Below are 57671 nucleotides of genomic sequence, written 5' to 3' on the forward strand. Positions count from 1 at the left end.
GAGGTCGACGCCTGGTAGAAGCGTGTCTTCGGGCTCAGGATACGCAGGCCTTCGAGCAGATTCAGCGCGCCGACGCCGGTCACTTCGGCGGTGGTCACCGGCTGGTCGAACGACACGCCGACGAAGCTCTGCGCGGCGAGGTTGTACAGCTCGTCGGCCTGCGTGCCGTCGAGCAGGCGCAGCGTCGAGCCGAGGTCGGTGAGGTCGTGTTCGACGAGACGCAGATTCGGATGATCGAGCACGCCAAGCTCACGCATGCGCCAGAAGTTGACCGAACTCGTGCGCCGGTAGGTGCCGGTCACGTGATAGCCCTTGTCGAGCAGCAGCCGGGTCAGATAGGCGCCGTCCTGTCCGGATACGCCGGTGATGATCGCTTTGCGTGGTTGGCTCATAGCTTGCCTTCTAGTTTGTGAGTGAAAAGAGAACGGAACGCGCGTCAGGGCCTGGCTCAGTGCGCGTTGTCCAGCAGCCGCCGCACCAACGGTTCGACGACCCGATAATCCTGTTCGGCCTTCAGCCGGTACAACTCCGGCTTTGGATGCGCGCCGTCCGACATCAGCGACTTCCAGTCGGGCAGGCTGCTCACATACGCGTATTGATCGACGAGCGGCACCTGCTGTTCGGCGGCCACGCGTCGCGTCATCGCGATCATCGCGGCGAGCCGGGCGTTGAGCCGGTCATCGGGCATCGGGTTCGAGGTCTGCAAAACAGGCTCCTTGCCGAGCGCTCGCGCGGTTTGCACGAGCGACGTCTCGGCCGCGTAAAACTGCTCGGGCGTCTGGTTGTGCATCACTTCGTTGATGCCGTAGTTGATCAACACGATCCGCGCGGGCGAGGCGGCGAGACGTTCGCGCCACGGCAGTCCCGCCGTCGGCCCCGCGCGACGATTGCCGGTGCCGTCGCGCAACTGCCAGGCCATCGTGCCGCCGACGCCGTAGTTCGTGACGCGCACGCGCTCGCCGTCATGCGCCTGCAACGCTTGCTGCAGATACGTGACGGCGTTGCGGGCTTGCGGGCCGCAGTGGCCATCGCTGCAGGTGATGCCGAGCGTGGTCGAGTCGCCGTAAGCGTCGATCAGCAGTTGCGCCGGCGATGACACTGCCGGCCCGGCCACGGCCGCGCGCGTTGCCGGCGCGATCAGCATCAGCGCCGACACGACACCCAGCAGGTGGGCAGCAACAACGGCCAGGCGATTCATGCGCGGCCTTGCGGTGCTTGCCGTGCAACGTTGGCGCCGGCGCGAGTCGTCTTTCTCGACCCGCGCGCGCCGAAAATCAGGCGCTTCTCGAATGCGAACCACGTGATGCTCGCGTACACGAGCGTGATCGCGAGCGCGATCGCGGCGCTCAGATAGCGATTCAGATGCAGCGGCCACACCATGTACAGCACGCTCAGGTGGATCAGATAGATCGTGTAGCTGATGGTGCCGATATAAACGAGCACGCGATTGCACAACAGCCGCTTCACGATACCCTTGCTCTGCAGCGCGATCACGACGATCGATGTACACAGCACCAGCGACACGCTATACAGCCCCGCATTCGACAACGGCGTATTCGCCGCGCGAAAACGCGGGTAGTGCAGATGCAGCCATGCCAGCACCGCGAGCGCGGCCAGAGCGCCGAGCACCGCGAGTCCCTTGAACGGTTCGAGCGCATTGCGATCGCGCCGCACGGCAACCGCGAGCAGCGCGCCGGCCGCGAGCAGATCCATGCGGAACGGCGTCAGGTAGTAGATCGGCCAGAACGAATCGAACCACGGCGTCGCGAGCGCGCGCAGCAGCGGCACCAGAACGATCAGCGCGGCCGCCACCAGCCCAAGCAGACGCTCGGGCACGAGCAGGATCACGAACGGCCAGAAGATATAAAACTGCTCCTCGACCGCGAGCGACCACAGCACGTTGAGGCTGTCATGACCGCTTTGATTGAGCGCATCGCCGATATTGGTCGCGAAGAACGCGTACCAGTACCAGTGCTGCGCCCACGCGAGGCCGAACAGCAGCGACGACACGGCCATCAGCAGCAGGTACGGCGGCAGGATGCGGCGCGCGCGCCGCGCATAGAAATAGCTGAAATACGACTGCTGGCGCGACTTGCGATCGAGCAGGATGCCGCTGATCAGAAAGCCGCTCAAAACGAAGAACAGATCGACGCCCATCCATAGCGGCGCTCTCAACGCGTGCTGCGCGAACACCGCGAGCACGGCGATCGCGCGCAGACCGTCGAGCTGCACGATGCGGGAATGGGAGGGCGCGAGGGGCAATGCGCTGGCTGTCATGAACCGTCCATGGTGTAAAGCGGATGAGCCGGGCGAAGCGCCGCGCGGTTCGCCACGGATTGCCAGCGAACAGGCGCGCGCTTCGCGTCGCAACTGAAGTGCAATCGATTCTAGGGAAAAGAAACTCGAGAAAAAACCCGTTGGAATGGGCTAATTGAATCAGATTGAAACAGGGTATTTCTTTGGCCATTCTCGAAAGATTTATATGTTTATGTGGTGAGCATCGGGCAATCCGTAATAAATGCGCATTGCGGGATATCACATCGGTAGGAACGGGGGATCGTCGCGACAGAGGCGACTGACGGCGAGGCTTGCGCTTGTGTCGATTTTTAAAATCGTTTCTTTTGCGACGTATAAGCGGACGAATATTTTTGAATTATTTTCGACTTTCGTCACCGCATTTTTTCCGCGTAACTTAGTCGTGCGGACGGCTGCCTTCAGGCGCCGCGCTTCAATCGGTTGCGCTTCGTTTCGCTTTGCCACATCACTGAATTTCGCCCCGAGCGGGCGCAGGTCCGCGTGCATCGCGTTGACCGGACATCGACTGGAGGTTCCGCCTTGCGCCGTATCACGTTCAAAAGCTGGTTTGCCCTGACAGCCTGCGCTGGCGGCGTCGTCGCCGCATCGGCCAGTCTGCCGGCTCGCGCCGAAACCGCTTTGAACGCGAAGACCTCATGGATCGGCAACAGCTTCGGCTTTGGCGATGGCACATGGACGCAGATCAATATCACCGCGATCGCGGTCACGCCCGACGGCAAGGTCTATACGAACGCGCCGTGGGACGAAAGCGGCGCCGAAGCGAGCGTCTATCAGGACGGCAAGATGCTCGGCTTCGCGGGCGGCACGCATGGCTGGGGCAACGCCGGCGGCAATGCGATCGCGGTCAACCGCAAATATGCGTTTGTCGCGATAGCGGTCGGCAATGAGAAGGGGCATCTGGTCGAGCCGGGCGTGTGGCCGGACAAGGGTAAGCAATGGTTTGGTATCTCGCGGCGCCTGATCGACGAGCCGAAGCGCGTGGCACCGTTTCAGCCCGCGGCTAAAAACGCGGACCCGCACGCGCAGCTCGCGGCCGGCTTTCTGATGATGAACGAAGTGCCGACCGGCACGAACGCCGAAATCGGCGGGCTCGCCGCGAACGACACGACGCTGTTCGCGGCCAATACCGCGCGCAATCGCATCGAAGTCTACGATGCCGAATCGATGCAGCAGAAAGCGACGTGGAACGTGCACGAGCCTGGACGCATCGCGCTCGCGCCCGACGGCACGCTATGGGTGCTCAGCGGCACGCGCGGCGATCGCGCGCCGGGTATCGAGCATTACACGGCGACCGGTCAGCGCATCGACGAGACCATCACGCTGCCGGCCGATACGGTCGCGGTCGGCCTCGCCGTCGATGCGCAAGGCCGCCTCCTGATCGCCGATAACGGTCCGCGCCAGCAGGTGCTGTTCTTCACGAAGCGCGACGGCCGCTACACGGAGTCGGGCACGCTCGGCGAGCGCGGCGGCATTTTCAGCGGCGTCGCGGGCAAGCCCGGACCGTTGCGATTCAATGGGTTGACCGGCGTAGGTGTCGATGCGCGCGGCAACGTGTACGTGTCGACCAATGGCATCGGTCCGCGTTACGAGCCGATCGGCGCGGGCCTCGGCGCGACGCTCGAAAGTTATGCGCCGAACGGCAAGCGCAACTGGCAGGTCGAGGGGCTGCTGTTCGTCGACGGCGCGTGGATCGATCCGGCCCGGCCCGACAGCGTCTATACCGGCAACAAGCGCTTCGAACTCGATTTGTCGAAGCCGTCTGGACAGGACTGGAAATACGCGGGGTTCCTGTCGAATCGGTTCAAGTACCCGGACGATCCGGTGTTCCATACCGACCAGTATCCGGGTCTGCCGATCGCGCGGCGGTTGAAGGGGCACACGTTCCTCTATCTGACCGATATGTATGCGGATCATCTGAAGATCTATCGCTTCGATCCGCAGCATGACGGCGAGACCGCGATTCCCTCGGGATTTATCGCAGGTCGCGAGCGCGCGGTCGCGAAGGTGCCGAATGCGCCGCCGGGCGGTGACTGGATCTGGCGCGACACGAATGGCGACGGGCGCTTCGATCGCGACGAATACGCGCTGAACACGAGCGGCACGAAGCTCGCCGGCGGCTGGGGCTGGTGGGTCGATATGGCCGGCGACATCTGGCGTACCCGGGATACGAAGGGCATCTATCGCTTCCGTTTCGGCGGACTCGATGCGAAGGGCAACCCGGTCTACTCGTACTCGAACCTGACGCAGTACCCGGTGCCGGCACCGTTCAGCGAACTGCATCGCGCGATCTATGAATCGGATACCGACACGATGTACGTGAGCGGCTATACGGCCGATATGCCGACCGCGCAGGGCTTCTGGAAGGAAGTGGGGCGCGTGCTGGTGCGCTACGACAAGTGGTCGAGCGGCAAGCCGGTGCAGCGCTACGCGATCACGCTGCCGTGGCAGACGCAGAGCAAGCCCATCGCGACGATCATCGGCGTCACGGTCGAGGGGCAATACGTGTTCGGCGTCGAGCCGGTCGGCGCGGTGCACGTGTGGGACAAGGACAGCGGCAAGGAACTCGGCGTGATCCGGCCGGGCCCCGAAGTGGGCCGCGCGTCGGGTTGGGTCGACGTGCCGAACGGTATCAGCGCGACGAAGCGCAGCGATGGCGAGTACCTCGTCTTCGTCGAGGAAGACGCGCGCGGCAAGGTGCTGATGTATCGCTGGAAGCCTTGAGGTGCGTTGGCCTCGCTGACACAACCCCGCACGCAATCTAACCGCAAAACCGAAGGGATTCGATGGACAAAGGCATTCTCAGGAACGTAGCGATCAACTTTTTCGGGCTCGTGCTGCCGACGTTCGTATCGCTCGTGACCGTGCCGTCGTATATCCGGCTGCTCGGCGTGGAGCGCTACGGTGTGATCAGTCTCGTGTGGACGCTGATCGGCTACTTCGGGATTCTCGATCTCGGCATGAGCATGGCCGCGCAGAACCATATTTCGAAGGCGCGCGCGTCGGGCGATCAGCAGGAAAGCGCGCGCGTGTTCTGGAGCGCGACGTGGCTCAATCTGACGACCGGCGTGGTGGGCGGTCTGATCATCTACTTCGGCGCGTTCCTGTACACCGCGTATTTCACGAAGGTATCGCCCGAGTTGCAGCACGAAGTCTATATGGCGCTGCCGTGGCTCGCGGTCGCGATCCCGATCGCGAACGTGTCGTGGGTGTTCGCGGGCGCGATCAATGGCGCGGAACGCTTCGGCGTCTACAACACGAACCAGACGATCGGCACGTTCCTGTTCCAGCTGCTGCCGCTCGGTGCCGCGTGGTGGCTCGGCGCGACTTTGCAGAACGTACTCGCCGCGGCAGTCGTCGCGCGGATTCTCGCGGCGTTGCTGCTCGGCCGCTACGCGCTGAAAGTGCTTGAAATACGCAGCATTCAGCCGCCGCGGCTCGGCGTCGCAAAGGGGCTGTTCAACTTCGGCGGCTGGATGCTGATCGCGAGCGTGACGACGATGGTCGCCGATTCGCTCGATCGCGTAATGCTCGGTTCACGGCTCGGCGCGCGTTTCGTCACCTACTACACGGTGCCGCAGAACCTCGTCACGCGTCTGAACATCGTGCCGACCGCGCTGGTACGCACGCTGTTTCCGCGGCTTTCCGCAGTCGGCCGCGCCGACGCCGACACGATCACGCAGCAATCGCTCGAATTTCTGAACGGCGTGTTCACGCCGGTCGCGCTCATCGCGATGCTGGTGCTCGAACCGTTCCTGCATCTGTGGGTCGGCAACGAGATCGCGACGGTCGCGGCGCCCGTGGGCCGCATTATGATCGTCGCCGTGTGGCTCGTCGGCCAGGCGAACGTGACGCGCATCCTGATTCAGTCGCAGGTCAATCCAGCCACCGCCGCGCGCATCGGCCTCGTCGAGTTGCCGCTTTTCGCCGGCGCGTTGTGGCTCGGTATCACCCATTTCGGGCTGACGGGCGCGGCGGTCGCGGTCGCTGCCCGCGCGCTGTTCGACTACGCGGTGCTGCTGCGTTTCGCCGCGATCCGCGCGCGCCAGATCGTGCTCGACATGCTCGCCCATCTCGCCTTCCTGCTCGCCAGCCTGTGGCTCGCCAGCTTCCTGCCGAGCCTCGCGCTCGCGATCGCCGCCGGTGTGCTGATGGTCGGCGCGAACGTCGCGTGGTCGATCACGATGACGCCCGCCTTGCGCAATCTTGCGCGTTCACTGCTATTGCGACTGAATCCGAGGAAAAGCGCATGAATCATGACGTCCTTGAAAAAAACCTGTTGAGGCCCGCGACGCGCAGCGCGCTCGACGAACTGACGAGCGTGCCCGGCATCCAGCCGGCACCGCGCCGTACCGCACCGCGCGCGAGCAAAAGCGTGCGCATCGCGATCGTGCACGACTGGCTCGTCACCTACGCGGGCGCGGAGAAAGTGCTCGAGCAGATCATCGCGTGCTTTCCCGATGCGGACCTGTTCAGCCTCGTGGACTTTCTCGACGATCGCAGCTTCCTGCGCGGCAAGCCGGTGACGACGTCGTTCATCCAGAAGTTGCCGCTCGCGCGCAGCAAGTACCGCTCGTATCTGCCGCTGATGCCGCTCGCGATCGAGCAGCTCGACGTGTCGGCGTACGACGTCGTGATCTCGAGCAGTCACGCGGTCGCCAAGGGCATTCTGACCGGTCCCGATCAGGTGCATATCAGTTACGTGCATTCGCCGATCCGCTATGCGTGGGATTTGCAGCATCAGTATCTGCAGCAGTCGAAGCTGACCAACGGCCCGAAGTCGGCGCTGGCGCGGCTGATTCTGCATTACATGCGCAACTGGGATATCCGCACGTCCAACTCGGTCGACGGCTTCGTCGCGAACTCGGCGTTCATCGCGCGACGCATCAAGAAGGTGTATCAGCGCGACGCGCAAGTGATCTTCCCGCCGGTCGATGTCGAGGCGTTCACGCTGTGCACGGAGAAGGAAGACTTTTATCTGACCGCGTCGCGCATGGTGCCGTACAAGAAAATCGATCTGATCGTCGAGGCGTTCGCGCGGATGCCCGAGCGCAAGCTCGTCGTGATCGGCGACGGACCCGACATGGCGAAGATTCGCGCGAAGGCGGGGCCGAACGTCGAGATCATGGGCTATCAACCGTTCGAGGTGCTGAAGGACCGCATGAGCCGCGCGAAGGCATTCGTGTTCGCGGCCGAAGAGGACTTCGGCATTTCGGTGGTCGAGGCGCAGGCTTGCGGCACGCCGGTGATCGCGTACGGCAAGGGCGGGGCGCTCGAAACGGTGCGCGATCTGTCGGAGCCGAAGCCGACCGGCATGTTCTTCGATGAACAGGATACCGACTCGATCATCGCTGCCGTGAATCGTTTCGACGAGCTTCGGGACCGGTTCCTGCCGGAGAATTGCCGCGGCAACGCCGAGCAGTTTTCGGCCGCGCATTTCCGCGAGCGCTTTTTCTCGCAGGTACGCGCGGCGGTGCCCGCGTTGCGCACGGCGACGCTGCCGGCCTATACGCCGTATCGGCCGGCCGTGCAGGGCGCCGCGAACGTGCCGCGCATTCTTGCCGTCGATCAGAGCGGCGTGCTCGGCGGCGCCGAACTGTCGCTGCTCGAAATCGTCAAGGCGCTGCGCTCGCGCATCGAGGTCGTGCTGTTCGACGACGGGCCGTTCAACACCGCACTGGCGAAAACCGGCGTCGAGGTCACTGTACTCGATGCCGGCGCGCTCAAAAATGTGCGCAAGCAGGGCGGTTCGATGCCGAAAGGTCAGGCGTTGAAGGGACTCATCTCACTCGTGCGTGCCACCGCGAAACGCGCGCGCAAGGTGGATGTGATCTACGCGAACACGCAGCGTGCGATGGTGATCGGCGCCGTGGCCGGCAAGCTCGCGAGACGGCCGGTGGTCTGGCATTTGCGCGACATCGTCAGCGCAGAGCATTTCGGCGGCAAGCAGCTTGCGATCATCAAGTGGTGCGCGCGGCTCGGCCTCACGCATGTGATCGCCAATTCGGCTGCGTCGGCGCAGGCGTTTGCGAAGCTCACGCGATTCGACAGCAAGCGCATCGACGTCGTGTTCAACGGGATCGCCGCGGAACCGTTCGACGCATTGCGCACGGTGCCGCAAGCGGTGCTGCGCGAGCGCCTGAATCTGCCGCACGACGCGTTTCTCGTCGGCTCGTTCAGCCGGCTTGCCCGTTGGAAGGGGCAGCATGTGCTGCTCGAAGCGATGGTGCTCAATCCGCAGATGCATGCAGTGCTGGTCGGCGCGGCGCTGTTCGGCGAGGACCAGTACGAGAGCGAACTACGCGCCTTCGTCGCCGCGCACAAGCTTGGCGAGCGCGTGCATTTTCTCGGCTTCCAGCACGATATTCCGTCCTGCATGTGCGCGGTCGATGCGGTTGTGCATACGTCGATCACTCCGGAGCCGTTCGGTCGCGTGATCGTCGAGGGGATGCTCGCGCAGCGGCCGGTCGTGGCGTCGCGCGCAGGCGGCGTGCTCGAAATCATCGACGACTACGAGAACGGCGTGCTGTGTACGCCGGGCGACGCGCATGCGCTCGCCGATACGCTCGCCGAATTGCGCTCGAACGGCGACTTGCGCGACAAACTGGTCAGGAACGGCTATCGGACCGCGCAGGAGCGCTTCGGCACGCGCAGCTATGTGGATGGGGTTGCGCAGATTCTGACCGGCGTGGCAGCGCGGTGACGAGGTGATTTTTACGCGAGGATAGACGAGGGCTTGGCCAGTCCTTGCTTGGCGTAGCGGAGCGAAAGTCTCGAACGACTTTCGCTCCGTTTTTTTTTCGTGCTGTGCGGGTGGTGGGTCAGCGGCCGTTAGTTGTCTGTATCAGACCTGATCAGATGTTCAAGCCTGTTTTTTGTTATTCGGGTCATGCAGCCCCATGTTCGTGCCTGGAAGTGGTGAGAAATCGAATATGTGATCCGGTAAAGCCGCCAAGTCTCCCGGCTCGCCACAGGCGTTCCGGTACCTTCACGTTTCTGAGGCTCGATTGGCCGTTTTCTGAACTGTCAGGAAGCACCGGACAAATTGATCATCTAAACGGATTGCGGTCAAGATTTAATTCGAAATAGGACGGTTTTGACAAACATTGACAATAGTTCTTGCTGGAGCCTATGGCCCCCGAAGGCGAAAGCCAACAAAAATGCGGTATTGAGCCGCTTTCTTTGTCGAGTCACGATACGGGAAAGATGCGCATGAACATGAGATTTCCGGAGTCGTTGTAAATATATGTCAAAACGGTTTTATCTCAAATTAAAGTCCTTGACCGTGACCCGTTTAGATGATTAATTCGCTGGGTGTTTTTTCTGGAAGATCAGCAGAGGTCAAATGGAACAGCAGAAACAGGATGAAACCGGCGTCAAGGAAGAGTGCCAGCTCTGCCGTATCACCCATTCAATCTACTCAAACTTCCCGCCAATGCCGTCCGCAATGGCGCTGAACGCCGAAACCGGCGAATGGTTTCCGTTCGATAGGCTGAAGTCGTATTCAAACGGTTACGACATGGCCGAAGCCCTGGGTTACGCATGGGCGTGCGATTGTCGCGAGCGTGCCGCCAAACGGTTCAATGAGCAGTTCGAGCTAAGAGACTCCACTGGCAAGCGACAAGCGCGGGTGCGTTATCGGATACGCGTCGGTTCGAGGGTCCTCGCGAAAGGTATCACGGATGCCCAGGGGCGCACCCAGCGTGTTTCAACAGGTAACGCAAAGCAGGTTTTTATCGATGTTGCCGGGTCATAGCGGCGGACAGCAGGTAAGTCTTTTATTATGGGAGAACAGACGACAAACGACTTCTTTAACAAAAACAGCCAATATCTCAAGACCGACGAGAATGAAGAGTGGACCGAGGTCGGCACTGCCATTACCAATACAACTCCCGGGTCAATATCCAATGTCATAATCAATACGACGCCTATCTGTCCAAACGTGAGCAACAAGGAATTCAGAAAGGAGGTCATGCGGGCACGCGATGCTGGCGTTTCGTTGATTAAGGAGCGCATTGCAGCAGTGGCACGTTGGGACGCAAAAGAGCGGGACCGTGCCGAAATTTATTTCGCTCGTGCAGATGAAGAAATTCGAAGCACTTTGGCTGCTGGTCTGCCGCGCCTGCTCGCTGCGATGCAGGAGCTTGTACCAGAAAAGATTGTTCGATGGGATAGCGAACTGAACAGGAGCCTTACATGCACAGTCGCGCTAGATAGCGGCGACAATCACGCCGCAGTGTGCAAACCCGATTCACAAAAGCGCGTTATCGCTATCTACTCGAAGTTTTGCAATATCTCATATGGCGAGTTGTTTCACGAGTGCAAGATCAAGACGTTGATTCACGAGTGCACCCATTATACAAATACTTTTAATTCGATCGATGAGGTATATGCAGATACCGAGTCAGGAGCGAAGTACTTTGCGAAAAATCATCCTGACCTCGCAATCAGAAATGCCGACAACATAACCGGCTATATTGCAACATTCGATGGGCGAAATATCAGATGAGTAAGAAGCTGAAAGTGAGGGGCAGTGTTGTGATCGTAGCGCTTGCCATTTCGGCTTGTTCTTATGGATCGGCTGGCGCATGTACCATCGGGGAAGAAGCAGAGATTGAATTGCCATTCAATACAACTGCGCTGACCAATGCAAACAGGCTCGCAATTACGGATGCTGTCATTGAGGCGAAAAAATGGCCCGACGTCCAGATTCAGGCGGTTATCATGGCCGGCGCATATACTGTAGAACGCAATCTGGATCGGCTGAAAGAAGACCGGGCTAGAAGCGTCAAGGTGTATTTGCAGCAGCTTGGTATCAGAAGTGAAAACATTCTGATCGAGAAGCATACTTTCACGGATGAAATGGTAGTGAAGCGTCCTGATGGCACACTTAGTTATCGTCAGGTCTTCGTAGAGTTCAAGCCGATTTGTAACGGTAGCTGCGCGTGGATGTGCGACGATCCAAGGGTGACGCCGCGCAGCAAGGTTATCAACCCATAAGTACAAGAACAGGGCTCCGCCGAAGCGGGGCCTGTTCATAGACAGGTCACGCAGGCACGCGGCACCACCACGACTGGGCAAAGGCGACATCGCCGATGAACTCGATGCCGGTAAGCACAAAGCCGTTAGGGATGTGTTCAAAACGCGCTCAAGCCGCGATTGATTTTCCGTCTGGCCATGCCGCCATGAATACGGTGAGATGACCCGATGCTCTGGTTCTGCTAGCGCCTTCCAGGCTTAAAACTCGCCGACCACTTCATCGCAGGCAACTCAACGAGCCGATAAAACACATAGGCGAACGGCACCGCGACCAGCATATAGCCGAACGACGGCCAGATCGACATCTGCAGCGACGAACGAAACAGCCACGCCGACAGCAGTACGAAGATCGGCAGATGGATCAGATACAGCGAGAAGCTGAAGTCGCCGACGCGGGACAGCAGGCGCGACAGCGCGTGCGACCCTGCGCGAAGCAGCGCGAGCACGCCGCTCGCTTCGCGTTGCGGGTCCTTGCGCGCATCGAGTGTCTTGTACAGATAGCACGCGAAGCCGAGCGCCCAGATCTGGAACGCGCCGTACTGGCCGAAGTGAAACGCGACGCAGCCTGCCGCGATCAATACCGCCGCGAGCACGTACAGCGATGCCGGCGCACGCGCCGCTCGCACGCTGCGCGCTTTGGCGTCGGCGATCCACGCACCGAGCGTCCAGGAGAACCAGTACGACGTGAAGAACTGCAGATCGTGGCGCTCCAACCCGTACGCGGACGCAACGTTGATCGCGCCGACGAGCGCGAGCACGGCGTTCATGCCGATGCGTCTGCGCAGCGCGAACAGCAGCGGATAAATCGCATAGAACTGCACTTCGAGCGACAGCGTCCACAGCGCGCCGTTCGAGCCATACGTTTTACCCGCCACACCCTGCAGCGAAAACAGGTTGACCAGAAACGGATGCCAGCCGATGTCGCGAATCTTGTGACTGACGGGCGGCAATTGCAGGCTCAACGAATCGAGCGCGAAGGTCAGTACGAGCGCCGCGAGCAGCACCGGGTAGATGCGCGCGAAGCGCCGCAGCCAGAAGTTGCCTGCATCGAGCCGGTAAGCGGGATTGCCCGCGAGCCGCAGCGCGCCGCCGCGATGGATGCAGTAGCCGCTGATGACGAAGAACATCGGCACACCGGCCGAGCCCCATGCGATCGGAAACGTCAGATACGCGGCGAGACTACTGGGACTCAATGAATGTCCGACGTTCTGATGAAACGCCTGCATGCCGACCCACACGATCTGGCGGCAATGAAAGTAGGCGACCAGCAGCGCGGCGAAGCCTCGCATCGCGTCGATCGCGTGCTCCTTGCTGGCGCTATCGACACGCGCGTCGCTGCGCGCATGCGCCGCGGCCGGGTTTTTCTCCGGGCGCGGCAGCGGGGAGAGGGGCAGGGATGAGCCGGCGGCATCCAGTGCTGGGTCGCTCATACGCGGTCCTTATCTGAAGCGGAAAAGAGAAAAAATTGACGCGGAACAGGCCTTCGAGCGGGCGTCTTGCGCACCCGCGACGCATCCATCCTAGAGCACCGCAATCCTGAAAAATGATTAAAAAATTCCATTTCGCATTGAATCCGACATCGATTTTGTGACGAATTGTAATTGCGCGTCGACCTATGGGGTGTCGAATTATTTATCGCTTTTGTCGTGCTAATTTAAAGCAAGGATTTTCTGACCCCGAGGTGAAGTCATGAACCTGCATTTACTGGCCGGCGTGGCCGTCCTGCTGATCCTGGTGGCCGCCTCCGCCTACCGCGATGCCTTGCGCAACGAGCCGATCCGTCGTTACCGGATGAACCCAGGCAAGCTGCCACCGGTCGACGAACAGGAATGACGTGCTGCCGAAGCCGGTCCTCGGGTCGCCAGGCGACCCGTGCCAGGGGTCGTCCGAAAGGTAAGACTTTCGGATTTGCTCGATCACCAACTGGCAATAGATACGTAATAATTTCCTCAATTTTTCACAATATCGCATTGCGATTAATGCGTGAATTATCCGAATTAAATCGGAGAAAGACCGCTTCCGTGAACCTCGCAGTTTTTCTGCTAGTCTTGCGCCGGCATTGATTGGCCGCCAGGTCCGCGAACACACCAATTTCTAACCGATGTGGGAATGCCTACCATGCTGAAAGTCACCAAAGCCGTGTTTCCCGTAGCGGGCCTCGGGACACGATTCCTGCCGGCTACCAAAGCAAGTCCGAAGGAAATGTTGCCGATCGTCGACAAGCCGCTGATCCAGTACGCGGTCGAAGAAGCGATCGACGCCGGCATCACCGAGATGATCTTCGTGACGGGCCGCAGCAAGCGCGCGATCGAAGATCACTTCGATAAATCCTATGAGATCGAGTCCGAACTCGAAGCGCGCAACAAGCAGAAGCTGCTCGACCTCGTGCGCAGCATCAAGCCGGCCAACGTCGACTGCTTTTACGTGCGCCAGGCCGAAGCACTCGGTCTCGGCCATGCGGTGCTATGCGCCGAAAAACTGGTGGGCGACAGCCCGTTCGCGGTGATTCTCGCCGACGACCTGCTGCATAGCGCGAAGCCCGTGATGAGCCAGCTCGTCGATACCTTCAACCACTATCACAGCTCGGTGATCGGCGTCGAAACGATCGCGCGCGAGGACAGCCGCTCGTACGGCGTCGTCGACGGCCGCGAGTGGGAAGACAACGTGATCAAGCTCTCGGGCATCGTCGAGAAGCCAGCGCCGGACGAGGCGCCGTCGAATCTCGGCGTGGTGGGCCGCTACGTGCTGATGCCGACGATCTTCAAGCATATCCGCGCGCTGAAGCCGGGCGCGGGCGGCGAGCTGCAACTGACCGACGCGGTGCAGTCGTTGCTGACCGAGGAGCAGGTGCTAGCGTATCGCTACTTCGGCACGCGCTTCGATTGCGGCAGCAAGCTCGGCTATCTGAAGGCGACCGTCGAATTCGCACTGCGCCATCCCGAGGTGAAGGCTGAATTCGAGGCATATCTGCAAGCCTATATGAAGAACGAAGCGTCAGGTGGCGAGGCGGCGCAATTGACGGCAGAAGCCGCGTGAAGTGACACCACCTGGAAGGAAAAACGGGCGCCGCATTGCACGGCGCCCGTCGTCGTTTCGGCCGGACGGCCTCAACCCTGCTTCTTCACCTCGAGCCGGAACTTGTGCAGCAACGGCTCGGTATATCCGCTCGGCTGCTGGCGCCCCTCGAAGACGAGCGCCTGCGCGGCCTTGAACGCGATCGTGTCGAAGCCGGGCGCCATCGGCTGGTAGAGCGGATCACCGGCGTTTTGCGCATCCACCACCTTGGCCATGCGCTTGAACGTCTCCTCGACGAGCTCGCGCTTGATCACACCGTGATACAGCCAGTTGGCGATGTGCTGGCTCGAAATACGCAGCGTCGCGCGGTCTTCCATCAGGCCGACGTTGTGAATGTCCGGCACTTTCGAGCAGCCGACGCCCTGGTCGATCCAGCGCACCACATAGCCGAGAATGCCCTGCGCGTTGTTGTCGACCTCGGCGCGGATTTCGTCGTCGCTCCATTGCGCCTGTTCGACGACCGGAATCGTCAGCAGGCCGTCGAGCAGTTCGTCGCGCACCGTCGCATAGTCGGTGCGTTCGAGTTCCTGCTGGACCGCCTGTACGTCGACCTGGTGATAGTGCAGCGCGTGCAGCGTCGCCGCGCTCGGCGAGGGCACCCACGCGGTGTTCGCGCCGGCCTTCGGATGGCCGATCTTCTGCTCCAGCATTGCGTGCATCAGGTCGGGCATCGCCCACATGCCCTTGCCGATCTGCGAGCGGCCGCGCAAGCCGGCGCTCAAACCGACCAGCACGTTGCTGCGCTCGTACGACGTGATCCACTTGCTCGACTTCATGTCGCCCTTGCGCATCATCGGGCCGGCTTCCATCGCCGAGTGCATCTCGTCGCCGGTGCGATCGAGGAAGCCCGTGTTGATGAACGCGACGCGCGCCGACGCTTCGGCGATACAGGCGAGCAGATTCACGCTGGTGCGGCGCTCCTCGTCCATGATGCCCATCTTGATCGTGTTGCGCGGCAGCTTCAGCAGGTCTTCGACGCGCGCGAACAGTTCGCTCGCGAACGCGACTTCGGCCGGTCCGTGCATCTTCGGCTTCACGATATAGATCGAGCCGGTGCGCGAGTTCAGCTTGTTCTGGCGGTCGCGCAGCGCGCACAGCGTCGTGATCACCGCGTCGAGAATGCCTTCCGGAATCTCGTGGCCGTCTTTCGTCAATATGGCCGGGTTCGTCATCAGATGGCCGACGTTGCGGATGAACAGCAGCGAGCGGCCATGCAGCTTGACCTGCGACTTGCCGTCGGCGCCGACGTATTCGCGATCGGCATTGAGCCGGCGCGTGAAGGTCTTGCCGTTCTTCGTGACCTGTTCGGTCAGGTCGCCGTTCATGAGGCCGAGCCAGTTGCGATAGAGCTGCACCTTGTCGTCGGCATCGACGGCCGCGACCGAGTCCTCGCAATCGATGATCGTCGTGACGGCCGCTTCGACGACGATGTCCTTCACATGGGCGGCATCGGTCTTGCCGATCGAATCGTTCGCATCGATCTGGATCTCGACGTGCAGGCCGTTGTGCTTGAGCAGCACCGCCGACGGCGTGCTCGCGTCGCCCTGATAGCCGACCAACTGAGCAGGTGTCTTCAGCGCCGTGGTGCCGCTCTTCAGCGCGACGACCAGCCGGCCATTCTCGACGCTATAGCGCGTTGCGTCCGCGTGCGAGCCGTTCGCGAGCGGCGCGGCCTGATCGAGGAACTTGCGCGCGTACGCGATCACGGCTGCGCCGCGCACCGGGTTGAAGCCCTTCTGCTTTTCCGCGCCGTCCGATTCGGGGATCGCGTCGGTGCCGTACAGCGCGTCGTACAGGCTACCCCAGCGCGCGTTTGCGGCGTTCAGCGCGTAGCGCTGGTTCGACAGTGGCACGACGAGTTGCGGGCCGGCCTGTCCGGAGATTTCGCTGTCCACGTGGTCGGTCGTGGCTTGGACGCTGGCGGGCACGGGCACGATGTAGCCGATGCCTTCGAGAAAGGCACGATACGCGCGCGGATCCCGCACCGGGCCGGGATTGGCCCGATGCCAGTTGTCGAGTTCGCTTTGCAGGCGGTCGCGCTCGGCGAGCAACGCCCGATTTTTGGGCGCCAGCTCGTGCACGAGGGCGTCGAATCCCGACCAGAAGGCGGCGCTGTCGATTCCGGTGCCGGGCAGGGCTTCGGATTCAACGAACTGGTCGAGGTTGGCGGCGACCTGCAGTCCGCCGCGCGGGTTCATCTGAGTCATCGACTGCTCCATCTGTTATGGGACCGACGAGGGGGCATCGGTCCGCGTTGTGTCTCGGGATTGCTTTGGCGCTCGGCGCTTTACACGCCGAGCGCCTGAATGCCGGCTTTCGCGATCTGCGCATCCTGCTCCGACTTGACGCCCGACACGCCGACCGCGCCGACCACGTGGCCGTCGACGATCACCGGCACCCCGCCTTCGAGCGTGCCCTGCAGCGGTGCGCTGAGGAACGCGGTGCGGCCGTTGTTGATCATGTCTTCATAGACCTTGGTTTCGCGCCGGCCGAGCGCCGCGGTGCGCGCTTTTTCGGTCGCGATATACGAGGTGGAGGGCGCCGCGCCGTCGAGACGCAGCACCGCGAGCGGATGGCCGCCGTCGTCCGCGACGACGATCGCGACAGGCCATTTGTTTTTCTCGGCTTCCGCGCGGGCGGCATCGACAATGCGGGTCGTCTCGGCGACGGTCAACATGGGTTTGGTCAACATAATGAATTTCCTGTCTCGGTGATGGGAAGGTGGCTTCTACAGCTTCTTTCGGTAACCGGCGATGCGGCGCTTCAGGAGATCCTCGGGGCTGCGTTGCAAGCTTCTTGCGGCTCTCCGGCGCGCGCCTGATTCGACGATTTTACTTCGGCGCGAGGCAGCGCGAAACGGCGGCCTCGCCAGGCGGCTCTGCCCGTGCGCTCGACAGTGCCGCCGCAACGCCACGCGCCGGGCGGTCCACAAGCGCGGCCTGGTTCAGAAATAACGAGGTAGACCAGCAGATGAGCTGGTTTTCGAAGCCTTCATTGCGGCCAGACAATGGTCGCGCCGCGAGCCGTAGCGGGGGCGACGGCTTCGGTTCATCGTTGGATGACAGCGGCAAGCGGACCAGGCCCGGTTCACGCTTTCACGAGTGATCCAGACCCGCGCATGGGCGACGCGAACACCGGTTAGCCGCCCACGAACCAGTCGAAACCAGTGGAAGGCAGCCGAAACTGGCTGATACGCCCGAAGAAACGTTCGATCTGCGTTCGACCTGTTCAGGTCGGTTTCCCGCACTCGCCGACAATGAGGCCAACCGGGGCAGCAGCATTGACTATGATCGCGCTGTCAGTCCGGACCACACGATGACGGCTCGGCGGTGCGACCCAGTCAGCGAGCGGGGGGCGTTGATGAATGGCGATCGCGGAGAAATCCTTGCAGCCAGTTTTCGGGGCGACGTCCGAGGTCGGGTGCGCGATGGCAAGGTGGGCGAAGCCCAAACATATTCCAGCGCATAGTGCAGGCAGCGTACGCATGGTGTGTCCTCCTTGTACGAGAGAACCAGTAGAGTGCCAGTCAACTGTCTGTCAGCTTCGATCAGTGGGACATTGCAGCGATCAGCCTTGCTCCGCGTCGGCAGTGGCGGATCGATCGTTGGCTCGTTGAAGGTACGACAGGCCTGGTACGCTTTCAATCTATGCAGTGGCGATTAAAGCAGGCTTAAAGGCTTTCCCCGTGTCGGCGCGATGATGATCGCCCGTTCTCTCCACTGTGCGGGGACGCCTTGTGGCAGGTGCCTGACCGTTCGCCCGACGCAATCTGGGTGATCGTCTATCGCACCGAGCGCGGGTTCTGCTGCATGTACCGGGGCGAGCCGGTCGAATTCGACGAGATGCTGGACGTGCAGATATGGTCGGAGGAACTGCCCCGATTGACGTTTTATCGAAGAATGCAGGATTCACTTGAATTTATGTCACAACATGCCTATCCTAGCGGCGAGTGGTGCGGAACACGGTACGGCGATATTGCTGGTTGTTGCATAGGGTCCGAGAGAACGTCCACTCGTCTTCAGGCGATAGAAGGCGATCCCCTCCGCCCAGCTTAACGGCTGGGCTTTTTTTTTAAATTGACCCATACGTGATGGTGAATCCGTTCGCCGCTTTCTTTCGATTCCTTGACAGAAGAACGCTGCAACACGCTCGGCGGCTGTGGTTCCACTATGGGATTTTCTGGCTGGGCGCGGTGGCCACGGGTCTGGTCGCAGTTCTGTATTCGCACTTTATTGACGCAGGTCATGACATATTTCGGCGCATTACCGCCGTCCGCTGGTGGCTGCCTTTCCTGCTCACGCCGGCTATCGGCACGGCCAGCGTATGGATCAAGAGGCGGTTCATTCCCGGCGCGAAAGGCAGCGGCATTCCTCAGGTCATCGCCACGCTGCATGATCGCGGCGGACTTGCGCCGCGGCTTTTGAGCATCAGGATCCTGATCGGCAAGATCGTGGTGTCTTTTCTGTCGATCGTCGGCGGCTTCACCATCGGCCGCGAAGGCCCGACCATCCACGTCGGCGCAGCGCTGATGTTTAATCTGCGGCACTTCTATCCAGCGCGCTTTCGGGCAATCCGCGGGTTCGATCTCGAACGCAGGCTCGCCCTCGCCGGTGCCGCCGCAGGCCTGTCGGCGGCGTTCATTTGCGGTAGCGTGAATGCAACGGTGGGCGATCGGATTGCGGAGGACTTGATGCCGCCGGATTCATCGGGTCCCTGGGCCGGGATGAGGTTGTCGAGCGGCTCGTGCGCGGCGGCCGTTGCGTGTCCCATGGCGCGATGGTATGCGGACCGCGCCGAGCCACCCTCGGGCTCTTCTTCGGCGAACCTGTCGAGCGAGGCGAACGGCGAAAGCCTGATGGCCGCCGAGGAGCACTTTAAGTCGCGCACTTCTTTCGGCGCAGGCAGTTTCGCGCTCAGCGCCTTGGGTTTCGCGGCTTCGCGCATCAATTGGTGATCTCGATCTCGGTAGGTGATAGGCGACCCGCGCGACACCGCGCGCTCGACCGGCCGCCACGGATCGATGTAGCGGTAGCGAGGCGGGCTGGTATTGCGTGACCCTAGCAGGAACTTCCCGCGTCCTCGACCGTATGCCGCGGCTATGCCTCCTCGCCTTTTTCATCCTGTCCGGTAACGATGCTCGTCGACGACGCAAACATGTAACGCGGCACATCCAGATTCTGGGGCGCGGGTTTGTCTTTGAACACTCGACCGGCCAGGTCGTAAGTCGAGCCGTGACAAGGGCACAGAAAGCCCCCGGGCCAGTCGTCGGGCAGACTGGGTTGCGGCCCGGGCTGGAAGCGGGGCAGCGGGGTGCAGCCGAGATGGGTGCACACGCCGATCACAACGAGTATGTTGCGATGATCCGGGCGCGACCGGTATTCGTTGTTGCAGTAGGCCGGCAGCGGTATCGAGAACGGATGCGCGGTATGCGGGTCGGCGACCATCGGGTTGGCCTTGAGCACGGCCGCCAGCATCTCGTTGGTTCTGTTGACGATGAAAATCGGCTTGCCGCGCCACGCCACGGTCATCATGCTGCCAGGCTCGAGTCTGCCGATGTCGGCGCTGACTGGCGCCCCGGCTGCCCTCGCACTCGCTGGCGGCGCAAACGAGTCGACAAAAGGAACGACGACCGCCACGCCTCCTATGGCGCCGACGGCCGATGTGGCGATGAGCCATCTGCGGCGGCTTTCGTCGAGAGGCTCCCTGGAACCGTTTTTCATGGCAAGCTCCGAGTCGGTTCGGTTGCCCATCGCGACTTTTCACGAGTACCGGTTACCGAATGCACCGCCGCGGTCGTCGCGAGCCGGAAAGCCGGCGAATCGGATCGCGTGCGGCCAGAAAGGCGAAACGCCGGTCTACATCGACCACAGGAACACTTCATGCACATGCGACGACGGAGCGATATTCACGTCCCTGCTCTCCGTCTTGCCGTTATATGTGGCGCTCACGCTATACCGGCCGTGAGGCAGCGACGCCAACAGGAAAGGACCCTTTGCGGTGGTCTGCAATATCGTATTGCCGTGCATGTCGGATAGCGTCACCGGGATATTCGCAAGGTACTCGTTGCCGCTAGCCGCCTTGCCCGCAAACTCGAGCGTGAGTGGATACCTTGGCATGACCTCCTTGATAGCGGTGGATTGGTCAAGGCCGATCCCGCCGCTCAGGAACGTAACCTCACCCTCGTGCTGTACCGCGGGTAAAGGCTGAGTTGCCGCGAACGCGTATTGGACGCTTGCACTCAGTGCGAGTGCCGTCAAGCCAACTTTGACGATTGCGTGCTGGTTCATTTCGAGCTCCTCGTAAAGTGTGGCGATGACGTACGCGCCGCCACTGCGCTGCCAGGGCCTATTTACATATATAAACAGACCCTAGCCCATGTCGATGGTGACGAACATGCGCTGTCCGTCGCGTTGGACCAATAGCGCGACCGCGTTACCGCTGTTCGCCGCTTTCCGCCGGAACTGGGCGGGACTTGATACGTGAGTGCTGTCGACCATCAGGATGATGTCTCCCGGTTCGATGCCGGCGAGCGCGCCGGCCCCCGTGCTTTTTTCGACCAGGACACCACCTTCGACACCTGCGTCGTGTCGCTCCTGTGCGGTCAAACCACGCACGGTCAACTTATCGGGAGCTGCGACCTGCGCAATGGCCGGGGTCTCGGCAGGAGTGGCATTCAGACTGCCAAGCGCGACTGTCGTATCGTGCGTGGCGTTAGCGCGCCAGTACACGAGATGGACGGATGTGCCCGGTTTGAGATCGGCTACTGTGACGGGCAACTGGGTCGAATCTGGAATATCAACGCAATTGATCTTCATGATGACGTCGCCTGGTCTGAGACCGGACCTGGCAGCCGGTCCGCGCGGGTCGACCGAGCTGACGAGCGCCCCTTGCGGCCTGTTCAGACCGAAAGATTGCGCAAGCGGCCAGCTGACATCCTGAATCGTGATGCCGAGGCGTCCGTGTTCCGCCTCGTGGTGCAGTTGCAACTGTCGGGCAACTTTCATCGCTTCATTGATCGGCAGCACGAACGCGGCTCCTTCAACGTCGCCGATCTCTTTCGTGATAGGCATTTCGATCCCAATGACGTTGCCGTTCAGACTGAACACCGGGCTGCCTGCATCGCCCGCATTTTCGGTCACGTCAGTCTGGATAAGCGGTACATACGACTCGCCTGGCAAAGGCCGCGACATGTTGCTGATGATGCCTGCCGTCACCGTGTCGTTCAGTCCATAAGGGGAGCCGATCGAGACGATCCACTGACCGGCCTTGTTCGCGGACGGTGAGCCAATTTTGACTGTCGGCAGTTTGGTGGCGGGAATCTTGAGCAGCGCGATACCGCTCGCTGGGTCGTCGCCGACCACCGTGGCCTTGAACTTGCGACCGTCCTTTAGCGTCACGCTGATTCGGGTTGCTTTGGTTATCAGGTTGGAGTCGGTGAGAATGTAACCATCGGCGGCGATGATGAATCCAGAGCCGCTGCGTTGCGACGCCAGGCCTGCCGCGCCAGGAGGGGCGTAGGCGAACTGCTGGAACTGCCGGGTAAAAGGATCGTCTTCGCTGCCGGCCGGCGGCCAGAGGGGAGTGAAGGTGGCGACGGGTTGAGCCGCTGTCACGCTGATATTGACGACTGCTTTGCCTTCTTCGCTGACGAGGCGCGAGAAGTCCGTCACTATCGCGGGCGCCGTGTCGTGGTCTGGAAGCCTGGCAGCCGGCACATTCGCTCCAGAGCTTACGTTGTTCGGAGGGGATTGCGCCATGCAGCCCGCGGACACCGCCACGGTCAGACATTCCACGATCAGGAAGTACTTGAGGTTGTCGCGTCGCATCACATGCCCCCCGACACGAGCAGTTGAGTCGGTTGAGTCGGAGTAACGCGTCTGTCCGATGCGTTCTCCATGCTGCTGTGATTCGACTCTAGGTCGCCACTTTTAAAACAAGCTTAAAAAAGCCCGATGAGAGGGGCCGGCTCGCACGTCCACGTCAACGCTAACTTCGGTACTATACGGATCTACTCTCAGTCCCCCGATTTTCGCCGGAACTGCGCTCCCGACGCGCGTGCAACCATGCCTACCATCAACGAACTGTTCGTCTATCCGATCAAATCCTGCGCGGGCATCGCGCTCACCGAGGCGCGGCTGTTGGCGACGGGCCTCGAATACGACCGCAACTGGATGATCGTCGATCCCGAAGGCGCAATGTTCACGCAGCGCGCATATCCGCGCATGGCGCTGATCAAGGTCGAACTCGGCGCAGAGGATCTGATCGTCAGCGCGCCGGACATGCGTGAGCTGCGCACGCCGCTCGATGCCGCGCGGCTCGCCGCGGCACCCAGGGTCGCTACCGCGGTGTGGCGCGACGCGGCCTACGGGCTCGACACCGGCGAAGAAACGGCGGCCTGGTTCACGGAGTTCCTCGGTCTGCCCGCGCGCTTGCTGCGCTTCGATCCCGAGCGGGAACGCGTCGTCGATCCGGACTATACGGACAGCACGGGGGGCGCCACGACCTTTTTTGCCGATGGCTTTCCGCTGCTGGTGGTCGGCCAGGCCTCGCTCGACGATCTGAACGCGCGCCTGAACGGCAAAGGCGCACCGTCGATCGGAATCGATCGCTTCAGGCCCAATATCGTGCTCAGCGGCCTCGATGCCTATGAAGAGGACTATGTCGAGACGCTCGCCGTCGGCGCGAATGCGGACTCGAGCGCGCGGGTCGAGTTACGGCTCGTCAAGCTCTGCTCGCGCTGTCCGATGCCGACCATCGATCAGGCGCGCGGCGCGCCCGATCCCGACTGGCCGAACGAGCCGACCGACACGATGCTCGGTTATCGCGTCAGCGAACGCTTCGACGGTGCGGTCACGTTCGGCAACAACGCGCTGGTCGCGAGCGGGGCGGGGGCCTGGCTGCGCGTCGGGCAGCAGGTCGACGCGGAGCTCGGGTTCGGCGATTGATGGGATGAAAGGCGGGCGAGGCCCGCTTCGAGCGCCGATCAGGCTGCCCGCGCCATGGCCGACGCGGGTAGTGTTTGCCCATCTCGACTGCCGCGAGCTTCGCGTTCCCAGCAAGGCGCTTCGGCGCTCTCGCCAACCGCATTGCCCACCAGAATCACCGCCGGACTGCCGAAGCCCGCGCCGAGCGCATCGGCGGCGAGCCGATCGAGCCGCGTCAACAGGCGCCGCTCGCCGCCGCCGCCGGCCCACTGCACGACTGCGGCCGGCGTTTCGGCCGGCAGGTGCGCGAGCAACGCAGCGGCGATGCCGTCGATGCGCCGCATGCCCATATAGATCGCGAGCGTCGTGCGCGTCGCGGCGAGCGCGGCCCAGTCCGGCTCGCCGTGATCTTCGGTGTGCGCGGTGACGAAGCTCACGCCGTGGCAATGCCGCCGATGCGTGAGCGACATGCCGAGACCCGCGGCGGCCGCGAAGCCCGACGAGATGCCGTTGACGATCTCGACCGCGAGGCCCGCATCGCGCAGCACCGCGAGTTCCTCGCCCGCGCGACCGAACAGCAGCGCTTCGCCGCCTTTGACACGTACCACGTGCAGACCCTTCAGCGCATAACGCCGCATCAGCCGCTCGATGAACGCCTGCGGCGTCGAGCGGCAGCCGCCGCGTTTGCCGACGCGAATCACGCGCGCCTGCGGCGCGAGGGTCACGATGTCGGGATTCGCGAGGTCGTCGAGCAGCACGACGTCGGCGGCCGCGAGCGCCTTGACGGACTTCAGCGTCAGCAAGTCGAGGTCGCCCGGGCCCGCACTCAGCAGCGTGACCTTGCCGGTGTTGGTGTTCATGTTGGTGTCCTTATGCCGTTGGTTTCCGTTGGCCCGAAACGAAAACGGCGCCCGCCCGTGAAGATCACGAGGGGACGCCGTTGTCCATTGCATTGCCTGTCGACGGTTGAGTCTGCGCGTCGCGACGACGTTGCCGCGATGACGTTACGCAAGAGCAATGCAAGGACCACGCCATCGATCCGATCAAGGCGCGCAAGCCGTTGCCACACATTGCGATTCACGCGGAAAACATGACGGCGATCGCACGCCCGTGCGCCTTCGTTTCGCACGTCGACAGTGCTGCGTCGCACCATCCCTGTGCTTGGCCGCCTCAAAACGCGTCGCGCGCGGCATCCGGTCCGAAGCCGCGCGACTTGCCGCAAATCCCGGCCACACCACGCTTTCGGGCGCATTTATCGAAATTGGCACAACCCTTGCGATAAGCGTTGCCATCGGACCAACGTGGGTTCGTCGCGCTTGCAGCACAACTGCACGCGCCCGTAGCACCCAACAGGACAACGGCGTCCCCCGAATTCGGCCCCTCGGCCGGATTCGCGGGACGCCGTTTTTATTTCCGCAATCGCTTTCGCCAGACACCAGAGGACAGCGTGCTCATGAAAATCATCGTTATCGGTCACGGGATGGTCGGCCACAAACTGGTCGAATGCCTGGCGCAACGGGCCGCGCACGATCTCGACATCACGGTGCTGGGCGAAGAATCGCGACCGGCCTACGATCGCGTGCATCTGTCCGAGTTCTTCTCGGGCAAGACCGCCGATGACCTGTCGCTCGTCGAGCCGGGCTTCTTCGAGCGCCACGGCGTGCAACTGAAGCTGAACGCGCGGGCGGTCGCGGTCGATCGCGACGCGCGCACGGTGACGGTCGCGACCGGCGAAACGCTGCCGTACGACCGCCTCGTGTTCGCGACCGGCTCCTATCCGTTCGTGCCGCCGGTGCCGGGCCGCGAGCGCGGCGACTGCTTCGTCTATCGAACGATCGACGATCTCGAAGCGATGCGCGAATGCGGCGCCCGGTCGAAAACGGGCACGGTCGTGGGCGGTGGCCTGCTCGGTCTCGAATGCGCGAAGGCGCTGCGCGACATGGGTCTGCAAACGCACGTGGTCGAATTCGCGCCGCGCCTGATGGCGGTGCAGGTCGACGACGGCGGCGGCCGCGTATTGCGCGGCCGGATCGAAGAGCTTGGCGTCACGGTGCACACGCAGAAGAACACGACGGCGATCGTCGACGGCGAAGCGGGCACGCACCGCATGCAGTTCGCCGACGGCAGCCATCTCGACACCGACATGATCGTGTTCTCCGCCGGCATCCGTCCGCGCGACGATCTCGCGCGCGCATGCGGCCTCGAACTCGGCGCGCGCGGCGGCATCGCCATCGACGACGCGTGCCGCACCAGCGATCCGCACATCTATGCGATCGGCGAATGCGCGCTGTGGCACGGCCAGCTGTTCGGGCTCGTCGCGCCCGGCTATGAGATGGCGCGCGTGGTCGCGAAGCAGTTGCTCGGCGACCCGGCCGAATTCGCCGGCGCCGACATGAGCACGAAGCTCAAGCTGATGGGCGTCGACGTCGCCAGCATCGGCGACGCGCACGGCAATACGCCGGGCAGCCGCACCTACCAGTTCAGCGACGAACGCAAGCAGATCTACAAGAAGCTCGTCGTGTCCGATTGCGGCAAGCATCTGCTCGGCGGCGTGATGGTCGGCGACGCGAGCGAATACGGCACGCTGCTGCAGATGATGCTGAACCGCATCGAGCTGCCAGCGTCCCCCGAATTCCTGATCCTGCCGCAAGCGGACGGCAGCGCGAAGCCGGCGCTCGGCGTCGAGGCGTTGCCCGCGGCCGCGCAGATCTGCTCGTGCAACAACGTGTCGAAGGGCGAGCTGTGCGCAGCCGTGTGCGCGGGCGCGACCGACATCGGCGCGTTGAAGAGCGCGACCGGCGCGGGCACCTCCTGCGGCGGCTGCGTGCCGCTCGTCACGCAGGTGATGAAGGCCGAGATGAAGAAGCAGGGCCTCGCGGTGAACAACCACGTCTGCGAGCACTTCCCGTATTCGCGCCAGGAGCTGTATCACCTCGTGCGCGTCGAGGGAGTGCGCAGTTTCGGCGCGCTGCTCGCGAAGCATGGCCGCGGGCTCGGTTGCGACATCTGCAAGCCGGCGGTCGCGAGCATTCTCGCGTCGTGCTGGAACGAATTCGTGCTGAAGAAGGAGCACGCGTCGCTGCAGGACACCAACGACTACTACCTCGCGAACATCCAGCGCGACGGCACCTATTCGGTCGTGCCGCGCATGCCGGGCGGCGAAGTGACGCCCGACGGCCTGATCGCGGTCGCGCAGGTCGCGAAGAAATATGGCCTCTACACGAAGATCACCGGCGGCCAGCGTGTCGATCTGTTCGGCGCGCGCGTCGAGCAATTGCCGTCGATCTGGGAAGAGCTGATCGCGGCCGGCTTCGAATCGGGCCACGCGTACGGCAAATCGCTGCGTACGGTGAAGTCGTGCGTCGGCTCGACGTGGTGCCGCTATGGCGTCGGCGATTCGGTCGGTCTCGCGGTCGAACTCGAGAATCGCTACAAGGGCCTGCGCACGCCGCACAAGATCAAGTTCGGCGTGTCGGGCTGTACCCGCGAATGCGCGGAAGCGCAGGGCAAGGACGTCGGCGTGATCGCGACCGAGAAGGGCTGGAATCTGTACGTGTGCGGCAACGGCGGCATGAAGCCGCGGCACGCGGAACTGCTCGCCGCGGACCTCGATAAGGCGACGCTCGTGCGCTATATCGACCGCTTCCTGATGTTCTACGTGCGCACCGCCGACCGACTGCAACGCACCAGCGTGTGGCGCGACAACCTCGAAGGCGGGCTCGACTATCTGATCGACGTGATCGTCGACGATCGCCTTGGCGTCGCCACCGAGCTCGAAGTGGAGATGCAGCATGTGGTCGACACGTACGAGTGCGAATGGAAAAAGGCCGTTACCGATCCCGAAACGCGCAAGCGCTTCCGCCATTTCGTCAACAGCGGCGAGTCCGACAGCAACGTCGCGTTCGTCGAGGAGCGCGGACAGATCCGGCCGGCAACGCCCGCTGAGCGGCAGGTGCAGCGCATCGAAATTCCCGTTGTCGTCGAGACGGTTTGACCGCATCCGATTCCCGCTTAACTCAAAAGGAGCCCAGTCATGAAGAACGAACGCTTGCCCCGCGCCTGGACCGCGATCTGCGCACTCGACGACATCGTGCCGAACACCGGCGTTTGCGCGCTCGTCAATGGCGAACAGGTGGCCGTGTTTCACGTCGATGGCGGCGAAGTCGAGTCGCCGGCCGAGCCCACGGTCTACGCGATCGAAAACTTCGATCCGGGTTCGCACGCGGCGGTGCTGTCGCGCGGACTCGTCGGCAGCCTCGGCGAGCGCATCGTGGTCGCGTCGCCGATCTACAAGCATCACTTCGATCTGCGCACCGGCGAATGCCTCGAAACGCCGTCGTATTCGGTCAGCGCATTTGCCACGCGCGTCGAAAACGGCCAGGTGTGGGTCGCCGTTTGAGGTAGCGGCCTTTGTCCATCGTTCTGATGTTTCAACCCGATCATTCGCGCATGTCTGCTACCAGCGTAAAGAGCGTGTGTCCGTATTGCGGCGTCGGCTGCGGCATGGTGCTGCACGTCGAGGACGGCCAGGTCGTGAAGATCGCTGGCGACAAGGAGCATCCGGCCAACCTGGGCCGACTCTGCACCAAAGGGCAGTCGGCCCACGTCGCGCTGCGCAAGTCGGGTCGTCTCGAAGGCGCGTTCGTGCGTCGTGCGCGCGACGAAGACCCGGTGCCGCTGCCGATGGCGCAGGCGTTGAGCGATACCGCCGCGCGTCTGCGGCGCGTGCTCGACGAGCATGGTCCCGATGCGCTGTCGTTTTACGTGTCGGGGCAGATGTCGCTCGAAGCGCAGTATCTGGTCAACAAGCTCGCGAAGGGCTTTATCGGCACGAACAATATCGAAGCGAATTCGCGCCTGTGCATGGCGAGCGCGGCGAGCGGCTACAAGCTGTCGCTCGGTGCGGACGGCCCACCCGGCTCGTACGAAGACTTCGATCACGCGGATCTGTTTTTCGTCAGCGGCGCGAATATGGCCGACTGCCACCCGATCCTGTTCCTGCGCATGATGGATCGCGTGAAGGCTGGCGCGAAGCTGATCGTCGTCGATCCGCGCCGCAACACGACCGCCGGGAAAGCCGATCTTTTCCTGCAGATCAAACCCGGCACCGACCTCGCGCTGCTGAACGGTCTGCTGCATCTGCTGCACGAAAACGGCGCAACGGATGCGGCTTTTATCGCCGAACACACCGAAGGCTGGGACGCGATGCCCGCGTTTCTGGCCGGGTACACGCCGGAGCACGTCGCCCGCATCACGGGCCTCGCCGCCGACGACATCCGTCGCGCCGCGCAGATGATCGCGTCGGCCAAAGACTGGATGAGTTGCTGGACGATGGGCCTGAACCAGAGCACGCACGGCACGTGGCACACCAACGCGCTGTGCAATCTGCATCTGGCGACGGGCCGCATCTGCCGGCGCGGCAGTGGACCGTTCTCGCTGACGGGCCAACCGAACGCGATGGGCGGCCGCGAAATGGGCTATATGGGCCCTGCTCTGCCGGGGCAGCGTTCGGCGCTGGTCGCCGCAGATCGCGCGTTCGTCGAAGCACTGTGGGGCATTGCACCGGGCACGCTCAAAGCGGACGCGGGCAACGGCACGATCGACATGTTCGCGCGCATGGCCGCGGGCGACATCAAGGCGTGCTGGATCATCTGCACGAATCCGGTCGCGACCGTCGCGAACCGGCAGACCGCGATCGCCGGTTTGCGCGCGGCCGAACTCGTGATCGCGCAGGACGCGTTCCTCGATACCGAAACGAACCGCTACGCCGACGTGCTGCTGCCGGGCGCATTGTGGGCCGAAGCCGAAGGCGTGATGGTCAATTCGGAGCGCAATCTGACGCTGATGCAGCAGGCCATCGAACCGCCCGGCGCGGCGCTGCCCGACTGGCAGATCATCGCGCGCATCGCGTGTGAAATGGGCTTTGCCGATGCATTCAGTTATGCGAGCGCCGACGAAGTGTTCGCCGAACTCACGCGCGCGGCGAATCCGGCGACCGGCTACGACCTGCGCGGCGCGAGCCATCGCCGCTTGAAGGACTCGCCACTGCAGTGGCCGATCGCGTCGGCCGATTCGTCCGAGCGCAATCCGCTTCGCTATCTGAATGACGGCGTGAGCCAGACGCTCAGGGAGTCGGAAGATGGCGGCCAGCCGCGCATTGCTTTTCCGACCGCGAGCGGCAGGGCGAAGTTTTTCGCGCGTGCGTATCAGCCCGCGGCCGAGTTGCCCGATCGCGAGTTTCCGATCGTGTTGAACACGGGCCGTCTGCAGCATCAGTGGCACACGATGACCAAGACCGGCAAGGTCGCGATGCTGAACAAGCTGAACCCGGGACCCTTCGTCGAAATTCATCCGGACGACGCGGCCGAACTCGGGATTCGCGCGAAGGACGCGGTCGAGATCCGTTCGCGGCGCGGCCGCGCGGTCCTACCCGCCGTCGTCACCGATCGTGTGAGCGCGGGTCAGTGCTTCGCGCCGATGCACTGGAACGACGTGTTCGGCGACGAACTGTGCATCAATGCGGTGACCAACGACGCGGTCGATCCGGTTTCTCTGCAGCCCGAACTGAAAGTCTGCGCGGTCGCGCTGAGTCCGGTGACGGCGGATCGCGACGCGAGCACTCGCAATGACCACGATGCGCTCTCTACCCCCGCCGACGCAGTGGTTTTAGCGCCCAGCGCCAAGGATCAACCCATGCCTCGTATCGAAGCCCTCACCACTTTGCTGCAACTGCCGCCCGAGCCCGCGCCCATGCCGTCGCTCAGCGATGCGGAGCGCGCGTATCTGGCGGGTTTCGTCAGTGGCCTGCGTTCGGCCGAAGCGCAAGGTCTCGCCAACGTGCCGGTGCTGCCGCACAGCGCACCGTTCGATGCGGTGAAGCGGCTCTATGTCGATGGTCTGCTTGCGGGACTGTATAGCCGCAGCGCGACGACGGCCCAGACGTCGACCGCTGCCTTGCGGCCGAATCTCGCACAGGAAGAGCCACGCGAATCGGGCGTGCGCATCGCGCGCGTGCGGCCGAAGGTCACGCTGTTGTGGGCCTCGCAAACCGGCAACACCGAATCGTTGACCGAGCGTTACGCGACGCGTCTGATGGAATCGGGCTTCGAAATCCGCACCGCGTGCATGGCCGACTATTCGTTCGCGACGCTCGCGAAGGCGCAATACGTGCTGCTGATGACGAGCACGTTCGGCGACGGCGATGCGCCCGACAACGCGCAGGACTTCTGGACGCAACTGAACGCCGCCACGGCGCCGCGCCTCGACGGCGTGCGTTTCGCGGTGCTCGCGCTCGGCGATCGCAACTACGATCAGTTCTGCGGTCACGGCCGCCGTCTGGACGAGCGGCTCGCCGCGCAGGGTGCGCTGCGTCTGACCGAGCGCGTCGATTGCGATATTGAATATCAGCAAAGCGCCGATGCATGGCTCGAACGCGTGATCGTCTGCATCAAGCAGGCGGATGCCGCGCTGTACGCGGTGCCGCCGGGCGGCATGATCAACGCGGTGGTGGGCGCGGTGCCGACCAAGGCGCGGCCGGCCGCGTCGCGCGTCGTCGGCAATCTGCGCCTGAACCGGCAGGGCGCCGCGAAGGATACGCGCTACGTGTCGCTGCAAACGGGCGAGACGAACCTCGAATACGAAGCGGGCGATGCGCTCGGCGTGTGGCCGAGCAACTGCCCCGAACTCGTCGACGAACTGATCACGCTGAGCGGTTTGCACGCGGAGGCATCGGTGCACGTCGCGGGTATCGGCGACATGCGGCTCGCCGATGCGCTCGGCAAGCACTACGAGATCGCGCGGCCGAGCGCCGAAGCGCTCGCGTTCGTCGCGGCGCGCAGCGGCGACGGCGTGCTGGGCGATCTGCTCGCGCCCGAACGCAAGGCGGATCTGAAGCAATGGCTATGGGGACAGCAGCTTGCCGACGTATTGCACGAGTTTCCGGTGAGCCTCTCGGCCGCCGAGCTGACCGGCATGCTGAAACGCCTGCAGCCGCGTCTATATTCGATCGCATCGAGCCCGAAGGCGCATCCGGGTGAAGTGCATCTGACGGTATCGGCGGTGCGTTACAGCAACGGGCGGCGGCACCGCAAGGGCGTGTCGTCGACGTTTCTCGCGGATCGCGCAAGCGACATGGACGTGCCCGTGTTCGTGCAGAAGTCCGCTCATTTTCGTCCTCCTCATCAATCGGACACGCCGATGATCATGGTCGGGCCGGGCACCGGCATCGCACCGTTTCGCGGCTTTCTGCACGAACGGCAGGCACGCGGCGAGCGCGGACGCAACTGGTTGTTCTTCGGCGAACAGCATGCCGCGACCGACTTCTACTATCGCGACGAACTCGAAGCGATGCGCGCGAGCGGTCTGCTGACCCGGCTCGACGTCGCGTTCTCGCGTGACCAGGCCGACAAGATCTATGTGCAGGACCGCATGCGCGAACACGGTGCGCAACTGTGGGCATGGCTCGAAGACGGTGCGCACTTCTATGTATGCGGCGACGCGAACCGGATGGCGCGCGATGTCGATGCGGCGCTGAAGGACGTCATCACGACTCACGGTGGCATGAGCGAAGAGAAAGCACTCGAATACGTGAGCCGTCTGACGCGCGAAAAGCGTTATGCACGCGACGTGTATTGAGCCGCCGATGCGTTTCAGAAGATGCCTTTAAAAAGGCCTCGTAACAGGCAGCACGATGGCATGACGCTTGCATGTCGATCCCGGTGAAAACTCCGGGCGATGTGCCGGCGCAAAACACAAGTAACGCAGCAACTGGACTACCAGGCATTTTATTTACTGAGGATCTCTGATGAAAAACGTAATGCACTCCCTGCGAAGCGGTGATTGGCGCGCACTCGTCGCCTGCTTTCTGTATTTCGACACGGGCTTCACCGTCTGGGTGCTGTATGGGCCGCTCGCGCCGTTCATCAGCAAGAGCATCGCGATGACGCCCGCGCAGCAGGGGCTGCTCGTCGCGGTGCCGGTGTTGTCCGCGGCGATTCTGCGCGTGACGCTCGGCAATCTGTATCAGTCCGCGCATGGCAAACGCATTGCGTTGATGGGTGTGTTGCTGTCGGCGGTGCCGACAATCGTGCTGCCGTTGCTGCAATCGGTGCCGTCGTACGAAATGCTGCTGGTGCTCGGCGTGTTCCTTGGCGTCGGCGGCGCCAGCTTCGCGGTCGCGCTGCCGATGGCCGGCAGTAACTATCCGCCGAAAGTGCAGGGCCTCGTCTTGGGGCTGGCCGCGGCCGGCAACATCGGCGCGGTGCTCGACGGCTTCCTGTTCCCGCAACTGGCGACGCGCTACGGTTGGCAACTCGCCGCGGGCGGCGCCTTGCCGCTGCTCGCGATCGCCGCGATCACGCTGTACTTCTGGGCCAACGACGCGGGCATCAAAACCGGCAGCGTGCTGCGCGCCTTCGGCAGTTTCGCGACGACGCTGGTCGGCCTGATCGCGCTCGTGCTGCTCGTCGAAGCGGGGCTATTCGGCGCGGGCAAGACCGGCGTGCTGCTGCTGCCGGTGATCGGTGCGCTGCTGGCGATCGCGGTGCTGCCGCAACGCTACCGCTCGGTGCTCGCCGAGCGCGATACGTGGGTCATTATGCTCGTCTATAGCATCACGTTCGGCGGTTTCGTCGGTATGTCCTCGTATGTGTCGCTGCTGCTGACCAACCTCTATCAACTGTCGAAAATCGACGCGGGCCTGTTCATGGCGCTGCTCGCCGCGACCGGCGCGATGGTGCGCCCGCTCGGCGGTCTGATTGCCGACCGCGTGTCGGGCGTGCGCGCGCTGACCGTGCTGCTGGCGATCATCGCGGTTTGCGATTTCCTGTTCGCGGCGGCGATGCCGTCGCTCGCGGGCGGCATTGCGTTGCTGCTGTGCCTCTATGTCGCGTTCGGACTCGGCAATGGCGCGACGTTCCAGCTCGTGCCGCATCGCTGGGCCGGCCGTACCGGTCTGATGTCCGGCATCGTCGGGGCGGCGGGCGGCATCGGCGGCTTCTATCTGCCGGTCGTGATGGGCATCGCGAAGGAAAGCACCGGCAGCTATCAAATGGGCTTCGCGACGTTCGGCACACTGTCGGCTTGCGCGTTCCTTGCGATCGTCGCGCTGCGCCGGCCGTGGATGGCGTGGTCGATGCAAACCGGCGTCATGCACGCGCATGCAACGGAGTAAGGCCCGGCGCGCGGGGTCCGGTCGTGCCGGCGCCGCACGCATCACGCTCTGAACAAAGCGCAGTCGAATGCTTGCATATCGGAGGCGGTGCTTCTAATATGCAGTCAGGAGGCTGCATATGAACTCATCGACCGATCGCATCGAAAAGCAGGTTCTGTTGAAGGCGTCGCGCTCGCGCGTCTGGCGTGCGCTGTCCAACGCCGAGGAATTCGGCAAATGGTTCGGCGTGAATCTCACCGGCAAGCAGTTCGTCGCGGGGCAATCCACGCAGGGGCACATCACCTATCCAGGCTATGAGCATCTGCTGATGAACGTGCTGGTCGAGCGTGTCGAGCCCGAGCATCATCTGTCGTGGCGCTGGCATCCGGCCGCGATCGACATCACGATCGACTACACGCCTGAGCCGACCACACTCGTGGAATTCGATCTGAGCGACGTCGAGTCGGGCACGCTGCTGCGCGTCGTCGAATCGGGCTTCGACCAGTTGCCGGTCGGGCGTCGCGCGCAGGCGTTCCGGCTGAACGACGGCGGCTGGGAGCAGCAGATGGTCAACGTCGAGCGATATGTCGGCGCGAGCTAGGGCGGCCCCCGCGAGGGCGGGCCTCAAGGCGGCGACACTGCGCAGTTCGGCGGCGGTGTTCGCGGCGCTCGGTGACGAGACGCGTCTGCGGCTTGTCGCGGCGTTATGCGCGGGCAGTGCGATGTCGATCGCGCAGCTGACGGCCGGCACCGACATCACGCGGCAGTCGGTCACGCAGCATCTGCAGGTTCTGGCCGACGCGGGCCTCGTGCACGACGTGAAGGTCGGACGCGAGCGCCTGTGGGCGTTCGAGCCCGCGCATCTCGACGCGGCACGCCGCGCGCTCGACGCGATTTCGCGGCAGTGGGATCAGGCGCTGCTGAAGCTGAAGACGATGGTCGAAGAATGAAGGGCGGGCGTCCGTGGTGATTGCACGAACCGAGCCGGCACGCGGATTGGCCGCCTGCCGGTAGGCTGTACGCGACGGCGGGTGCCGCATTTTTTACCGACTGCGAGCGGCACATCGTGCGCGGAAGCGCGGAACAACGCGGAACAACGCAAAAAGGGGCCAAAATATTGGCCCCCAATCCGCTGTAAAAAAGGAAGAAAAACGAGCCCGCGACTAATCGGCGATCCGCTTGTCGGCCAGCGCGCTCTGGCAGTCGGCCAGAACCTGCCGGACGAGCCGGGCTTGCGGGTCGAGTTCGTCGGTATCGAGAATTTCTTCAACCGCGTCGCGCGCCCAGTCGGCATCGACGAAGCGCGCGTGGCGCCGCGCGATTTCGACCGCGGTGGCCGACAGCTTCGCGACGCACAGCCAGTCGGCTTCGCGCGCGCGGCGGTCGAGCCACTTGTGCGCGGACTGCACGTGAAACGCCGCGTCGGGCCAGTCTTCGTTCAGATAATAAGCGCCGAGGCTTCCGCATGTGAGCCAGCACAACAGCTCCAGGCGGTCACGGGGACTCAGGTGTTGGCGTACATCACTCATGGCGACGCTCGCTGCAGTAAATGGCTTCCCGGTGAGGCCGGCGGGCGCCGTCCTCCGCTTTCTACACACGCTTTTTACAAACATTAGCATGCGGAATTCCCGGGCGGCAATTCCTGACCACCCTTAGCGTGCGGCGCCGCCACAGGTGGGGTTTTCGGGCGGTGCGTCAGCGTGGTGCGCCGGCGCTCTGATCGCCCCGGAACGACCCGCCGCAGCCGAAGCGCCGGCATTTACCGGCTCGCAGCGGTTCCCGGCGCGGCTTCAACGTTCGCCGCGCGTCGCGACGATGAAAAGCCGCGGAAACGGCAGCAGCACCGTGCCATCGGCGAGCGCCGGGTAGGCTCTGACGATTTCGTCGCGATAGCGTTGCACAAACGCGCCGCGTTCGGCGTCGTCGAGCGCGGCGAGAAACGGCCGCAGCGCGCTGCCCTTGAACCATTCGACCACCGCGTCGGCGCCCGCGAGCGGGTGGTGATAGATCGTGCGCCACACGTCGACGCGCGCGCACAGCGGCTTGAGCAGCGCGTAGTACCAGTTTGCGTCGTAGCGCATGGTGCGCTCGACACCCTTCAGCTTCGTCGCCCAAGGCCCGTCGATGGCGATTTCGCGCAGCAGCCGGTGCGCCGGTTCGTCGAGATTGTCGGGCATCTGCACGGCGAGGCTGCCGCCCCTGGCAAGTTTTGCCACCAGCGCGGGGAACAGCCGCTCGTGGTCCGGCACCCATTGCAGCACCGCGTTCGCGAGGATCACATCGAAGGGGCCGTGCGCGTCCCACGTCGAAACGTCGCTGATGTCGAAGCGCAATTGCGGCAGCCGCCGACGGGCTGCCGCGATCATCTCGGCGGAGCTGTCGATGCCGCTGACCGACGCGCCCGGCACCCGCTCGGCCAGCACCTCGGTCGAGTTGCCCGGGCCGCAGCCGATGTCGACCGCGAGCCGCGCGCCGTTCAAGGGTACCGCCGCGAGCAGATCGCGGACCGGGCGCGTGCGCTCGTTCTCGAACAGCATGTACTGCTTCGCGTGCCAATCGCTATGCTCGTTCGTGGTTTTGTCGGTCATCTTTTGCTCCTTCGCGGGGTTCGTTGCGGCCATTCTCGGCCGCTGACAGCCCGGAGTAAAATGAATTTATGATCCCGATTACTTCATTTTTCTAATGAAAATCGACACGCTCGGCGTGCAGGCTTTCGTCGCAATTGCCGATCGCGGCAGCTTCCAGAGCGCGGCGGATTCGCTGCACGTCACGCAAACCGCGATCACGCAGCGGCTGCGCAAGCTCGAAAGCTATCTCGGCGTCACGCTGATCGAGCGCACCACGCGTTCGATGGCGCTCACCGAAATCGGTCGCAATTTTCTGCCGCAGGCGCGTCGGCTGCTCGGCGAGCTGGCGGACGCGCTCGTCGAGATCCGCGAAACGGGCATCGCGCGACGCGGCGACGTTTCGATCGCGTGCGTGCCGACCGTCGGCGTGCAGTATCTGCCGCGCATCCTGCAGGCGTATTCGGCGCGCTATCCGCACAATCGCATCAAGATTCTCGATCACGCGTCGTCGGCGGTGGAGGAGGCCGTGTTGCGCAGAGAGGTCGAGTTCGGCATCAACATCGCGCGCGAGCATCATCCCGATCTCGCCACCGTGCCGCTCACCGAAGACCGCTACGTGCTGATCTGCCACGAGGACCATCCACTCGCGAAGCGGCGGCGCATCGCATGGCGGCAGTTGCAGCCGTTCCCGCTGATTTTCGCCGGCGAGGTCAGCGGCAATCGCGCGCTGCTCGACGTCGCGCTGGAATCGAGCGAGCTCGCGCTGCGTTCGTTCTACGAGGTGCAGCGCAGTTCGACCGCCGTCGGACTCGTCGCGCAACGCGTCGGCGCGGCCGTGGTGCCCGCGCTCGCGCTGCAGAAGGGGGCGTATCCGAGCGTGCGCACCGTCGAGCTCACGCAGCCCGCCGTGTCGCGCACGCTGGTGCTCGTCGCGCGCAAGACCGCGCAGTTGTCACCGGCCGCGCAGGCGCTGTACGACATGATCCGCGAACAGGCGACGCTGAAAACCGGATGACGGCGCGCCGCGCGCAAGGCAAACTGGCTGGCTTCCGAGTTTCATTCCTTCAACCCGTTCAATCCACGCGGCACCCAACGACTCATGCTGCAGATACTCGGCAAGACCACCTCGATCAACGTGCGCAAGGTGTTGTGGACCTGCGCGGAACTTGGGCTTGCGTCCGAACAGGAAGACTGGGGCTCCGGCTTTCGCTCGACCGAGGTCGCCGAATTCCGCGCGCTGAACCCGAACGCGATGGTCCCCGTGATTCGCGACGGCGACTTCGTGTTGTGGGAATCGAACTCGATCATCCGTTACCTCGCGAACCGTTATCGGGGTGACGGGCTGTATCCGGCCGATCCGGTCGAGCGCGCGCGCTGTGATCAATGGATCGACTGGCAGGCGAGCGAATTGAACCGCTCGTGGAGCTACGCGTTTCTCGCGCTCGTGCGGCACTCGCCCGAGCATCAGGACCCGCGCCAGATCGCCGCGTCGTGCGCGAACTGGTCGAAGCATATGGCGATCGTCGAGCAGCAACTCGCGCGCACCGGTGCGTATATCGCGGGCGACGCGTTTTCGCTCGCCGATATTCCGATCGCGCTGTCCGCGCACCGCTGGCTCGAAACGCCGCAGCAGCACGACGATTTGCCGGCGCTGGCCGCTTATATGGCGCGCCTGGCCGAGCGCGACGGGTATCGCAAGCATTGCCGAAACGGCACGCCGTAAGCGTTGATTCGCGCGCTTCTGCAATCTGTCGATGCTTACAGAATCCGCCTTCAATGCTTACGCTCTGCTTGCGGATTCCCGCGCTCGACGGCTGCTGCGCGGTGCACCCCGCGTCGCCTACAATGGCGGCCATCTAGCGACATTGAAGGTTCAACGATGCGGTTAACGAAATTCGCGCCGGCTTTGCTGGCGGCGTGCTTCACTCTGAACGCGAGCGCCGAAATGACGGCCGCGCAATACAAGCGCTGGGCACACGCCGACAACAACTCGATCTATGCGGCGTACATCACCGGCACGATCAACGCGTTCGGCTGGGCGAACGGCGATCTGGTCGCGAGGAAACAGCCGCAGCTGTTCTGTCCGCCGCCAACGCTCGCGATCGGCAACCAGACGGTCTATCCGTTGCTCGATGCGTTCTTCGCGAACCATCCGGGCATTTCCGAGGATTTTCCAATCGGGCTCGCGATTCTGCGCGCGTTGCAGGGCGCGTATCCGTGCTGACGTATTGAAGGAGTGAGGGGAGGGAGGCGAGGAGGGGCAACATCAGGGGCGAACTCGCGAAGCGGGCTCGCCCCCCGGTGGATCAAACCTGCACGAGATTCGGAATCTGCACGTCCGGATTGACATCCGCGTCGTAATCGACGCCCTTCATTTCAAAGCCGAACAGGCGCAGGAAATCGGTCTTGTAGCCCGCGAAATCGGTGAGTTCGTAGATGTTGTCGTTGCTCACCTGGTTCCACAGCTCCTGCACGCGGCCTTGCACCTGCGGATCGAGTTCCTTGTAGTCGGCGCGCAGACGGCCTTCGTCGTCCAGATGCGGCTGGCTGCCATAGAGGCTGTCCTTGTACAGGCCGTAGACCTGCTCGATACAGCCTTCGTGCGTGCCTTTTTCCTTCATCACCTTGAAGAGCAGCGACAGATAGAGCGGCATCATCGGAATCGCCGAGCTTGCCTGCGTGACGACTGCCTTCAGCACCGCGACGCGCGCATCGCCGCCCTTGGCCGCGAGCTTTGAGCGGATGCCGAGCACTTTCTGGTCGAGATCTTTCTTGGCCGCGCCGATCGAGCCGTTCCAGTAGATGTCGTGGGTGATCTTCTCGCCGAGGTAGGTGAACGCGGTGGTCCTGGCGCCGTCGGCGAGCACGCCGGCTTCGCCCAACGCGTCCATCCACATCTGCCAGTCCTCGCCGCCCATCACCGCGACCGTGTGCGCGATTTCTTCCGGCGTGGCCGGTTCGAGGACGGTTTCCTTGATCACTTCCTTGTCGGTGTCGATGCCGCGCAGATTGACAGCCTTGCCGATCGGCTTGAGCACCGAGCTGAACACTTGACCGGTCTTCGGGTGCTGGCGCTTCGGCGCCGCGAGGCTATAGACGACCAGATCGACCTGGCCGAGATCGCGCTTGACCACTTCGATCGTGCGCGCCTTCACTTCGTCGGAGAACGCGTCGCCGTTGATGCTGGTCGCGTACAGGCCTTCGGCGGTGGCGAACTTCTCGAACGCCGCGGTGTTGTACCAGCCGGCCGTGCCAGCCTTGGTTTCGCTGCCGGCGCGCTCGAAGAACACGCCGAGGGTCGACGCGCCCGAGCCGAACGCTGCGCTAATGCGGGCGGCGAGGCCATAGCCGGTCGACGCGCCGATCACGAGCACCTTCTTCGGGCCGTTGGCGATGGGGCCGCGTGCCTTCACATACTCGATCTGTTCCTTGACGTTGGCTTCGCAGCCGGTCGGATGGGTCGATACACAGATGAAGCCACGCACACGCGGTTTGATGATCATGGAGCACCTCTTGTCGGAATTGGCGACATTATAGTGGCCCCGCCGGAGCCGCACTCCATGCCGCGAATGAGGCAAAAACCGGCGCACCCCCCACATCTTGGTACGATTGCGCCTTTCCCAGCCGACGACAGCAAGTGAAGCGCCTCTTTTCCTCCTTTCTGGCGGCCCTCGACAAAGGGCTGACGCTCGCGAACCCGCTGTTCGCGAAGGCCGCATGGCATCTGCGCCATCCGACCCGCCGCACGTTCGCGTGGGGGCTCGCCGCGCTGCCGGTGCTATTCGTACTGTACGTGCTGCTGCTGATTCCGTTCACGCCGAGCATCGGCGACATCCGCAAGGCCAAGATCGAGCAGCCCGCGCAGATCCTGTCGGCGGACGGCAAGCTGCTCGCCGAGTTCAAGCCGTCGAACCGCGAGTGGGTCAAGCTGAAGGACATCTCGCCGAACGTCGTGAACGCGCTGATCGCCACCGAGGATCACCGCTTCTATCAGCATTTCGGGCTCGACTGGCGGCGCACCGCTTCGGCCGCGCTGCACACGCTCTCCGGCGAGCGCCAGGGCGGCTCGACGATCACGCAGCAGCTCGCGCGCAATCTGTATCCCGACGAAATCGGCCGCGCGCCGACGTTGACGCGCAAGCTGAAGGAAGCGATCACCGCACTGAAGATCGAGGCGTTCTACACGAAGGACGAGATCCTCGAAACCTACCTGAATACGGTCCCGTTCCTGTACAACGCGTACGGCATCGAGATGGCTGCGCGCACCTATTTCGACAAGTCGGCATCCGACCTGAACGTGCTCGAAGCGGCGACGCTGACCGGCATGCTGAAGGGCAACGCGTACTACAACCCGGTGCTGAACCCCGAGCGCGCCTTGCAGCGGCGCAATACGGTGCTCGCGCAACTGGTCAAGTACGGCAAGCTGACACCCGCCCAGTACGACACGCTCGCCCGCAAGCCGCTGCGTCTCGACTTCGAGCGCCAGATCGAGCCGCCCGGACCCGCGCCGCACTTCACGCAGCAACTGCGCAAATGGCTCGTCGCGTGGGCCGATCGCAACGACTACAACATCTATTCCGATGGACTCGTCGTGCGCACGACGATCGACTCGCGTCTGCAGACGATGGCGACCCAGGCGGTCACGCTGCAGGGCAACCAGTTGCAGAACATCGCGAACTCCGCGTGGGGCACGCGCGCGGGCTGCTCGGCGGACAAGGACCTGCTGCGCACGTTCCTGCGCGAAACGCCTGACTTCCGCGCGGCCAAAGACACGGGCCTCGCCGACGACGACGCGCTGAAACGCCTGCTCGCCGATCGCAAGCTCGTGCAGAGCGTGTGCGACACGAAGACGCGCGTGCAGGCCGACTTCCTCGCAATGGACCCACGTACCGGCGAGATCAAGGCGTGGGTCGGCAGCCGCGACTTTGGCGTTGATCCGTTCGATCACGTGCAGCAGGCGCGCCGTCAGCCGGGCTCGACCTTCAAGCCGTTCGTCTACGCGGCGGCCTTCGAGGCCGGCGCGAAGCCGGACGACAAACTGCCGGACAATCCGGTTCAGATCGAACTCGCCGGCGGCGAAATCTGGAAGCCGAACGACGAGGACGAGCCGAGCGGCCGCATGATCAGCCTGCGCGACGCGCTCGCCTATTCGCGCAACCGCATCACCGCGCAGGTGATGGAGTCGGTGGGTCCGAACAGGGTCGCCAAGCTCGCGCGCGCGATGGGTGTGCGCGACAGCCAGCTCGACCCGGTGCCGTCGCTCGCGCTCGGCACGAGCCCGGTCACGCTTAAGGAAATGGTGTCGGCGTACGGCACGATCGCGAACCTCGGCGGCTACGTCGAGCCGCTGATGGTCACGCGCATCGAGGACCGCAACGGCAACCTGCTCGCCGAATTCAAGCCGGCCACGCCGAGTCGCGAGCTGCCCGCCGACACGGCGCGCACGCTCGTCGACGTGATGCGCGACGTGGTCAGCCGCGGCACCGGCGCGAGCATCCGCACGCGCTTCGGCGTGCGCGGCGATGTCGCGGGCAAGACCGGCACGACCCAGGGCAACGCGGATGGCTGGTTCATCCTGATGCAGCCGCAACTGGTGGCGGGGGCATGGGTCGGCTTCAACGACAGCCGCGTGACGCTGCGCAGCGATTACTGGGGGCAGGGTGCGCATAGCGCGCTGCCGATCGTCGGCGATTTCTTCCAGCGCGCGCAGCGCTCGCGGCTCGTCGACAGCCACATGAAGTTCGATACCGCGCAGCAGCCGGGCTGGTTCGCCGAGCGCGCCGAACGCTTGCGCGACTGGATCGGGCACCTGTTCAAGCACACGCCGGCGCAGCCGGACAAGCAGGTCGTGGCGCGTGCTCCGGCGCGGCGCGCGCCGGTGGCGCCGGTGCAGCCGCCGACGTCTGCCGTGGCGGCACCGGCACCGGCACCGGCACCGGCACCGGCACCGGCACCGGCACCGGCACCGGCACCGGCGGCGGCGTCAGAGGCAGCGGGCGCGTCCGCGGTGCAGGGCGAAGCGCGCGCGTTGCCGCCGTTGCTGCCGGCGCCGGGGTCGGGGTCGGCTCCCGCGCCGGCGCCGGGTAATACCGTCGACGGTGAAGCGCACGGCGGCGGTGCGGCAGCGCTCGCGCCAACCCCGACGCCGGACGACATCGTGCCGCCCGATGCGGGCGGTCAGGGCACAGAAGGGTCGAATAACGGCAGCGGGGCGAATTGAAGGCGACCCGGGCAGGCTGCCCGGGTGCGTATTGAACGGCGCGTGGGACTAGCGCTAAGACCTCGCGACGCCCGCTTCACCCGGCGGTCGCGCATGCGGATTGCCATGCGTCGTCTCGAGCGACGTGTCGTGATGCAGCAGCAACACCGCCGCCATACCGATGAGTCCCGCGCCCGACAGGCATAGCAGCCCGGCGCCGAAGCCGCCGGTGCTGTCCTTGATCCAGCCCATCGCGAACGGCCCGAAGAAACCCGCCAGGTTGCCCAGTGAGTTGATCGCGGCGATGCCGCCCGCGGCCGCCGCGCCCGACAGGAACGCGGCCGGCAAGGTCCAGATTACCGGCAGGCAACCGAAGATGCCGAAGCCGGCAATCGATAGCGCGATCATCTTCTGCACCGGATTGTCGAGGCCGGCCGCGGCCGCGATGCCGGCCGCCGCGACGAACAGCGCAATCGCGACGTGCCAGCGGCGTTCGAGGTGGCGATCCGAATGCCGTCCCCACAAAATCATGCTGACGAGGCCGACCACGTACGGCAGCGACGTCACGAAACCCGTCTGCAGATTAGTGAGGCCGAACGACTTCACGATCTGCGGCAGGAAGAAGCTCAGGCCGTAGTTGGTCGCGTTCGCGCCGAAATAGATCAGCGCGATGGCGAGCACGCGCGGATGGATCAGCGCCTCCTTCACGCTGAAGTGGCGCACCGCCTCGCGATGCTCACGCTCCTGCTTCTGCCGCGCGATCAGCCAGTCGCGCTCCTCGGTGCTGAGCCAGGTGGCGTCGGCGGGCTTGTCGGTCAGATACAACAGCACCGCGACCGACAGCAATACCGCGGGCAGCGCCTCGATCAGATACAGCCACTGCCAGCCGCCGAGTCCGCCGCGGCCGTCGAGCGACAGCAGCGCGCCGGAGATCGGGCCGCCGATCACCGTCGACAGTGGAATCGCCGCCATGAAATAGCCGACCACGCGCCCGCGATACGCAGCCGGAAACCACAAGGTCAGCAGAAAGATGATGCCCGGGAAAAAGCCGGCCTCGGCGACGCCAAGCAGAATGCGTAGGCCGAAAAACACGTGCGCGGGCGAGAGCCCGGTGATGCGCGCGATGTCCGGGATGAACGCCATCGCGCCCGCGAGAATACCCCACGTAAACATGATCCGCGCGATCCAGCGGCGCGCGCCGAATCGTTCGAGCAGCAGGTTCGACGGCACTTCGAAAAAGAAGTACGCGATAAAGAACACGCCCGCGCCGAAGCCGAACGCGCTCGCGGACAGATCGAGCGCCTTGTTCATCTGCAAGGCCGCGAAGCCGACGTTGACGCGATCGAGATAGGCGATGAAATAGCACAGTATCAGGAACGGCACGAGCCGAACCGTGACGCGATGAAGGGTACGTGCCTCGAGATCCATATATGTCTCCTCCGGTTCGGCGACCGGTGTATGCCGCTATGTGGTGGGGTCCGTCTGCGGTTCGAAATGCCGGTCCGTCGAACAGGCATCGTTACAGACTAGACGCTCAACGGGGATTCCGGAAGGTCTTTTGTGAACCATGTGGTCCGCTCATTGCCGACGCCGTCGCGGCGTGGCGCTCGCGTCCATTGTTAGGACTCGCGCAACAGTGTTTTCGGTTGTATCGGCTGATCTTGGGCGAACGATTCCGGATAATTGCTGCCTGACTAATCAGTTAAAAATGCAGGTGATCCACGATGTCGAATCAGGGTTCGGACATGCTCGCTGAGGCGCGCAAAACGGTGCGGGTACGCGAAGTCGCGTCCGTCGCGCGAGCGGAAAGCACGCAAAGGAAGAGGGCGCCGCTGCCCACGCGCATGCGCGGGGTGGCGGCGGTGGCGCTCGCGTGCGCGAGTCTCGTCGGGTGCGCGTCGAGCACGGATGTGGTCGCGAGCGGCAAGCCCGGTAGCTACACGGTCGCCGCCAGCGCGACCGGAGGACGCATGGCCTGGGCGCGCGCGCACGAACTCGCGATGAACGAGGCGCGCGACTACTGCGATCGTCGCGGTATGCAAAGCAGCGTGAATACGGAGACGGTCAGCGGCGTCAGCGCGATGACCGAGCACGGGTCGTCGGTCAGTTTCGAGTGTCATCCGCGCTTCTGACGCAGCGTTGCGCGCGGGCGGCGGGTGCCGCCGCCCCATGACGATCACTTTTTATCGAACGTCACCAGGTGTAACCACTTATCGCGACTCGCGTGGTGACATGCCGCCGGGACGCTGGCAGTCCTCAGTCTTCGCGTGGTTTGGCGTTGGTCGAACGTTTGACGAACGGTGCGCCCGAGAAGCCCACCATCGCGCGGCCCTGCACGGGTGATGTTTCGCGGGCGCGGCGGGCAGGGCGCGCGGACGTTTTTTCTGTTCGCGCCGTCTCGATCTGCCGCGAGAGCGTGTCGATACGCTCGCGCAACAGGTCGGTCGCCGCCACGCGTTCGGCCAGCAACGCATCCTTTTCCGCAAGCTGCCCGCGGGTCGCGGCATGCCGTGCAGCGGAGGCAGCCAGTTCTGCCTTCGATGCGGCCAACTCGTCCCGAATCGCGTCGCGCTCGGCCCGCGATTCGGCTTCGAGCGTCGCCGCCCGCTCGTGACTCGCCTGGAGCTCCTTGCGCAGACGTTGCGCCGCCGCTCGTTCACCGTCGATTTCGAGCAAAGCGCGCTTTTCCGCCGCGGCGAGCCGCTGCTCGTTCTGCTCGTGAGAGCGGCGCAGCTTCGCGAGTTCGTCGGCGAAATCGCGGCGGGCATCGGCGAGCGCGGCGGCTCCTGCCGCGATTTCTTCCTTCGATGTCGCCAGTTGCGCCGTCAGCATGTCGTTGGCCGTCTGCAGCTCGACGATGCGCGCGTCGAGTCCGGCAATCCGCGCGCGCAGGGTCGCGACATCGTTGGCCGCCTGTTCGGCTTTGTCGACGGCGTCCTGACGCTGCCTGTCCTCTTGCTTGGCCTGTTCTTGCGCGGCGGCGATTTGGGCGTCCGCGTCCTGCCTGAACACGTCGAGCGTGGCGTTCGCGGCGTCGCTCGACAGACGCCACAGCTGGGCCGCGAATTCGCCGGCAGCCGTTGCGACCTCGGGCGGCAAGTCCGGACGGCCGACGTCCACACGCGTCTTGTCGCGCACGTCGGTCCAGAAATCGCGCAACGCTTTGGCCGGCGCGCTCATGCTGCCTTTGCGCACCAGCTGGTACAGGCGGTTCGCGGTCGGTGTTTCGCCGTAACGGAAAAACAGCAACGCGCAGACCTCGCGATAAAGCGTCTGCGTGTCGGACGCGTTTTGACGGACGACTTCGATGTCGGCTTCGAGGGTCATGGTGGAAGCGGCTTTTGGGGGAATATGGATATGTTGATAATACAACGTAAAACGCACCATATACTACGCAATTCACTACTTAACACGACATTAGTACTATAATGTCGTGTTCACGGTTGGCGTGCGGATTGTTCAATCGTTAGTATCGATGTCCTCGAGGCTTAGCCGGAGAACCTAAAAATCGAACTTTTTGACATTTCAACGTGGATTTGCACCTCCATAGCGCATTACCTGAGAGAGTTGACGAGTTGTTTCCGAAGTTTGCGTCCCTCCGAGAAGACTGAACTTTTCCGTCCGGCAACGAATAACCTCAGATGGTTTTCCAGTCCAAGAACTCAAAAATAATTTAAGTTGGAGCGGGTCGATTTTCGTCGTCGAGCTGCCCGACTGACGGTACCTGGGCGACTTTTGACTGGGACAGCTCGAAGTTATACAAACCGGAGATGTCTGGAATGGCGCGGCGTAGCAGCGACGAAAACCAGCGCGCAAACACGGGCGCACCCGCGGTGGCGGTCAAACCGTTGCCATTTGAAGACCTCGCTGAAGCACCACCCTGCGCCTACGAGAAGGAACAGCGCGGCTACAACCGCGCCCCTTCCGGGATGTGCAAGCTTGGTGATGCACTAACCGACATGGACGCTCTCATCGCTTGGCTTCGCACGTATGACGACGCGCCTCGTACGCAGCGCGCGTACAGAAAAGAACTCGACCGTTTCTGCGGGTGGCTCACGATCTTCCAGCGAAAAGGACTCGCGTCGGTCAGGACGGAAGACATCGAGGCTTACGATGAGTTCCTGACGGCCCCACATCCAGACTGGTGCGGCAAACGCTACGGGCGGCGGTCAACGGCTGACTGGCATCCGTTCGAAGGTCCGCTGTCTGAGCGCAGTAGGACGTATGCGCGCAAGGTCATCGGTGTTTTCTTTGGATGGCTCGTCGCGATAGGCTACCTCGTCAGGGATCCGTTTGTTGTCAGTCACCCGTATCACGGGCAGAAGAATCATGCGGTCCGCAATCAAGCGGCATCCACGACGAGCGTTCTAACTCTATCTGCGTTTCGCAGATTCGCGAACGTGCTCCAGAAGCACGTCGATTCAATTGATCCCTCGGATCGATGGAAGAAGGCGAAAGCGGAACGGGAATTGTTCACCCTACGCTTCCTTGCCAACACCGGGCTTTGTCGCGACGAGCTGCCACGTGTCTGCTTGCGCGATATCCGTCTCCACGAAAATAGGTTGACAGGCGCGCAGAGCTGGACCATGAAGATCGGAGGAAAGAACATAACGCGCATCATTGCCGTGAATGAAGCCGCGCTCAGCGCGCTGCAGCGATACCGTCGAGCGCTTGGTGCGAGCGAACATTTCATCGGTAACGAATCGCCCCTTTTGTTGCCGGTATGGGGTGAGCAAGGTGCACACCGGCACTTTCTCACGGACCAGATCGTCTACGACGACGTACGGGCAGCTGTCAAAATCGCACAGCAAATGATAGCGCCGACCGATCCTTCATTCGCCCTGCTGCTCGGCAATGTCACGCCTCACTCGTTCCGACATACCTGTGCAAAGATCCTCGAAGAGCTCGGAGTGAAGCCTAGGATGATTCAGCTGCAACTCGGGACCGAGTTGTTCGATACGACTAGATTCATTGAATCCGCCGCAGAGCTGACAGAGCTCGTCGAAGCCATGGCTTCGCTGCAAATCTAGTTAGAAGTAGCCGATCATTCCAAGCCCTGAGCCGCGAGTCTTGCCACCTGCACTTCAGAGTCATCTCACCGCGAGGTCCCTTTTTGGGGTCAACAATGAATGAAACGAGGTGACGCGGCGGCAGTCATATTACGCTTGCGCGGGCTCGATATCCCCGGGATCGACTTCCAGTATCCGTCTTGGATGTTGATCGGTATGCAGCGATTGGTAGGATTCTTAACAGTCAATCAGGACAACTTACATATAAATTGTTGATAATAAGATGCCAAATGTAACTGCGATCATTTCTTTTATGTCAAGTTTTTGGGCTTGGATGTCCTTGGGCTCGTTGGTCCACACTCACTCGCCGCTCGCTAGTCCGGCGCCGCAGCGCGCCGCAGCAACCGTGGATCGGTCAGCCACTCATCACGCGCCCCGATTTCGACATGGACAAAATCGGGATGATCGGGATTGAGCAGATAGTTGGTTTCAGCAGGAACGACTGCACTGGGAACGGCCAGCACGGCACCGGTGCGCGTCTGCGACCACGTGGCCCCGACCTGCTGCAGTTCACCGCGCGTGGAGATGTCCCGCCAGTCGGCAGGCAAACTGGCGGGATCGATACGTTCCACGATTCTTTCGGGGAATCTGGCTGGAATCATCACATAGTGCGCACGCAACGGTGAATCCTGAACCAGCATCTCCAGGAGCGCCAGCGATTGCGTTTGCGCTGTGTACACCATCGCGACGCCTTTGGGATTCCACCGGCCACCGTACAGTCGCGCGCCTTCTCCGGAAAAAGCGGTATCCGCATACCGCTCGGTGACCACCCGCCATACCGTGAGCATCACGCAAACACGCCATGCTCGATGCGCCCGAGCGTGTCCATCACACTATCGGCGCCAATGTCGGTATCCACAAGGCTGAGCGGTGTCGCACCCTCCAGCGCGGCGATCGGAGTCTTGAGCCAGGCGAGCGCCGGGTCGAGATCCTCAAAAACCTCCGCAGCACGCGCCACCACCCGCGCAAGCCGCAGCAGCTTTGCTGACTCCTCACGACTTAACACACCTTCCCGCTTTCGACGCGCCAGCGTTCGCTCAGGAATGTCGAGCGCCTGCGCCAATTCCGCCTGCGATAAGCCGATGGACCTGAGCATGGCGTCGAGTGCCTGCGCTGAAATCCCATGGCGGACCACGTCCACCCACTCAAGACCCGATCGGGGCGCGCGCGGGAATACAGTGCGACCTCCGAGCAGTGAGTCGGCGGACACCCTTCCGGTAAGATTCACGATTTTCACCTCCTGCCATTTGGCATCCATTTTATACCAAAATGGCAGCATCTGGACGGCGTCAACCAGGAAGTCCGGTCGTTCTGCGCTGGCTTTGATGCGCTACCGCCCGTCCGCGAATATCCTGCGAGCGGACCGTATCGGCACCTCCGTGAGAGCCAGAAATGGACTTAGATCGCTTCGCGCGAGAAGCGCGCGCTCTACGTCGACGGCCAGGTTTCCCGCTCGCCGCCCGGGAGAGCGTTCTGTCGCGAAGGCCCTGCCAGTCTGAACAGGGGCGCGAGGCCGGCCTTGTCCGTGAATATTTCTCGGCAGTGCGGCTGCGATAACCGTCCCGCACCTCGCCGCTCAACGTCATCCAGCCCCTTTCCACCTTGATTTTGACCGCGCTTTTCTCGAGGCCCGCGATCCAGTCGAGCACAGCGCTCGCGCTCAGCGCGAGGTTCTCGTCACTACTGGGGTCGGCTTCGTGCAGTACGACGTCTATATGCACGATCACGGCGACGACACCGGCGATCCCGAGCACGGATTTTTCGGCGGCGACTTTCTGCACGTAGGTGGGCACCTGGCTACTCAGTGTAACGATGCCGTCGGCGACTGCGACGCCGATCCGGTTTGCATCGATCGCCGGATTCTTCGCCAACTGGTCCTCGGCTTCCTCACGCAATTGACTGTCCGCTTTCATGGCCGGTGCCCTCCACAAATCGCATCGACGCGAAACCGCCTTGACGCCAAAGAATAATCGGGTTTCTCGCGCAGTCCTCAGCGACGCACGCAAGCACTCGCACCCAGACTAGCGCGCAAGGGAGCAGTGCAATTGATCGAGGTCAATCACTCGCGGCGATCGTCAACGCGCGGCGACGACGCGGCGCGCTCACCGGCGGGCGGATCGGCGAGCGCGACCGTTCTGCCGGGCTGTCCGGAGAACGCTTCGGTGACGGCGAAAGGCTGCGTCAGAAAGCGCTGCAGACGGCGCGCGCGCTGCACGGCGCGCCGGTCGTCGATGCCGAGTTCCTCGATACCGAGCAACGCGATCACGTCCTGCAGCTCACGCTGATGTTCGAGTAGGCGTCGCACCTCGTTGGCGATGGCCGCGTGCTCCGCGCCGACGACGAGCGGATCGAGCAGGATCGACGACGACGCGAGCGGATCGATCGCCGGATACATGCCCTCGGCGGCGAGCGCGCGCGACAGCACGATCATGCTGTCGACGTGCGAGGCGATCGTCGTCACGGCGGGGGCGGTGAAGTCGTCGGCGGGTACGTAGACGGCCTCGATCGCCGTGACCGCCGCGTTGCCCACCGACACGATCCGCTCCTGCAACGCTGCTACCTCGCTCGCGAGCGTCGGCTGATAGCCGACCCGCGACGGCATGCGCCCGAGCAGCCCCGATACTTCCGCCCCCGCCTGCACGAAGCGAAACACGTTGTCCATCAGCAGCAGCACGTTCTGGCCGCGCTCGTCGCGAAAGTACTCGGCGATCGTCAGCGCGGTGAGCGGCACCCGCCAGCACGGTGAGCGGCACCCGCCAGCGCGCGCCAGGCGGTTCGTTCATCTGTCCGTAGACGAGCACGGCGCGCGGCAACACGCCCGAGCCGCGCATGTCCGACAGCATTTCGTGCCCCTCGCGGGAACGCTCGCCGACGCCGGCGAACACCGACATGCCGCCGTAGCGCGCGGCCATCGCGTGAATCAGCTCCATCACGAGCACTGTCTTGCCGACGCCCGCGCCGCCGAACATCGCCGCCCTGCCGCCATGCGCGAGCGGCGTCAGCAGGTCGACGATCTTGATGCCGGTCTCGAACAGCCGCGTGGCGCCGCGCTGCGCCGCGAGCGGCGGCGCGGCGCGATGGATCGGCCTGCGTTCCACGGTCTCGGGCGCGGGCGCGCCGCCGTCGCGCATCACACCGGCGACGTCGAGCAGTCTGCCGAGCACCGCGTCGCCGACCGGCACCTCGATGGGGCCCGCGCCGACCCGCACGGCGGCGCCGCGCGCGAGGCCCGCGGTGGCCTGCAACGCCAGCGCGCGCTCGCTGGTGTGCGCCTGCGCTTCCGCGAGGATCGCGGTCCCGTCCGGCCGCGTGATCCACAGCGCGGTGTCGACTGGCGGCAGTTCGTGCGTGTCGAACTCGACATCGACGACCGCGCCGCGCACGGTGCTCACGCGCCCGCTTGCGCCGACCGTAGTCGTAGGCGGCGCGGTGTTTTGAGAGGCTTTGCTCGCGGCTTTCGGCACGTCGCGCTCTCCACGATCAGGTCAGCAATGCATTCACGATAGCGATGTGCCCCGCATCAAAACTGATCCCGATCAAAGCTTGTGGCATTGCCTGCGCGTGAACCTCGCGGAGATCCGCACCGATCGCTTCAATTCTGTTTGCGCTGCTTCTGATGTACGCATGTCGGCCCAGTTCGATGCCGGGCGCCGATCAAGAAGTCGACGTAGCGTTCGCCGACGTGCTTGACCTCTGCAACGAACGTCTTGATCTGACAGCGCAAGCATCTGGCGGCCGATGCGCCAGCGCTCGCGCAGGTGAACTTCGGTTCGAACCACCCATGCGCATAACTGTCGTCGTTCGCTTCACTTGACCTTCGTCAACATCGAGGTCTCCCGTCGAATGAATACTGGACAGGCCATTTCGAGGAGCGTGATATGACCCGTCACATGAAAGCCGCCGTCGTCCACCAGTTCGGCGCGCCGCTGCGCATCGAAGAAGTGCCTGTCCCGGAGGTGGGACCCGGACAGATTCTCGTCAACATCAAGGCCTCGGGCGTTTGCCACACCGATCTGCACGCAGCCGACGGCGACTGGCCGGTCAAGCCGAGCCTGCCGTTCATCCCCGGGCACGAGGGCGTCGGCTATGTCGCTGCGGTCGGCAGCGGCGTGACTGCGGTCAAGGAAGGCGACCGCGTCGGCGTGCCGTGGCTCTACACCGCATGCGGCCACTGCGAGCACTGCCTTAGCGGCTGGGAAACGCTGTGTCACGAACAACAGAACACCGGCTATTCGGTCAACGGCGGATACGCGGAGTACGTGCTGGCCGATCCGAACTATGTCGGCCACCTCCCCGACAACGTAGCCTTCGATGAAATCGCGCCGATCCTCTGCGCCGGCGTGACGGTCTACAAAGGCATCCGCATGACCGACACGCGTCCGGGTCAGTGGCTCGCGATCTCCGGTATCGGCGGGCTTGGTCACGTCGCGGTGCAATACGCGATTGCAATGGGCCTGCACGTCGTCGCCGTTGATGTCGCCGACGACAAACTGGAACTCGCGCGCAAGCTTGGCGCAAAGCTCGCGATCAACGCGAAAACCGAAGACCCGGCGGCGCTGATCCAGAAAGAAATCGGCGGCGCGCACGGCGTGCTCGTAACAGCCGTCTCGCGCAGCGCGTTCGCGCAGGCGCTCGGCATGCTCCGCCGCGGCGGCACGGTGTCGTTGAACGGGCTGCCGCCCGGCGACTTCCCGTTGCCGATTTTTTCGACCGTGCTCAACGGCATCACCGTGCGCGGCTCGATAGTCGGGACACGGCGCGATCTGCAGGAATCGCTCGACTTCGCGGCCGAGGGCAGCGTGCACGCGCATATCCACCATGATCGGCTGGAGAACATCAATACGGTGTTGGGCGCGCTGCGGGAAGGCAAGGTGGACGGGCGCATCGTGCTGACGCTGGAATAGCGCGTACCGAGGTGAACCGTCGTCCGTTGTCCCGACAACGGACGAGAGCCCACGCGGGCGGATCCACCACAAGGTATAGCGCTGGAATTCGCCGGCGCTACACCAGCTATTCCAGCTATTACCTGGGCGAGGTTGGAGGAGCCATCCAGTACTGCTGTTGCCACATCATGTTGTTCATCATTTCCTCTTGCATCAGGAGGTACTGGTCGGTCATATACTGCCGCTGCCGCAGTTGCTCCGGCGTAAGACGGGAGTAATACCCTCCCATGTGGCCCCAACCGCCCCCCATCATTCCCGGTCCCGTCATACCGCGATGCATTCCACCATACCCCATCATCCCAGGTCCCCACACGCCTCGCATCGTGGCCATTGCACTCTGCATCGTGGCCCAGTGTTTTTGCAGAAGGTTCTGGCGTGCCTGCGGATCCTGCGTCTGACGAATCTCGTTCATCTGCGACTGCATCGTCCTCATCAGTTCATTGAACTCCGCCAGACTCTTGTCGAACGCTGCGGTATCGGGGCTTTGAGGCGTGGCCGCGCCTTGTGGCGTGGCTGAGTCAGTGGATGCGGCTAGCAGCGTTGGCGAAATCAGCGCGCTGCACATTGCTATTGATGCGGCCGACTCATGGAGAGCAGACCTGATGGTGGTAGGCGCGCGTCAACACCACGGGTTGCAGCGGTGGGTCGAGGGCACGGTGTCCGAACCACTGTCGACACGTCTGCGATGCCCGATTCTGGTCGTCCCTCAGAACTACAGCGCGATGCATGACCACCTGCCCGAGCGCATCCTGTTTGCGGTCGACGGAAGTCTTCAGTCGATGCCCCAGCTCCAGTACGGAATACGGTTCGCTACGTCCGACACCCACCTGCGAGCGGTCTATGTGATCGATCGCGCTGTGCGCGTCTCCGATCTGTTCCCCATCGATTCGTTCGAGGACGCGTTCGTCGACGAAGGCAAGCATGCCCTAGCCGCTGCGGAGCCAGTTCTTGCGCGCGTGTCGGCGCGGATCACGACGGCGCTCGTCAGGACAGCCAGAACCAACGATGACGTCGCTCATGCCATCGTGCGCGAGGCGAACGGCTGGGACGCGCAACTGATCGTCATGGGTACACATGGCAGGCGTGGCATGACACGCTGGATCCTCGGCAGCGTCGCAGGGCGGGTCGTGCAGATTACGCAAACGCCACTCCTGCTCATCCACTCGAGCGACGCCACCTCCAGCTCATGAGCGCAATGCGCACGGAGTGAATGCGCGAATACGGGGGTACACTGTCGCGACCGGGTATCCCCGACTGCATGTGCGAGTCACGTCATGCCGATTCCCGCGCGTCGGAGCTTCGTGTTGAGTCTTCATGCACCGTCCCCAAGCGCGTGGAACAGTTCGTCCTCCTGCGCGCAATGCAGACGTGCGATCGCATCGAGCCCGTACAGCAGACGCTGGAATTCACACAGGCTAGCGGCATTGGGTCCCTCCGGTGGCACGTCGTCCGTCATCTGCCGGAGCAAACGGGCTATCCGATAAATTTCGCGGTGCATGGCGCTCATTGCCGCCATCGGGTCTTCCCCGCCGATCAAACGTGCGAGGCCCGGATAAACCTCCTGGTCGTCGCGCTGTTCATGCGGCAACAGATGACGCCTCAGCAATTCGTTCATGCCGGCAAGCGCACCCGCCACTGAGGTTCCCGGCAAAAGAGGCAGCTCGTCCGCCAGTTCCCTGATTTGCTCCATCACCGGACCGAGCTCGACATGCTCGCTCCTGAGTCGGTCTGCGTCGCTACGGGACAGGGAGCCGGCAGTCGCCGTCGAACGTATCCGCAAGGCACGCAGCGCGTTCGCGATAACGGCCACATCGATGACCTCCTGAATCATTGCACCCAGTACAGGAGGCAGAAACCCGAAGGCGGCGACGGCCATCGCAGCAAACGACAGAGCCACCCCTGCAATCATGCTCTGGAAGGCGATCCGCCTTGTGTGACGTGCTATCCGTAATCCCTCGACGAGCCGATCCAGCCGGTCGACGAGCAACACCACGTCCGCTGCCTCCGACGACGCCGCTGCTCCGCGCGCACCCATCGCTACGCCTACGTCGGCGGCCGCGAGCGCGGGTGCGTCGTTGACGCCGTCGCCGATCATGATGACCGTGCCTTCCCGTTGCGCTGCCCGAATTGCTTCAAGTTTGCCCGAAGGCGTCTGTTCCGACAGCACTTCCGTCAGGCCGAGCGTCGCGCCGATTGTCTCCGCCACGTCGCGTCTATCGCCGGTGAGCATGATGAAGCGTCGGATGCCTTCCTGCCGCAACAGGCGAAGCGCCCGTGGCGTCTCGAGACGGATCTGATCGGCCATCTGGAGAGCGCCAACCATGGTGCCGTCCACGCAGACGAATACTGCGGACGCGCCTCCATACGCCACGCGCTGAAGGAACGCTGCGCTCCAGGGCGCTGGTGATGCCAGTGACAACACATAGGCAAACGTTCCGATTCCCACAGCATGGCCTTCCACTTCGCCGCGCACGCCGGCGCCAGGCTGCTCCACAACCTGGCAAGGCGCCGACAGCACAAGATTTCGCTCGCGTGCGGCCGTCGTCACTGCTTCGGAAATGACATGGGCAGACGCCTGACCGAGACACGCAGCGAAGCGCAAAACGGTCTCGGCTGAAATACCTGGACCGGTCTCGATGGAGACAAGGCGTGCGCGTCCGCTTGTCAGCGTTCCCGTCTTGTCGAAGAACAGTATGCTGGCTTGCGCAAGATTTTCCAGTGCGCCACCGCCCTTGATCAACACGCCACGTCGGGCGCAACGCGACATGCCGCAGACGACTGCCACCGGCACCGCGAGAATCAGCGGGCAAGGCGTTGCAACGACCAGCACCGCGAGCGCCCGCACCACCTCGCCGGTAACGAGCCAGCTCCCTCCGGCTATCATCAGCGCGGCAAGCGCGAAGAGCAGCGCGTAGCGGTCGGCAAGACGCGCCGCGGGACTACGCTCATGCTGCGCGGCCTGCACCATGCGGACGATTCCGGCAAACGTGCTATCTGCAGCGCTCGCCGCGGCGACCACCTCGAATGTGGCACCCACGTTGACTACACCGCTGCTCACCGATTCGCCCGACGATCGCTGTTGAATTGCGGACTCCCCAGTGAGGGTGCATTCATCCAACTGTGCGTGAACCGTCAGCGAGCCATCGACGGGTACGAGCTCGCCGTTGCGAACGAGCAGACGATCGCCGGGACGCACAGTGTCCAGTTCGACCCGGCGCCATTCGCCAGTCTGGAAGCGGTTGGCGTGCCGCGGAGTTCGGTTCAGTAGCGCGGTCATTTCGCGACGCGCCCGTTCCTCGGCGTAGTATTCGAGAGCCCGTCCACTCGCGAGCATCAAGGCAATTACCGCTGCCGTCAGAAATTCGCTGAGGCCCAGCGCGAAACCGATGGAAAGCAGAGCGAGTAGATCGACGCCCGCTTCATGACGCCTCAGCGACTTGACGATGGATACCAATAACCCGAGCAGAACCGGTAAGGCGCCAGCCGCCCATAGGGCACGAGCTATAGCGCTCCTGCCAGCCGCGGCGAAACAAAGTCCTGCCAGCAGGCTTGCGGCCGATACGAGCAGCAGCGCCAAATCGATTGATTGTAGCGAACGTGGCATGACGGGCAGGTGAGCATGAGTCCAGATCCACGAGGGACGAGCCTCTGCGACAAGGTAAACCACGCGATCAGAGTCCCAGTGTATCGGCTCATCAATCGCATTTGCTTGACTAGCGTCAAATCAGTGGCCTTCCGCGGCTACTTCGCGGAGACCACCCGTGGTACCGCTGAGCGCATTTCAGATAGCCCGCGTCGCGGCATCGATGTGGAGTCCCCCACGCAGCAATTCGCAACGCGGGAAACGCGCTAGCACGAATGCCCGGGTTATAGCGGGATTGCCCGGAATACAGGCAAAATGAAACTCGACTAGCCGCCCCGCCATACTGCCTTCGGGCTGCACGACATTCATCATGTCGACGCGGATGCTTCTGCTCTTGACGTAGAGATGTTCGGACGGTTTCGAAAGCACATCACATACACCGTCCAATTCCCGTTCGCCTTGCTTCCCGGGCACCCTGAGCTTGGCAAGTGCTTGCGCATTTTCTTTCATCTCGGCTTGAATACGAGCCAACTCGTCTGTTTCGGTAACGGGTGGCACGCCAAGGACGGCCCGCATACCCGTGCCTTGCCGTTCCAGCAGGGCGACTCGCTTCTCGAGCAGGTCACGCGATTGTTTCACCAGCTTGCGCCGATTGGTAGCAAGACTCGCCACACCCTCCAGCGCCAGTTGGTCGACCATTCGGCGTCCGATCTCTGCGCGTAACGACGCTTCGGAGTCGCTGCAGATTCTGACCCAGTGGTCACCGAAGCACAGTGTGGTTTGGGGAACGTCGTGACGGATAGAACCCCCTTCCTGCGCGACGCCCAACACGTGCCGCTCGGTCATCGCCATCCCGAGAACGGCATAGCCTTCCGTCGCATCGGCCTGTCTTTCAAAATAGTCGCGCATTGCGTCTGAGCGGCTAAACGCTCGCGCAAGATCGTCGGGCGTCGCAAAGAAGGCCCGAATCGCTGGATCGGATGACCATGCGTGGGCATCGGCAGCACACGCCGGCGGCAAAGAAGCGACGAGTTTGTCCGTGTACTCCAGTGATGTCTTCAGCGCGCGGCTGAGCCGCTCTTCGCAGTGAGGCGCATACCTCAAGCCCGGATTCATCGCAAGCACACGAGCAACCGCTTCGTGCGTTCGCCTGCCTTGATCGGAAGGCGCGCGCCCCCGCCGACGCAAAAAATTACTGTCGAATATACGCATCTCCCGACTCCCAACCGAATGTCTCACGACACGACAAGTACTCCAAGCCCCGCGCACCGGCCTTGATCTGAATCAACCTGGGTTTCACCGACTCACATTGATTGCCGCGTTCTCGTTGAATGCGATTTTTCGCAAACAGACCTAATTTGGCGCCCTGGCGACGCCGCATTCGGCGCCACTGGAACTACCCGTGTTCTTTGGTGAAAGCATGAGGCGCCGCGATTGGGCACCGCAATGTCGTCAAGTCTTCCCTGTCCCCACCCTGACGACATGATTTGGATCAATGTCCAGGTCCAGAATGATTTTAGTCTTGAATAACCAGTCAAGGCTTGTGTGCAACAGATTTCTCGCTCATAGGGATGTCATGTCCGGTTAGTAGCCGGTATCGCGCGGCCTTTGCTGGGACCATTTGTTGCCGTTGTCTGTCCGACGAGAGGGGAGGTTAAAAAATGTCTGGTCAATTGGGCATACAACCCGGTACCACGCCCGCTGCTGCACCGTCCGCCGATGAAATCCTCCGGGACAGCGATAACTTTTCTCTTGTACTTGGCGGCCCACTCTTTCAGCTCATGTGCCGCGCGCACATGGCGAACGATA

Annotated in this window: 46 protein-coding genes and 3 pseudogenes (2 of these 49 cut by a window edge); 26 read left to right on the top strand and 23 right to left on the bottom strand. The window is 63.2% G+C overall.

The window, feature by feature from the left end; genetic code table 11:
- The 4 genes from gmd to HDG33_RS22725 form a co-directional block, all read right to left on the bottom strand.
- A protein-coding gene (gene gmd, locus HDG33_RS22710; RefSeq protein ID WP_184033616.1) for a GDP-mannose 4,6-dehydratase crosses the window boundary here: on the bottom strand, positions 1 to 392 show its 5' end (the start). Its footprint begins 652 nt before the window's first position; 392 of the gene's 1044 nt are visible here — the first part of the coding sequence; the start codon lies at positions 390 to 392; its stop codon lies off the left edge, out of view.
- A gap of 56 nt (positions 393 to 448) precedes the next feature.
- A complete protein-coding gene (locus HDG33_RS22715) occupies positions 449 to 1198 on the bottom strand; it encodes an SGNH/GDSL hydrolase family protein (protein WP_184033619.1) in 750 nt (249 codons plus the stop codon).
- The gene (locus tag HDG33_RS22720) at positions 1195 to 2277 is read right to left on the bottom strand and encodes an acyltransferase (protein ID WP_184033621.1); all 1083 of its coding nucleotides are present in this window, start codon (positions 2275 to 2277) and stop codon (positions 1195 to 1197) included. Before HDG33_RS22720 ends, HDG33_RS22715 begins: the two co-directional genes overlap by 4 nt.
- A gap of 258 nt (positions 2278 to 2535) precedes the next feature.
- Entirely contained in the window at positions 2536 to 2802 is a 267-nt protein-coding gene (locus HDG33_RS22725) for a hypothetical protein (RefSeq protein ID WP_184033624.1), read from the bottom strand.
- A 33-nt stretch (positions 2803 to 2835) separates the two neighbouring features.
- Between HDG33_RS22725 and HDG33_RS22730 the strand changes: the two genes are divergently transcribed.
- The 6 genes from HDG33_RS22730 to HDG33_RS22755 all read left to right on the top strand — a co-directional run bounded on the left by HDG33_RS22730 (position 2836) and on the right by HDG33_RS22755 (position 11313).
- Complete coding sequence (locus tag HDG33_RS22730; RefSeq protein WP_184033627.1) at positions 2836 to 5037, top strand: hypothetical protein; 2202 nt, start codon at positions 2836 to 2838, stop codon at positions 5035 to 5037.
- A 62-nt stretch (positions 5038 to 5099) separates the two neighbouring features.
- Positions 5100 to 6566 carry a flippase gene (locus HDG33_RS22735; protein ID WP_184033630.1) on the top strand — a complete coding sequence of 489 codons (1467 nt, stop codon included), beginning with the start codon at positions 5100 to 5102 and terminating at the stop codon, positions 6564 to 6566.
- Positions 6563 to 9016, top strand: a complete 2454-nt coding sequence (locus HDG33_RS22740) for a glycosyltransferase family 4 protein (protein WP_184033633.1) — start codon at positions 6563 to 6565, stop codon at positions 9014 to 9016. The genes HDG33_RS22735 and HDG33_RS22740 overlap by 4 nt, the downstream gene beginning before the upstream one ends.
- 642 nt (positions 9017 to 9658) lie before the next feature.
- The gene (locus tag HDG33_RS22745) at positions 9659 to 10069 is read left to right on the top strand and encodes a hypothetical protein (RefSeq protein ID WP_184033636.1); all 411 of its coding nucleotides are present in this window, start codon (positions 9659 to 9661) and stop codon (positions 10067 to 10069) included.
- A 27-nt stretch (positions 10070 to 10096) separates the two neighbouring features.
- Complete coding sequence (locus HDG33_RS22750) at positions 10097 to 10822, top strand: M35 family metallo-endopeptidase (RefSeq protein WP_184033639.1); 726 nt, start codon at positions 10097 to 10099, stop codon at positions 10820 to 10822.
- Complete coding sequence (locus HDG33_RS22755) at positions 10819 to 11313, top strand: hypothetical protein (RefSeq protein ID WP_184033642.1); 495 nt, start codon at positions 10819 to 10821, stop codon at positions 11311 to 11313. Before HDG33_RS22750 ends, HDG33_RS22755 begins: the two co-directional genes overlap by 4 nt.
- A 221-nt stretch (positions 11314 to 11534) precedes the next feature.
- On the opposite strand, the gene HDG33_RS22760 is transcribed toward HDG33_RS22755, so the two are convergent.
- On the bottom strand, positions 11535 to 12782 hold the full coding sequence (locus tag HDG33_RS22760) for an acyltransferase (RefSeq protein WP_184033645.1): 1248 nt from the start codon (positions 12780 to 12782) through the stop codon (positions 11535 to 11537).
- A gap of 259 nt (positions 12783 to 13041) precedes the next feature.
- Between HDG33_RS22760 and HDG33_RS22765 the strand changes: the two genes are divergently transcribed.
- On the top strand, positions 13042 to 13185 hold the full coding sequence (locus HDG33_RS22765) for a hypothetical protein (protein ID WP_008921966.1): 144 nt from the start codon (positions 13042 to 13044) through the stop codon (positions 13183 to 13185).
- Positions 13186 to 13470: 285 nt separating this feature from the next.
- The gene (gene galU, locus HDG33_RS22770) at positions 13471 to 14388 is read left to right on the top strand and encodes a UTP--glucose-1-phosphate uridylyltransferase GalU (RefSeq protein WP_184033648.1); all 918 of its coding nucleotides are present in this window, start codon (positions 13471 to 13473) and stop codon (positions 14386 to 14388) included.
- A gap of 71 nt (positions 14389 to 14459) precedes the next feature.
- Here the strand turns inward: galU and HDG33_RS22775 are convergent, their stop codons facing one another.
- Both HDG33_RS22775 and HDG33_RS22780 read right to left on the bottom strand, forming a co-directional pair.
- Positions 14460 to 16634 (bottom strand): malate synthase G, encoded by a 2175-nt coding sequence (locus HDG33_RS22775; RefSeq protein ID WP_184033651.1) that lies wholly within the window; start codon positions 16632 to 16634, stop codon positions 14460 to 14462.
- Between the two features lie 80 nt (positions 16635 to 16714).
- A complete protein-coding gene (locus tag HDG33_RS22780; RefSeq protein WP_184033654.1) occupies positions 16715 to 17119 on the bottom strand; it encodes a heme-binding protein in 405 nt (134 codons plus the stop codon).
- A 1398-nt stretch (positions 17120 to 18517) separates the two neighbouring features.
- Between HDG33_RS22780 and HDG33_RS37555 the strand changes: the two are divergent.
- Positions 18518 to 19066, top strand: a pseudogene (locus tag HDG33_RS37555) (chloride channel protein); the annotation flags it as partial.
- Positions 19067 to 19523: 457 nt separating this feature from the next.
- Here HDG33_RS37555 and petA read toward each other — a convergent pair.
- The 3 genes from petA to HDG33_RS22800 form a co-directional block, all read right to left on the bottom strand.
- Positions 19524 to 20147: a ubiquinol-cytochrome c reductase iron-sulfur subunit gene (petA, locus tag HDG33_RS22790; RefSeq protein WP_184033660.1), complete on the bottom strand. Its 624-nt coding sequence runs from the start codon at positions 20145 to 20147 to the stop codon at positions 19524 to 19526.
- A gap of 135 nt (positions 20148 to 20282) precedes the next feature.
- Positions 20283 to 20714: a carboxypeptidase regulatory-like domain-containing protein gene (locus HDG33_RS22795; protein WP_184033663.1), complete on the bottom strand. Its 432-nt coding sequence runs from the start codon at positions 20712 to 20714 to the stop codon at positions 20283 to 20285.
- 81 nt (positions 20715 to 20795) lie between these two features.
- Positions 20796 to 22253, bottom strand: coding sequence for a PDZ domain-containing protein (locus HDG33_RS22800; RefSeq protein WP_260330567.1), 1458 nt, complete (start codon positions 22251 to 22253; stop codon positions 20796 to 20798).
- Positions 22254 to 22490: 237 nt separating this feature from the next.
- Here HDG33_RS22800 and HDG33_RS22805 point away from each other — a divergent pair, with 237 nt between their 5' ends.
- Positions 22491 to 23372, top strand: coding sequence for an MOSC domain-containing protein (locus HDG33_RS22805; protein ID WP_184033666.1), 882 nt, complete (start codon positions 22491 to 22493; stop codon positions 23370 to 23372).
- Between the two features lie 38 nt (positions 23373 to 23410).
- Here HDG33_RS22805 and cobA read toward each other — a convergent pair whose 3' ends face one another.
- The gene (cobA, locus tag HDG33_RS22810) at positions 23411 to 24211 is read right to left on the bottom strand and encodes a uroporphyrinogen-III C-methyltransferase (protein ID WP_184033669.1); all 801 of its coding nucleotides are present in this window, start codon (positions 24209 to 24211) and stop codon (positions 23411 to 23413) included.
- 593 nt (positions 24212 to 24804) lie between these two features.
- Here cobA and nirB point away from each other — a divergent pair.
- The 6 genes from nirB to HDG33_RS22840 all read left to right on the top strand — a co-directional run bounded on the left by nirB (position 24805) and on the right by HDG33_RS22840 (position 34451).
- Positions 24805 to 27345 carry a nitrite reductase large subunit NirB gene (gene nirB / locus HDG33_RS22815; RefSeq protein ID WP_184033672.1) on the top strand — a complete coding sequence of 847 codons (2541 nt, stop codon included), beginning with the start codon at positions 24805 to 24807 and terminating at the stop codon, positions 27343 to 27345.
- Between the two features lie 39 nt (positions 27346 to 27384).
- Complete coding sequence (gene nirD, locus HDG33_RS22820) at positions 27385 to 27750, top strand: nitrite reductase small subunit NirD (RefSeq protein WP_184033675.1); 366 nt, start codon at positions 27385 to 27387, stop codon at positions 27748 to 27750.
- A gap of 50 nt (positions 27751 to 27800) precedes the next feature.
- Positions 27801 to 31985: a bifunctional nitrate reductase/sulfite reductase flavoprotein subunit alpha gene (locus HDG33_RS22825; protein ID WP_184033678.1), complete on the top strand. Its 4185-nt coding sequence runs from the start codon at positions 27801 to 27803 to the stop codon at positions 31983 to 31985.
- Between the two features lie 169 nt (positions 31986 to 32154).
- A complete protein-coding gene (locus HDG33_RS22830) occupies positions 32155 to 33522 on the top strand; it encodes an MFS transporter (RefSeq protein WP_184033681.1) in 1368 nt (455 codons plus the stop codon).
- Positions 33523 to 33640: 118 nt separating this feature from the next.
- Positions 33641 to 34102: an SRPBCC family protein gene (locus HDG33_RS22835; RefSeq protein ID WP_184033683.1), complete on the top strand. Its 462-nt coding sequence runs from the start codon at positions 33641 to 33643 to the stop codon at positions 34100 to 34102.
- A complete protein-coding gene (locus HDG33_RS22840; RefSeq protein WP_184033686.1) occupies positions 34086 to 34451 on the top strand; it encodes a helix-turn-helix transcriptional regulator in 366 nt (121 codons plus the stop codon). Before HDG33_RS22835 ends, HDG33_RS22840 begins: the two co-directional genes overlap by 17 nt.
- A gap of 213 nt (positions 34452 to 34664) precedes the next feature.
- On the opposite strand, the gene HDG33_RS22845 is transcribed toward HDG33_RS22840, so the two are convergent.
- A complete protein-coding gene (locus HDG33_RS22845; protein WP_184033689.1) occupies positions 34665 to 35030 on the bottom strand; it encodes a hypothetical protein in 366 nt (121 codons plus the stop codon).
- Between the two features lie 261 nt (positions 35031 to 35291).
- Positions 35292 to 36089, bottom strand: a complete 798-nt coding sequence (gene tam, locus HDG33_RS22850) for a trans-aconitate 2-methyltransferase (RefSeq protein ID WP_184033692.1) — start codon at positions 36087 to 36089, stop codon at positions 35292 to 35294.
- A gap of 94 nt (positions 36090 to 36183) precedes the next feature.
- Here tam and HDG33_RS22855 point away from each other — a divergent pair, with 94 nt between their 5' ends.
- The 3 genes from HDG33_RS22855 to HDG33_RS22865 all read left to right on the top strand — a co-directional run bounded on the left by HDG33_RS22855 (position 36184) and on the right by HDG33_RS22865 (position 38292).
- Positions 36184 to 37083, top strand: a complete 900-nt coding sequence (locus HDG33_RS22855; RefSeq protein ID WP_184033695.1) for a LysR family transcriptional regulator — start codon at positions 36184 to 36186, stop codon at positions 37081 to 37083.
- A gap of 84 nt (positions 37084 to 37167) precedes the next feature.
- The gene (locus HDG33_RS22860) at positions 37168 to 37791 is read left to right on the top strand and encodes a glutathione S-transferase family protein (protein ID WP_184033698.1); all 624 of its coding nucleotides are present in this window, start codon (positions 37168 to 37170) and stop codon (positions 37789 to 37791) included.
- Between the two features lie 156 nt (positions 37792 to 37947).
- On the top strand, positions 37948 to 38292 hold the full coding sequence (locus HDG33_RS22865) for a hypothetical protein (RefSeq protein WP_184033702.1): 345 nt from the start codon (positions 37948 to 37950) through the stop codon (positions 38290 to 38292).
- An 82-nt stretch (positions 38293 to 38374) separates the two neighbouring features.
- On the opposite strand, the gene fabV is transcribed toward HDG33_RS22865, so the two are convergent.
- On the bottom strand, positions 38375 to 39571 hold the full coding sequence (gene fabV / locus HDG33_RS22870; RefSeq protein WP_184033705.1) for an enoyl-ACP reductase FabV: 1197 nt from the start codon (positions 39569 to 39571) through the stop codon (positions 38375 to 38377).
- Positions 39572 to 39705: 134 nt separating this feature from the next.
- Between fabV and HDG33_RS22875 the strand changes: the two genes are divergently transcribed.
- The gene (locus HDG33_RS22875) at positions 39706 to 42288 is read left to right on the top strand and encodes a transglycosylase domain-containing protein (protein ID WP_184033721.1); all 2583 of its coding nucleotides are present in this window, start codon (positions 39706 to 39708) and stop codon (positions 42286 to 42288) included.
- 54 nt (positions 42289 to 42342) lie between these two features.
- On the opposite strand, the gene HDG33_RS22880 is transcribed toward HDG33_RS22875, so the two are convergent.
- Positions 42343 to 43695, bottom strand: coding sequence for an MFS transporter (locus HDG33_RS22880; RefSeq protein WP_184033724.1), 1353 nt, complete (start codon positions 43693 to 43695; stop codon positions 42343 to 42345).
- 296 nt (positions 43696 to 43991) lie between these two features.
- On the opposite strand from HDG33_RS22880, the gene HDG33_RS22885 reads away from it, so the two are divergent.
- A complete protein-coding gene (locus tag HDG33_RS22885; RefSeq protein ID WP_184033726.1) occupies positions 43992 to 44399 on the top strand; it encodes a hypothetical protein in 408 nt (135 codons plus the stop codon).
- Positions 44400 to 44523: 124 nt separating this feature from the next.
- On the opposite strand, the gene HDG33_RS22890 is transcribed toward HDG33_RS22885, so the two are convergent.
- Positions 44524 to 45594, bottom strand: a complete 1071-nt coding sequence (locus HDG33_RS22890) for a DNA-binding protein (RefSeq protein WP_184033728.1) — start codon at positions 45592 to 45594, stop codon at positions 44524 to 44526.
- 452 nt (positions 45595 to 46046) lie between these two features.
- On the opposite strand from HDG33_RS22890, the gene HDG33_RS22895 reads away from it, so the two are divergent.
- Positions 46047 to 47297: a tyrosine-type recombinase/integrase gene (locus HDG33_RS22895; protein WP_184033731.1), complete on the top strand. Its 1251-nt coding sequence runs from the start codon at positions 46047 to 46049 to the stop codon at positions 47295 to 47297.
- 353 nt (positions 47298 to 47650) lie between these two features.
- Here the strand turns inward: HDG33_RS22895 and HDG33_RS22900 are convergent, their stop codons facing one another.
- The 4 genes and pseudogenes from HDG33_RS22900 to atpD all read right to left on the bottom strand — a co-directional run.
- A complete protein-coding gene (locus HDG33_RS22900) occupies positions 47651 to 48124 on the bottom strand; it encodes an RES family NAD+ phosphorylase (RefSeq protein ID WP_184033824.1) in 474 nt (157 codons plus the stop codon).
- The gene (locus tag HDG33_RS22905; RefSeq protein ID WP_260330568.1) at positions 48124 to 48615 is read right to left on the bottom strand and encodes an antitoxin Xre-like helix-turn-helix domain-containing protein; all 492 of its coding nucleotides are present in this window, start codon (positions 48613 to 48615) and stop codon (positions 48124 to 48126) included. Before HDG33_RS22905 ends, HDG33_RS22900 begins: the two co-directional genes overlap by 1 nt.
- Positions 48616 to 48625: 10 nt before the next feature.
- The gene (locus tag HDG33_RS22910) at positions 48626 to 49249 is read right to left on the bottom strand and encodes a BON domain-containing protein (RefSeq protein ID WP_184033734.1); all 624 of its coding nucleotides are present in this window, start codon (positions 49247 to 49249) and stop codon (positions 48626 to 48628) included.
- 149 nt (positions 49250 to 49398) lie between these two features.
- Positions 49399 to 50728 (bottom strand): annotated as a pseudogene (atpD, locus tag HDG33_RS22915) (F0F1 ATP synthase subunit beta); the annotation flags it as partial.
- A 486-nt stretch (positions 50729 to 51214) separates the two neighbouring features.
- Between atpD and adhP the strand changes: the two are divergent.
- Positions 51215 to 52240, top strand: coding sequence for an alcohol dehydrogenase AdhP (adhP, locus tag HDG33_RS22920; protein ID WP_184033739.1), 1026 nt, complete (start codon positions 51215 to 51217; stop codon positions 52238 to 52240).
- A 118-nt stretch (positions 52241 to 52358) separates the two neighbouring features.
- On the opposite strand, the gene HDG33_RS22925 is transcribed toward adhP, so the two are convergent.
- The gene (locus HDG33_RS22925; RefSeq protein WP_184033742.1) at positions 52359 to 52844 is read right to left on the bottom strand and encodes a hypothetical protein; all 486 of its coding nucleotides are present in this window, start codon (positions 52842 to 52844) and stop codon (positions 52359 to 52361) included.
- A 37-nt stretch (positions 52845 to 52881) separates the two neighbouring features.
- On the opposite strand from HDG33_RS22925, the pseudogene HDG33_RS38085 reads away from it, so the two are divergent.
- Positions 52882 to 52926, top strand: a pseudogene (locus tag HDG33_RS38085) (hypothetical protein); the annotation flags it as partial.
- 9 nt (positions 52927 to 52935) lie between these two features.
- Positions 52936 to 53469 carry a universal stress protein gene (locus HDG33_RS22930; RefSeq protein ID WP_311548372.1) on the top strand — a complete coding sequence of 178 codons (534 nt, stop codon included), beginning with the start codon at positions 52936 to 52938 and terminating at the stop codon, positions 53467 to 53469.
- 122 nt (positions 53470 to 53591) lie between these two features.
- Here HDG33_RS22930 and HDG33_RS22935 read toward each other — a convergent pair whose 3' ends face one another.
- Positions 53592 to 55883 carry a heavy metal translocating P-type ATPase gene (locus tag HDG33_RS22935; protein WP_184033744.1) on the bottom strand — a complete coding sequence of 764 codons (2292 nt, stop codon included), beginning with the start codon at positions 55881 to 55883 and terminating at the stop codon, positions 53592 to 53594.
- A 177-nt stretch (positions 55884 to 56060) separates the two neighbouring features.
- A complete protein-coding gene (locus tag HDG33_RS22940; protein ID WP_184033747.1) occupies positions 56061 to 57074 on the bottom strand; it encodes a hypothetical protein in 1014 nt (337 codons plus the stop codon).
- Positions 57075 to 57523: 449 nt separating this feature from the next.
- Here HDG33_RS22940 and HDG33_RS22945 point away from each other — a divergent pair, with 449 nt between their 5' ends.
- Positions 57524 to 57671, top strand: the beginning of a protein-coding gene (locus tag HDG33_RS22945; protein ID WP_184033749.1) for a hypothetical protein. It continues 1094 nt past the right edge of the window; the window shows 148 of its 1242 coding nt (coding positions 1-148); the start codon lies at positions 57524 to 57526; its stop codon lies off the right edge, out of view.

This window comes from Paraburkholderia sp. Cpub6 (assembly GCF_014201065.1).
GTDB lineage: Bacteria > Pseudomonadota > Gammaproteobacteria > Burkholderiales > Burkholderiaceae > Paraburkholderia > Paraburkholderia tuberum.

What these genes read in the sequence shown, in the direction of transcription:
- HDG33_RS22715 (WP_184033619.1), bottom strand. Translation starts at nt 1,198, where the DNA reads ATGAATCGCCTGGCCGTTGTTGCTGCCCACCTGCTGGGTGTCGTGTCG.
- HDG33_RS22720 (WP_184033621.1), bottom strand. Translation starts at nt 2,277, where the DNA reads ATGACAGCCAGCGCATTGCCCCTCGCGCCCTCCCATTCCCGCATCGTG.
- HDG33_RS22725 (WP_184033624.1), bottom strand. Translation starts at nt 2,802, where the DNA reads ATGCACGCGGACCTGCGCCCGCTCGGGGCGAAATTCAGTGATGTGGCA.
- HDG33_RS22735 (WP_184033630.1), top strand. Translation starts at nt 5,100, where the DNA reads ATGGACAAAGGCATTCTCAGGAACGTAGCGATCAACTTTTTCGGGCTC.
- HDG33_RS22740 (WP_184033633.1), top strand. Translation starts at nt 6,563, where the DNA reads ATGAATCATGACGTCCTTGAAAAAAACCTGTTGAGGCCCGCGACGCGC.
- HDG33_RS22745 (WP_184033636.1), top strand. Translation starts at nt 9,659, where the DNA reads ATGGAACAGCAGAAACAGGATGAAACCGGCGTCAAGGAAGAGTGCCAG.
- HDG33_RS22750 (WP_184033639.1), top strand. Translation starts at nt 10,097, where the DNA reads ATGGGAGAACAGACGACAAACGACTTCTTTAACAAAAACAGCCAATAT.
- HDG33_RS22755 (WP_184033642.1), top strand. Translation starts at nt 10,819, where the DNA reads ATGAGTAAGAAGCTGAAAGTGAGGGGCAGTGTTGTGATCGTAGCGCTT.
- HDG33_RS22760 (WP_184033645.1), bottom strand. Translation starts at nt 12,782, where the DNA reads ATGAGCGACCCAGCACTGGATGCCGCCGGCTCATCCCTGCCCCTCTCC.
- HDG33_RS22765 (WP_008921966.1), top strand. Translation starts at nt 13,042, where the DNA reads ATGAACCTGCATTTACTGGCCGGCGTGGCCGTCCTGCTGATCCTGGTG.
- galU (WP_184033648.1), top strand. Translation starts at nt 13,471, where the DNA reads ATGCTGAAAGTCACCAAAGCCGTGTTTCCCGTAGCGGGCCTCGGGACA.
- HDG33_RS22775 (WP_184033651.1), bottom strand. Translation starts at nt 16,634, where the DNA reads ATGACTCAGATGAACCCGCGCGGCGGACTGCAGGTCGCCGCCAACCTC.
- HDG33_RS22780 (WP_184033654.1), bottom strand. Translation starts at nt 17,119, where the DNA reads ATGTTGACCAAACCCATGTTGACCGTCGCCGAGACGACCCGCATTGTC.
- petA (WP_184033660.1), bottom strand. Translation starts at nt 20,147, where the DNA reads ATGAAAAACGGTTCCAGGGAGCCTCTCGACGAAAGCCGCCGCAGATGG.
- HDG33_RS22795 (WP_184033663.1), bottom strand. Translation starts at nt 20,714, where the DNA reads ATGAACCAGCACGCAATCGTCAAAGTTGGCTTGACGGCACTCGCACTG.
- HDG33_RS22800 (WP_260330567.1), bottom strand. Translation starts at nt 22,253, where the DNA reads ATGCGACGCGACAACCTCAAGTACTTCCTGATCGTGGAATGTCTGACC.
- HDG33_RS22805 (WP_184033666.1), top strand. Translation starts at nt 22,491, where the DNA reads ATGCCTACCATCAACGAACTGTTCGTCTATCCGATCAAATCCTGCGCG.
- cobA (WP_184033669.1), bottom strand. Translation starts at nt 24,211, where the DNA reads ATGAACACCAACACCGGCAAGGTCACGCTGCTGAGTGCGGGCCCGGGC.
- nirB (WP_184033672.1), top strand. Translation starts at nt 24,805, where the DNA reads ATGAAAATCATCGTTATCGGTCACGGGATGGTCGGCCACAAACTGGTC.
- nirD (WP_184033675.1), top strand. Translation starts at nt 27,385, where the DNA reads ATGAAGAACGAACGCTTGCCCCGCGCCTGGACCGCGATCTGCGCACTC.
- HDG33_RS22825 (WP_184033678.1), top strand. Translation starts at nt 27,801, where the DNA reads ATGTCTGCTACCAGCGTAAAGAGCGTGTGTCCGTATTGCGGCGTCGGC.
- HDG33_RS22830 (WP_184033681.1), top strand. Translation starts at nt 32,155, where the DNA reads ATGAAAAACGTAATGCACTCCCTGCGAAGCGGTGATTGGCGCGCACTC.
- HDG33_RS22835 (WP_184033683.1), top strand. Translation starts at nt 33,641, where the DNA reads ATGAACTCATCGACCGATCGCATCGAAAAGCAGGTTCTGTTGAAGGCG.
- HDG33_RS22840 (WP_184033686.1), top strand. Translation starts at nt 34,086, where the DNA reads ATGTCGGCGCGAGCTAGGGCGGCCCCCGCGAGGGCGGGCCTCAAGGCG.
- HDG33_RS22845 (WP_184033689.1), bottom strand. Translation starts at nt 35,030, where the DNA reads ATGAGTGATGTACGCCAACACCTGAGTCCCCGTGACCGCCTGGAGCTG.
- tam (WP_184033692.1), bottom strand. Translation starts at nt 36,089, where the DNA reads ATGACCGACAAAACCACGAACGAGCATAGCGATTGGCACGCGAAGCAG.
- HDG33_RS22855 (WP_184033695.1), top strand. Translation starts at nt 36,184, where the DNA reads ATGAAAATCGACACGCTCGGCGTGCAGGCTTTCGTCGCAATTGCCGAT.
- HDG33_RS22860 (WP_184033698.1), top strand. Translation starts at nt 37,168, where the DNA reads ATGCTGCAGATACTCGGCAAGACCACCTCGATCAACGTGCGCAAGGTG.
- HDG33_RS22865 (WP_184033702.1), top strand. Translation starts at nt 37,948, where the DNA reads ATGCGGTTAACGAAATTCGCGCCGGCTTTGCTGGCGGCGTGCTTCACT.
- fabV (WP_184033705.1), bottom strand. Translation starts at nt 39,571, where the DNA reads ATGATCATCAAACCGCGTGTGCGTGGCTTCATCTGTGTATCGACCCAT.
- HDG33_RS22880 (WP_184033724.1), bottom strand. Translation starts at nt 43,695, where the DNA reads ATGGATCTCGAGGCACGTACCCTTCATCGCGTCACGGTTCGGCTCGTG.
- HDG33_RS22885 (WP_184033726.1), top strand. Translation starts at nt 43,992, where the DNA reads ATGTCGAATCAGGGTTCGGACATGCTCGCTGAGGCGCGCAAAACGGTG.
- HDG33_RS22890 (WP_184033728.1), bottom strand. Translation starts at nt 45,594, where the DNA reads ATGACCCTCGAAGCCGACATCGAAGTCGTCCGTCAAAACGCGTCCGAC.
- HDG33_RS22895 (WP_184033731.1), top strand. Translation starts at nt 46,047, where the DNA reads ATGGCGCGGCGTAGCAGCGACGAAAACCAGCGCGCAAACACGGGCGCA.
- HDG33_RS22900 (WP_184033824.1), bottom strand. Translation starts at nt 48,124, where the DNA reads ATGCTCACGGTATGGCGGGTGGTCACCGAGCGGTATGCGGATACCGCT.
- HDG33_RS22905 (WP_260330568.1), bottom strand. Translation starts at nt 48,615, where the DNA reads ATGCTGCCATTTTGGTATAAAATGGATGCCAAATGGCAGGAGGTGAAA.
- HDG33_RS22910 (WP_184033734.1), bottom strand. Translation starts at nt 49,249, where the DNA reads ATGAAAGCGGACAGTCAATTGCGTGAGGAAGCCGAGGACCAGTTGGCG.
- adhP (WP_184033739.1), top strand. Translation starts at nt 51,215, where the DNA reads ATGACCCGTCACATGAAAGCCGCCGTCGTCCACCAGTTCGGCGCGCCG.
- HDG33_RS22925 (WP_184033742.1), bottom strand. Translation starts at nt 52,844, where the DNA reads ATGTGCAGCGCGCTGATTTCGCCAACGCTGCTAGCCGCATCCACTGAC.
- HDG33_RS22935 (WP_184033744.1), bottom strand. Translation starts at nt 55,883, where the DNA reads ATGCCACGTTCGCTACAATCAATCGATTTGGCGCTGCTGCTCGTATCG.
- HDG33_RS22940 (WP_184033747.1), bottom strand. Translation starts at nt 57,074, where the DNA reads ATGCGTATATTCGACAGTAATTTTTTGCGTCGGCGGGGGCGCGCGCCT.